This window comes from Anabaena sp. CA = ATCC 33047, from assembly GCF_963870205.1.
In the GTDB taxonomy this organism is placed as follows: Bacteria; Cyanobacteriota; Cyanobacteriia; order Cyanobacteriales; family Nostocaceae; genus Trichormus.
Map to the genome: position 1 here is coordinate 905 of NZ_CAWMSA010000077.1, position 45502 is coordinate 46406.

Annotated in this window: 43 protein-coding genes; 20 read left to right on the forward strand and 23 right to left on the reverse strand. The window is 39.8% G+C overall.

Going from position 1 to position 45502, the window contains the following annotated elements:
* Positions 1 to 40: 40 nt before the first annotated feature.
* Entirely contained in the window at positions 41 to 1471 is a 1431-nt protein-coding gene (locus AACS98_RS21815; protein ID WP_066384010.1) for a glycosyltransferase, read from the reverse strand.
* A gap of 560 nt (positions 1472 to 2031) precedes the next feature.
* Between AACS98_RS21815 and ebsA the strand changes: the two genes are divergently transcribed.
* The 5 genes from ebsA to AACS98_RS21840 all read left to right on the forward strand — a co-directional run bounded on the left by ebsA (position 2032) and on the right by AACS98_RS21840 (position 5681).
* Complete coding sequence (gene ebsA / locus AACS98_RS21820) at positions 2032 to 2406, forward strand: type IV pilus biogenesis protein EbsA (protein WP_066384016.1); 375 nt, start codon at positions 2032 to 2034, stop codon at positions 2404 to 2406.
* Between the two features lie 330 nt (positions 2407 to 2736).
* Complete coding sequence (locus tag AACS98_RS21825; protein ID WP_066384020.1) at positions 2737 to 3828, forward strand: phosphotransacetylase family protein; 1092 nt, start codon at positions 2737 to 2739, stop codon at positions 3826 to 3828.
* Between the two features lie 186 nt (positions 3829 to 4014).
* Positions 4015 to 4518 carry a DNA recombination-mediator protein A gene (locus AACS98_RS21830; RefSeq protein ID WP_066384023.1) on the forward strand — a complete coding sequence of 168 codons (504 nt, stop codon included), beginning with the start codon at positions 4015 to 4017 and terminating at the stop codon, positions 4516 to 4518.
* A gap of 68 nt (positions 4519 to 4586) precedes the next feature.
* On the forward strand, positions 4587 to 4991 hold the full coding sequence (locus AACS98_RS21835; protein WP_066384027.1) for an MAPEG family protein: 405 nt from the start codon (positions 4587 to 4589) through the stop codon (positions 4989 to 4991).
* Between the two features lie 198 nt (positions 4992 to 5189).
* Positions 5190 to 5681, forward strand: coding sequence for a YajQ family cyclic di-GMP-binding protein (locus AACS98_RS21840; protein WP_066384030.1), 492 nt, complete (start codon positions 5190 to 5192; stop codon positions 5679 to 5681).
* Positions 5682 to 5737: 56 nt separating this feature from the next.
* Here AACS98_RS21840 and AACS98_RS21845 read toward each other — a convergent pair whose 3' ends face one another.
* Positions 5738 to 6295 carry a glutathione S-transferase family protein gene (locus AACS98_RS21845; protein WP_066384034.1) on the reverse strand — a complete coding sequence of 186 codons (558 nt, stop codon included), beginning with the start codon at positions 6293 to 6295 and terminating at the stop codon, positions 5738 to 5740.
* A 12-nt stretch (positions 6296 to 6307) separates the two neighbouring features.
* Entirely contained in the window at positions 6308 to 6772 is a 465-nt protein-coding gene (locus tag AACS98_RS21850; RefSeq protein ID WP_066384040.1) for a hypothetical protein, read from the reverse strand.
* A gap of 362 nt (positions 6773 to 7134) precedes the next feature.
* Here AACS98_RS21850 and AACS98_RS21855 point away from each other — a divergent pair, with 362 nt between their 5' ends.
* Positions 7135 to 7836 carry a tetratricopeptide repeat protein gene (locus tag AACS98_RS21855; RefSeq protein WP_066384041.1) on the forward strand — a complete coding sequence of 234 codons (702 nt, stop codon included), beginning with the start codon at positions 7135 to 7137 and terminating at the stop codon, positions 7834 to 7836.
* Between the two features lie 271 nt (positions 7837 to 8107).
* Here the strand turns inward: AACS98_RS21855 and AACS98_RS21860 are convergent, their stop codons facing one another.
* Positions 8108 to 8521, reverse strand: a complete 414-nt coding sequence (locus tag AACS98_RS21860; protein ID WP_066384114.1) for a slr1601 family putative cell division protein — start codon at positions 8519 to 8521, stop codon at positions 8108 to 8110.
* A 636-nt stretch (positions 8522 to 9157) separates the two neighbouring features.
* A complete protein-coding gene (gene psaM, locus AACS98_RS21865) occupies positions 9158 to 9253 on the reverse strand; it encodes a photosystem I reaction center subunit XII (protein ID WP_006196319.1) in 96 nt (31 codons plus the stop codon).
* A gap of 159 nt (positions 9254 to 9412) precedes the next feature.
* On the opposite strand from psaM, the gene AACS98_RS21870 reads away from it, so the two are divergent.
* Positions 9413 to 10660: an FGGY-family carbohydrate kinase gene (locus tag AACS98_RS21870; RefSeq protein ID WP_066384116.1), complete on the forward strand. Its 1248-nt coding sequence runs from the start codon at positions 9413 to 9415 to the stop codon at positions 10658 to 10660.
* Positions 10661 to 10879: 219 nt separating this feature from the next.
* On the opposite strand, the gene AACS98_RS21875 is transcribed toward AACS98_RS21870, so the two are convergent.
* Together AACS98_RS21875 and AACS98_RS21880 are read right to left on the reverse strand one after the other, a co-directional pair.
* Positions 10880 to 11854, reverse strand: a complete 975-nt coding sequence (locus AACS98_RS21875) for an N-acetylglucosamine kinase (RefSeq protein WP_066384042.1) — start codon at positions 11852 to 11854, stop codon at positions 10880 to 10882.
* Between the two features lie 208 nt (positions 11855 to 12062).
* Positions 12063 to 13346 (reverse strand): MFS transporter, encoded by a 1284-nt coding sequence (locus AACS98_RS21880; RefSeq protein WP_084386953.1) that lies wholly within the window; start codon positions 13344 to 13346, stop codon positions 12063 to 12065.
* 399 nt (positions 13347 to 13745) lie between these two features.
* Here AACS98_RS21880 and AACS98_RS21885 point away from each other — a divergent pair, with 399 nt between their 5' ends.
* Entirely contained in the window at positions 13746 to 14018 is a 273-nt protein-coding gene (locus AACS98_RS21885) for a GlsB/YeaQ/YmgE family stress response membrane protein (RefSeq protein ID WP_066384043.1), read from the forward strand.
* 178 nt (positions 14019 to 14196) lie between these two features.
* Here the strand turns inward: AACS98_RS21885 and AACS98_RS21890 are convergent, their stop codons facing one another.
* The 3 genes from AACS98_RS21890 to AACS98_RS21900 form a co-directional block, all read right to left on the reverse strand.
* Entirely contained in the window at positions 14197 to 14964 is a 768-nt protein-coding gene (locus tag AACS98_RS21890) for a ChaB family protein (RefSeq protein ID WP_066384053.1), read from the reverse strand.
* 120 nt (positions 14965 to 15084) lie between these two features.
* Complete coding sequence (locus AACS98_RS21895; protein WP_066384056.1) at positions 15085 to 15624, reverse strand: Dps family protein; 540 nt, start codon at positions 15622 to 15624, stop codon at positions 15085 to 15087.
* A 540-nt stretch (positions 15625 to 16164) separates the two neighbouring features.
* Entirely contained in the window at positions 16165 to 16524 is a 360-nt protein-coding gene (locus AACS98_RS21900; protein WP_066384063.1) for a hypothetical protein, read from the reverse strand.
* A gap of 612 nt (positions 16525 to 17136) precedes the next feature.
* On the opposite strand from AACS98_RS21900, the gene AACS98_RS21905 reads away from it, so the two are divergent.
* Positions 17137 to 17382, forward strand: a complete 246-nt coding sequence (locus AACS98_RS21905) for a hypothetical protein (RefSeq protein WP_066384119.1) — start codon at positions 17137 to 17139, stop codon at positions 17380 to 17382.
* Positions 17363 to 17641, forward strand: coding sequence for a hypothetical protein (locus AACS98_RS21910; RefSeq protein ID WP_066384065.1), 279 nt, complete (start codon positions 17363 to 17365; stop codon positions 17639 to 17641). Before AACS98_RS21905 ends, AACS98_RS21910 begins: the two co-directional genes overlap by 20 nt.
* Positions 17642 to 17906: 265 nt before the next feature.
* Here AACS98_RS21910 and AACS98_RS21915 read toward each other — a convergent pair whose 3' ends face one another.
* The 9 genes from AACS98_RS21915 to AACS98_RS21955 form a co-directional block, all read right to left on the reverse strand.
* The gene (locus AACS98_RS21915) at positions 17907 to 18476 is read right to left on the reverse strand and encodes a hypothetical protein (protein WP_369816005.1); all 570 of its coding nucleotides are present in this window, start codon (positions 18474 to 18476) and stop codon (positions 17907 to 17909) included.
* 18 nt (positions 18477 to 18494) lie between these two features.
* Positions 18495 to 20072 carry a TrbI/VirB10 family protein gene (locus AACS98_RS21920; protein ID WP_066384070.1) on the reverse strand — a complete coding sequence of 526 codons (1578 nt, stop codon included), beginning with the start codon at positions 20070 to 20072 and terminating at the stop codon, positions 18495 to 18497.
* 10 nt (positions 20073 to 20082) lie between these two features.
* Entirely contained in the window at positions 20083 to 20775 is a 693-nt protein-coding gene (locus AACS98_RS21925) for a hypothetical protein (RefSeq protein WP_066384071.1), read from the reverse strand.
* 403 nt (positions 20776 to 21178) lie between these two features.
* Positions 21179 to 21991 carry a hypothetical protein gene (locus tag AACS98_RS21930; RefSeq protein WP_066384121.1) on the reverse strand — a complete coding sequence of 271 codons (813 nt, stop codon included), beginning with the start codon at positions 21989 to 21991 and terminating at the stop codon, positions 21179 to 21181.
* A 44-nt stretch (positions 21992 to 22035) separates the two neighbouring features.
* Positions 22036 to 23082 (reverse strand): hypothetical protein, encoded by a 1047-nt coding sequence (locus AACS98_RS21935; RefSeq protein WP_066384073.1) that lies wholly within the window; start codon positions 23080 to 23082, stop codon positions 22036 to 22038.
* 260 nt (positions 23083 to 23342) lie between these two features.
* Positions 23343 to 24095, reverse strand: coding sequence for a hypothetical protein (locus AACS98_RS21940; protein ID WP_066384075.1), 753 nt, complete (start codon positions 24093 to 24095; stop codon positions 23343 to 23345).
* A 48-nt stretch (positions 24096 to 24143) separates the two neighbouring features.
* Positions 24144 to 26891: a hypothetical protein gene (locus AACS98_RS21945; RefSeq protein ID WP_066384078.1), complete on the reverse strand. Its 2748-nt coding sequence runs from the start codon at positions 26889 to 26891 to the stop codon at positions 24144 to 24146.
* Positions 26839 to 27216: a hypothetical protein gene (locus AACS98_RS21950; RefSeq protein WP_066384079.1), complete on the reverse strand. Its 378-nt coding sequence runs from the start codon at positions 27214 to 27216 to the stop codon at positions 26839 to 26841. Before AACS98_RS21950 ends, AACS98_RS21945 begins: the two co-directional genes overlap by 53 nt.
* A 25-nt stretch (positions 27217 to 27241) precedes the next feature.
* Entirely contained in the window at positions 27242 to 27877 is a 636-nt protein-coding gene (locus AACS98_RS21955) for a hypothetical protein (RefSeq protein ID WP_066384080.1), read from the reverse strand.
* Positions 27878 to 28710: 833 nt separating this feature from the next.
* Between AACS98_RS21955 and AACS98_RS21960 the strand changes: the two genes are divergently transcribed.
* The 5 genes from AACS98_RS21960 (at position 28711) to AACS98_RS21980 (ending at position 32876) form a co-directional block, all read left to right on the forward strand.
* The gene (locus AACS98_RS21960) at positions 28711 to 29694 is read left to right on the forward strand and encodes an SDR family NAD(P)-dependent oxidoreductase (RefSeq protein WP_066384084.1); all 984 of its coding nucleotides are present in this window, start codon (positions 28711 to 28713) and stop codon (positions 29692 to 29694) included.
* 143 nt (positions 29695 to 29837) lie between these two features.
* Positions 29838 to 30662 (forward strand): SDR family NAD(P)-dependent oxidoreductase, encoded by an 825-nt coding sequence (locus AACS98_RS21965; protein ID WP_066384086.1) that lies wholly within the window; start codon positions 29838 to 29840, stop codon positions 30660 to 30662.
* Positions 30646 to 31986 (forward strand): flavin-containing monooxygenase, encoded by a 1341-nt coding sequence (locus tag AACS98_RS21970; protein WP_232317196.1) that lies wholly within the window; start codon positions 30646 to 30648, stop codon positions 31984 to 31986. Before AACS98_RS21965 ends, AACS98_RS21970 begins: the two co-directional genes overlap by 17 nt.
* A gap of 130 nt (positions 31987 to 32116) precedes the next feature.
* The gene (locus tag AACS98_RS21975; protein WP_157087547.1) at positions 32117 to 32290 is read left to right on the forward strand and encodes a hypothetical protein; all 174 of its coding nucleotides are present in this window, start codon (positions 32117 to 32119) and stop codon (positions 32288 to 32290) included.
* 1 nt (position 32291) lies between these two features.
* Positions 32292 to 32876, forward strand: coding sequence for a cytochrome b (locus AACS98_RS21980; RefSeq protein ID WP_066384089.1), 585 nt, complete (start codon positions 32292 to 32294; stop codon positions 32874 to 32876).
* Positions 32877 to 32887: 11 nt separating this feature from the next.
* Here the strand turns inward: AACS98_RS21980 and AACS98_RS21985 are convergent, their stop codons facing one another.
* Positions 32888 to 35182, reverse strand: coding sequence for a PhoD-like phosphatase (locus AACS98_RS21985; RefSeq protein WP_066384091.1), 2295 nt, complete (start codon positions 35180 to 35182; stop codon positions 32888 to 32890).
* A gap of 679 nt (positions 35183 to 35861) precedes the next feature.
* Between AACS98_RS21985 and AACS98_RS21990 the strand changes: the two genes are divergently transcribed.
* A complete protein-coding gene (locus AACS98_RS21990; protein ID WP_066384093.1) occupies positions 35862 to 36125 on the forward strand; it encodes a hypothetical protein in 264 nt (87 codons plus the stop codon).
* 63 nt (positions 36126 to 36188) lie between these two features.
* Here AACS98_RS21990 and AACS98_RS21995 read toward each other — a convergent pair whose 3' ends face one another.
* Both AACS98_RS21995 and psbA read right to left on the reverse strand, forming a co-directional pair.
* Positions 36189 to 37580, reverse strand: coding sequence for a malic enzyme-like NAD(P)-binding protein (locus AACS98_RS21995; RefSeq protein WP_066384101.1), 1392 nt, complete (start codon positions 37578 to 37580; stop codon positions 36189 to 36191).
* A 179-nt stretch (positions 37581 to 37759) separates the two neighbouring features.
* Entirely contained in the window at positions 37760 to 38818 is a 1059-nt protein-coding gene (gene psbA, locus AACS98_RS22000) for a photosystem II q(b) protein (protein ID WP_066384104.1), read from the reverse strand.
* 71 nt (positions 38819 to 38889) lie between these two features.
* Between psbA and AACS98_RS22005 the strand changes: the two genes are divergently transcribed.
* The 4 genes from AACS98_RS22005 to AACS98_RS22020 all read left to right on the forward strand — a co-directional run bounded on the left by AACS98_RS22005 (position 38890) and on the right by AACS98_RS22020 (position 44202).
* Positions 38890 to 39018 (forward strand): hypothetical protein, encoded by a 129-nt coding sequence (locus AACS98_RS22005; RefSeq protein ID WP_255362923.1) that lies wholly within the window; start codon positions 38890 to 38892, stop codon positions 39016 to 39018.
* 635 nt (positions 39019 to 39653) lie between these two features.
* Entirely contained in the window at positions 39654 to 42659 is a 3006-nt protein-coding gene (locus tag AACS98_RS22010) for an ATP-binding protein (protein WP_066384107.1), read from the forward strand.
* Between the two features lie 7 nt (positions 42660 to 42666).
* Positions 42667 to 43689 carry a response regulator gene (locus AACS98_RS22015; RefSeq protein ID WP_084386954.1) on the forward strand — a complete coding sequence of 341 codons (1023 nt, stop codon included), beginning with the start codon at positions 42667 to 42669 and terminating at the stop codon, positions 43687 to 43689.
* A 99-nt stretch (positions 43690 to 43788) separates the two neighbouring features.
* A complete protein-coding gene (locus tag AACS98_RS22020) occupies positions 43789 to 44202 on the forward strand; it encodes a KTSC domain-containing protein (RefSeq protein WP_066384109.1) in 414 nt (137 codons plus the stop codon).
* A gap of 75 nt (positions 44203 to 44277) precedes the next feature.
* On the opposite strand, the gene nagZ is transcribed toward AACS98_RS22020, so the two are convergent.
* On the reverse strand, positions 44278 to 45378 hold the full coding sequence (nagZ, locus tag AACS98_RS22025; protein ID WP_066384112.1) for a beta-N-acetylhexosaminidase: 1101 nt from the start codon (positions 45376 to 45378) through the stop codon (positions 44278 to 44280).
* Between the last annotated feature and the right edge of the window lie 124 nt (positions 45379 to 45502).

A 45502-nucleotide genomic window follows, 5' to 3' on the forward strand; every position in this document is an offset into this window, starting at 1 on the left:
TTGGGATTTTGCATTGGGAGTTTTGAATTTTCTCAAGTGGTTAATGTCCACTACCTGTATGCACGGTTTTCACCCACTTGAGGCGTTTTGGTCTAACTGACATCCGTGCTGTGGTACTGCTCATTACTACTAACCAGTGCAACATATACAAAGTACCGCGCACTGTTTGCAGCAGTAATACAAAAGGTGTGGAAACGTTAAATTTTTGCTCTTGGCGTATCCGCTTCAAACCAGCATACATACCTACAACTGACATAGCTACCGACAAGGTAGTAACCGGGGCTAAAATTGGTAGGCGATGGCGAGCCAGGGATATTAATAAATCTGGGATGGCTGCTGTAGGCAGAATATACATGGTGAGCAAGAACATGAGTAAATCCCAGGTTTTGCGCGTACCCATGCGGTTTTTGAGGATGAGATCCCAATAATCTAGATAGCGTTGATAACCGCCCTCTGCCCAACGGTTGCGTTGATGCCAAAGTGCGATCGCATTGGTAACACCTTCTTCCTGCACGAATGGGTAGAATACACATTCAATATCCCAATTATCTAAATGCAGGCGGAAAGTCATATCTAAGTCATCCGTGATGGTTTCTTCATTCCATCCCCCAAAACTTTCTAAAGCTGCACGGCGAACAAATTGCCCATTACCTCGCAGTTCACCAATGCCACCCAAAGCAGCACGCTGCTGCTGAAACCAAGTGTCGAGAGCCATTTCCGCCATTTGACCCTTTGTCCAAAAGTTTTTTTTGGCGTTGCCGTTCGCGCCAGGTTCTGCTTGCAGAATCGCTTTTCGCACCTGCACCGCCCCCACCTTTTCCCGTTGGAACAAAGGCACTACCTGAAGTAATAAGTCTGATGCTACTTGAGCATCAGCATCAAACACGGCGATAATTTCGCCTTTTGTCAATGGCAAAACTTGATTTAATGCCCCTGATTTACCGCCAGTGGCTTGAGCAGAACGCCTGATTACCTTGAGATTGCCGTACTCCTGGGCTAGTTCCGCTAACACATCGGGGGTTTTGTCGCTACTGTGATCGTCAATAATCCAAACTTCGTATTGCCCGTTAGGATATTCCAGATTACAAAGATTTTTGACTAATTTACCAATTACAGCCTCCTCATTTTTCGCAGCTACCAATATAGAGATCAAGGGCAATTCGCCCTGTATTTCTTTTTGGTAGCGGCGGGGTTTAGCAAACACTATCACCAAAGCATGAATCCCTAGGAGGGTAGTCAGTCCAAGGATAAAGAGAGAACCCCAGGAAGCTAAATGTAAGGCGAGGGTGCTACTCCAGACTATGGTTAAAACTAGAGCAGCTTTACCTCTACGCCCTTGAAACCGGGATGGTAAAGACAAATCCCGTGTTTCTACCACCGACTCCTCAGTTACTGATAGGTCAGACAACAAGGAGTTGAGTGGATCAAGTTCTTTGTAGGAATCGTTGTCGGGCCAGGAATTCGCTGGCATAAGTTACTTGATACAAAAACCAGTATTTGTCTACACCTCAAAAGAAGCTGGGAATCAGGTAACACTAAACTGTGTGAGTCAACTTTATCCCTCTTTAGCTGTACTAGATAGTAATCCGGTAGTAACTACGACTCATAACTTACTAGACAACTAGATGCGTTCCAAAATAGGGAACTGAGATTGGGGCAAAGTAGCAACAGTTTATTGTTGGCAGAAAGTGCAATTACAGCATTTACCCCTTGAGGAGGGAGTATTTGCCGTATTATTGCGCCCAGCTTCAAAAAAGCTAATGCAGCCCTATTGTAACTGAGATTTTAATATTTCTTAGCAGTAACTTTTGATGCTGCTCTTGTTATGGGCGAATTCAGAGGTGTTGAAGGCAGCAGAGGAGAAATCCCATCAATAAATTTAGGACAGGGAACACCGGATGCTAGAGAATCCAAAATTTTGCTTTTGAAGCACTGGGAGAATCAATTGCTACCTTCTGCTTTTAACTGTGTGCATCATAAACTTTTTGGGAATACTTCATGGAGAGACACCTATATCCTCAGTTGTCAACTATGTCTTTTGAAAACATTCAGCCTGTGACTCCACAACAAGCCAGCGTTTATATGCCTTACATTCAAGGTACAAAGCGCAATTTACTGCCCTATGCTATCAGTCTCTATCAAAAAGGCATTTTGGAAGGACATCGTAAAATAGAAGCTGGTGAAAATGTACCCTTTGTCGTTTCTTGGAATGTTGCTACTCTACCTTCCGATTTAACCCGTTGCCGGATGCAGTTTGATGGTAATGCTGATTTAAGTTATGAAGTGATGATGGCAAGTTTTGAATTTATTAATTTTTTGATTGAATTAATGGAAAATTATAAACGTTATAAAATTACTGATTTTTCACAATCTTTCTACCGTAAATTACTCCGTATCGACGAATAATTTAGTTAATTTAATTCTTATGGGTGTCAGGGAAAGTTCTAATTCATCGCCCTTACACCCTTGTTGATCTGATTCAAGTCTCGTCTTGAGGTAATAGAAAATCTCAGACAAAATCATTTTTAAGTAAAACTAACAATCATATCTTAATACACCTAAAAATGATAAACTTTTAGTATAAATATATATTATTTTATCATAATAAAGTTACAGAAAAACAAGGATATTTAGGGAAATTTAATTTGGCGATCGCATCAGACTTCTGTCGGAAGGAACTAAAATTAATAAACACCTGGCTGGGTTTTACATCCTTTTGCAATTAGGAGTGCATGTGTGCCAAAATCTGCTAAATATTTGCTGATTGGCTCAACTGAGGCTTACAGTGGTAAGTCAGCAACAGTTTTGGGTTTGTCTCATCAGCTACAGCAAAAAGGATTAGAAATTGCTTACGGTAAACCCCTAGGCAATTGTTTGAGTACATCTGATGGCTCTGTAGTTGATGAAGATGTCCAGTTTATTACTCATAGTCTGAATCTCTCGGCAAACCGGATTGTGCCGACAATGCTGGCTTTGAATGAAACCAATGTGCAAAGACGCTTAAGTGGTGAAGACTCAACTGATTATCGTCAGTCTTTAATTGAGCAGTATTTACAAATTCCTAGAGGGGATTTAGTGCTGTTAGAAGGGCCTGGCGATCTGGTGGAAGGTCATCTGTTTAATTTATCTTTGCTACAGGTGGCACAAGTGTTAGATGCTGGTGTAGTGTTGGTCAATCGCTATCAATCGCTAATCTCTGTAGAGTCGATATTATCAGCCAAGCAGCGCATAGGCGATCGCTTGATGGGAATTGTGATCAACGACGTTCCCAGCAAGGAGTTAGAAACCGTGGAGAATTTCCTCCGCCCATACTTAGAAAAGCAAGGTATCGCAGTCCTAGGAATGCTACCCGAAAATGATTTACTTCGTAGTGTCAGTGTCGGGGAATTAGTCAAACAGCTAAACGCCGAAGTTCTTTGTCGTAGCGATCGCTTAGATTTAATGGTGGAAAGTCTAGCCATTGGTGCGATGAACGTTAATGCGGCTGTGAAATATTTCCGCAAACGGCGGAATATGGCAGTGGTGACAGGAGGCGATCGCGTGGAAATTCAACAAGCCGCCTTAGAAACTTCTACCCAATGTCTGATTCTCACCGGACAATTGCCGCCACAGCAGTTTATTCTCAGTCGTGCGGAAGAGTTAGAAATCCCCATTTTGTCCGTTGACCTGGATACCCTCACCACTGTAGAAATAGTTGACCGTACCTTTGGGCAAGTGCGGGTACATGAGCCAATCAAAGTTGAGTGTATTCGTCAGTTAATGGCTGAACACTTTGATAGCGATCGCCTCTTATCAAAGTTGGGTTTAACACCCGTCATTAGTCATTAGTCATTAGTCATTAGTTATTAGTCATTAGTCATTCTCCCCTGCGCCCTGCCCCCCTGCCCCCTGCCCATTTTCCATTTTCCGGAAATCTTAATTCAAAAAACTTAGTAGTATGTAACTCAAGTTCGCTTCGGATTTACACGCTCTTTGGTAGAATAGCTTGGTCGTTTAATCTGATTATCTCCGTCTTTGAGTCAGTCAATAGACCTCATCAACCTCGATACGTTAGCGCAAGAATTGGCGACAATCCAGCAAACCGGTTCTAAAAGAATTGCCTTGCTGGGTTCGCGCCATGTGCCAATCACGCATCAAAATCTCATTGAAATGATGACTTATGCCCTAGTTTTAGCGGGTAATCGAGTCATTACATCCGGTGCTACGGGTACTAACTCAGCTGCCATTAAAGGAGCAATGCGGGCTGATCCTAATTTGTTGACAGTAATTCTGCCCCAAAGCTTGGAACGCCAGCCCCTAGAATCACGGCAGCAACTAGAACAGGTTATGCACTTGGTAGAAAATCCTAGTAATGATAACTTGTCTCTGGCTGAAGCTAGTTACTTGTGCAATAAGGAAATTGTTTCCCGTTGTCAGCAGCTGATTTGCTTCGCATTTCATGACAGTCGCACTCTGCTACAAACTTGTAGCGAAGCTGAAGAACAAAGAAAGGTGGTGACACTTTTCTACTTTGATTAGTCCACAGTCAATAGTCAATAGTCCCATAACTCACCGACTATAGACTAATGGCTATAGATTATAGATTCATGATTATTTTTTTGTATGCGATCGCCGCAGCTGCGATATTAATTTACCTGCCATTTTTAGTTGTAGGGTATGCGCGTGCGCGAGTTGGCTATGATGTTTCTGCCCCTCGCGCTATGTTTGATAAATTGCCAGCTTATGCCCAAAGAGCTACTTGGGCGCATCAAAATTCTTTTGAAGCGTTCATGGTATTTGCGGCGGCTGCACTCATGGCTTATGTTACTGGTGTGAATTCTTCTACAGCAGCATGGGCTGCGATCGCCTTTGTTGTAGCTCGGTTGCTATATTCAATGTTTTATATTTTGAATATACCGCTATTGCGATCGCTAATGTTTGGCATTGGCTCTCTTAGCTGTGGTACTCTCATTGTCTTGAGTATCATTCAAGCAAGGGGGCATGGGGTATAAGGCTAATAGCATTGCTGAGGAGACAAGAAAGCAGAGGGAGCGGAGGAGGCGAAAGAGGCTTGCGGAGTAGGGAGCAGGGAGCAAAGAGGAGAGGACTTTCCCTTTTCCCCCTGCAAAGAGTCCCAATTCTTCTTTCCCAATCCCCAATCCCTTCCAGTCCCCAGTCAACAATCGAACATTTCAAGTGCAAGATAAAATATGGCTGCTACTTATTCCTTTGACATTGTGAGTGATTTTGATCGGCAAGAATTGGTAAACGCCGTTGATCAAGTCGTGCGAGAACTCAAGAGTCGTTATGATCTCAAGGATACTCAGACTACAGTTGAGTTGGGTGAACAAAACATTACTATCGGCACTGATAGCGAATTCACCCTAGAGTCTGTACACAATATTTTGCGTGAAAAGGCTGCCAAGCGGAATCTTTCCCAGAAAATCTTTGATTTTGGCAAAGTAGAATCAGCTAGTGGTAATCGTGTCCGCCAAGAAATCCAACTCAAAAAAGGTATTAGCCAAGATATCGCCAAGCAAATTTCCAAACTGATTCGTGACGAATTCAAAAAAGTGCAAGCCTCAATTCAAGGTGATGCTGTGCGAGTGTCTGCTAAAGCTAAAGACGATTTGCAAACTGTAATCCAACGTTTAAAACAAGAAGATTATCCTGTAGCGTTGCAATTCACCAATTATCGATAACATCACAAGACACGGAGAATAATTCCTCCGTGTTTTTTTGAATCCTGAAAAATCAACTAAGAGCGTCCAGTCATCGCTTTTTGATATGCTGGTCTTGCAGTCATGCGTTGAATATACTTTTCAACGGCTGGGTAAGCACTTAAATCTAGCTTTAGCATCAAAGGAATATAAGCCAACATAGATCCGACAGCCACATCAGCAACGCTGAATTCATCTCCTAGTAAAAAAGGTTGCTTTTCAAAAATTTCATTCAGAGGAGTTAGCAATCGAGGAGTTTCTCGTTCTCGATTGGCTTCGATAAAAATACCAGTCCCCAGAGTTGAATTTGCGAATAGTACCCATTGATAAATGATGGCACGTTCCTCTGGTGAGCGGGTGGCTTGGTCATACTTATCAGCCAAATACAACAAAATCGCCCCTGATTCCCATAGCTGGAAATCCCCGTCTACAATGGTTGGAACTTTACCAATAGGGTTAATTTTTAAGTATTCTGGCTGGCGATGCTCCCCGGCTTGCATATCTAACAACACAAACTCATAGGGAACTGTCAACTCTTCTAAATACCACTGAACTATCGTTGCTCGACTACGAGAGCCGCCATACAGTTTCAACATGATGTTCTGAAATTAAAGGACTTTGTGAGTGTGAGAATGCTGTTTCACATTATCTTCTTTTGTGACCAGTCTTGAGGCATTTAGTAGCCGCTTGCGCTCTAGGGAGTATTGAAAACCAGTGTAGGTTGTTCCTTGAGGAATTAGTGCTTGTGCGCTTTCCCGACGCTTGTAGGTGCGCGCCGCCGCAAACACCCGTTGTACAAATTCATCAGCAAATTGAGCCGATTCAGGAAACCCGACTGGTAAATTTGGCTGCTGATGGTTTACGACTGCGCTGACTGTGGTGGCAACAGCTAACTTATATGAGGTAGGAATACCTTTTAACAGAGCTTCTAAAGCAGCCGAGGGAATCGGTTCAATAATTTCAACTTGATGAACTTCTCCAGCGTCTTTGATGAAGCAGGTGGCTAAACCGATAACAACATAATCATCAGCCGCTACATCAGGAGTGTTTTGGGAAGTAATTGTGGTTGTCATACAAAATATTGGGGAATGGGGTATGGGGCATGGGGGTTATAGCATTGTGCATGGGATTTTTCTCCCCCTGCTCTCTTCACTTTGGCATTTTACCAACTGGTCACTGTGACTACTGGAATCTTCTTAGAGATTAATATTTAATGTTTCAGGAATTTAACCTAAGAATGACGTATCTATTACTAGATTGGAGCATTAATTGTCTGTATTAGGTCAGTTTTCCGCTTTTTGTAGTTGCTCAAATCTAGCTGGATGCTTGTCTGCCAGTAATTCTTAACACAAATTAAGTGACACAAAAGCAAAACTACTATGACAGCAAAAACTTTGATTCTCTTGTCAAGAGCAAGTAACTCAGGTGATAACGCATGAACAGATACTCATTTCTAGCTTCTAGCGGTCAGCAAAATAACTGTCACCAATTTGTATCAAATAGTACAGTTTCGCCAAAAGAACAGGGATTTAACGGTGACAGTTCTTTACGCGCTTGTGCTTTGCAGTTAGCTCAACAAGGAAAGTACACGGAAGCGATCGCGCTGTTAACTGAGTTGATTCACCGCTATCCAGATAATGCAGTAGATTACAACAACCGGGGCTTAATTTATTTTCAAAGTGGTGCCATGCAAAAAGCTTTGCACGACTACAACACAGCCCTGAAATTAAATCCTAATTTAGCTAGTGCTTACAATAATCGTGCCAATTATTACGCAGCCTGTGGAGAATTAACAGCCGCCCTAGCTGACTATGACCTCGCCATTGATTTTAATCCAGGCCATGTGCGAGCCTGGATTAACCGAGGCATTACTTTACGCGACTTGGAACAATACGAACAGGCGATTGAGAATTTTGATAATGCCTTGCTTTTTGGTCAGCTAAAAGGGCATATTTGGGCTGAACGGGGTAGAACCTATCATCTTTGGGGTGATTGGAATGGTGCGATCGCTGACTATCGTCGTGCTTTAACTAAACTTCCTGCCCTGAATAATCAAAAAGATGTTCCTGGCTATCGCTTGCGTTTACAAATAGAAAATTGGTTAAATGAATTATTGCCATCTCATCTTAACTGGTAGATTTTGGCATCAGCTTGATTAGCAACTGCCGGCGAAAATAAAGCTATGATTCATATTTAGTTTTGACGTTTGACTTTCGCGTAGTATTACTAGCTGCTGAGGACTATGCAAAATTCAAAATCAAAAATTAAATATAATTTTTAATTTCCGTTCTGTGAATGATTAGCCCTAACAAATTAGCTGTTAGTGACTGGCATCCAAGTCCATTTTTTATACGCCACTATACTTGTCAGCAATTTTTATAATTCCCATCCCCAAATTAATATTTTTATTAGGGTGCGGTGTCTGAAAGATCAATTTCCTGGCCATACTGATCTGTTAACACCACCGGACGCTGATTAGCTTCAAATTTGAATACTTGTTCTTGCATCACGCTTTTAGTTTGACGGGGATCAAAATTACGGCTAAATTCTGCCTGTAAACTACTGACGCGTCTTTCCATTTTCTTGACTTCTGTCAGGAGTTCTACTAACTTTGCTTGCTGTGAGAAATGATGAGGTAAAAGTTGTAATAAAGCAGATATGGCTGCTGCGGAAATGGCAAAATTGACCGTTATTTTGGCTGTTACTTCTACAGCCATTACTTTATAAGAGCGTTGGCGAAGATGACGTTTTGGCCGGGGAGCAGCCGGTTTTTTCTGTATTGGTGGTTGTTGGGGGAGTCTAGAAGGTTGAAAAGCGTTCATGATGATCAAAAAAGAGAAATTTTCTGATTGAATAGCCAAGCCATTAACAGCCTGCTAGCAATGATTGCGGCTAATATTAGCCGACATATTACTTCATTTTTTCCAAATTGCTACACGTATATTACTTGTAAAAAAACACTCAACATACGTAGGTAACTGGTTGGCACAGCATAAAGCTATTCAGCCATCAGTTTATGGTAAATGCACCTTGTCTGCCAGGATTATTATCGTTTTAGGTGTTAATGTCAATTCCGAATTATAGTCTCACTTGTGAAGCACAAGTTACTGTATGATGTTATTTTTGCCGTTTTTTGGTATTTATCCAGTTGTGGCAGTTATTTCTGTCTAAAATATCAAATCAATAGAGATGTTGTAAATATTAAGACGCTAATTTATGCTGATTCTTTATAACTATATGGACAAATATAAGCTAATGGCTGACTTTAGCAATGCTAATTCATCAGTATCATTGGTGTTTTTATTGAAATAGATTTATAAAATATTACAAATTACACTTACAACCTCACTGGACAGACAAACCACTGCTAGAAACAACAATCAGGATGAGCCTGATTGTTGCCGCAGGTGGTAGAGCCTTGATTAAATGAGGCTCCAACACCTGCTGAAAAAATGGCGTTATTTATAAAGTTCGGTTGCTAAACGCCAAGCCAGAATGCCTGGAATGAGGGCGACAGCCAGAGCGATGTAAACTTGGGTATCAGAGATAGGCATGATGATAAACCTCCAAAGTTCTCAATAAATTTTGAACACTTCGATTACTACTTTTCCTTGTTTTGCCAAAAATGTGGAATATCTTGTTACAAGATGCAACAAAAGCCGGAATCAAATCGGTACTATGAGTTATTTTTCATTAAAAAAAGTTATAAAACTATGACTTGTTATCTAGGAATCGACTTTGGTACGTCTGGCGCGAGGGGAATAGTGATTGACGCACAAGAGCAGATCCAGACACAAGTGCGATATCCTTGGGAAGCTGGGGCAATTTCTGAGCCAGCAGCATGGCAAAGGGCTTTATTGACGCTGCTGGGGGCAATTCCTGAAGCTGTGCGGCGAGAAATCAAGGCGATCGCTATCAACGGCACTTCCTCTACAGTGTTATTATGCGATGCGGCTGGCAACCCTGTATATCAGCCTTTACTCTACAACGACGGGCGGGGTTCTGTGGTGTTGGAGGAGTTGCGGAAGATAGCACCGCCAAATCATACCGTTTTAAGTGCAACCTCTAGCTTGGCTAAATTGCTGTGGATGATGCAATTACCTGCTGTGAGTGCAGCGAGATATTTTTTACATCAAGCTGACTGGCTGGCGTTTCTGCTGCATGGTAAGTTAGGGATTTCTGACTATCACAATGCTTTAAAGCTGGGTTATGACGTAGAACAGTTAAAATACCCAGAATGGTTAGAAAATCTGCAACTACCGATTCAGCTACCCGAAGTTTTGTCACCGGGAACTGCAATTGGGGAATTACGTGATGAAATTGCGCGCCAGTTTTCTCTACCTGCTGATTGTTTAGTTTGTGCTGGCACTACTGATAGTATTGCGGCTTTTCTCGCCAGTGGTGCAACATCACCAGGCGAAGCTGTGACTTCTCTCGGTTCAACCTTAGTTTTAAAACTTTTGAGTCGTACTCGTGTAGAAGATGCGCGATATGGAATTTATAGCCATCGCCTGGGGGATTTGTGGCTGACTGGTGGTGCGTCTAATACTGGGGGTGCGGTGTTAAGGGAATTTTTTACTGATGCAGAGTTAGAAAACTTCAGTCGTGAGATTGATAGTGAGCAAGCTAGTGAGTTAGATTATTATCCCTTATTGAAGGCAGGCGATCGCTTCCCCATCAATGATCCGAATTTACCCCCAAGACTCACACCACGCCCTGATAATCCCGTCGAATTTCTGCATGGTTTGTTAGAAAGTATCGCCCGTATAGAAGCACAGGGATATGAATTATTGCAAAAATTAGGCGCAGATAGGTTAAATCAAGTATATACAGCCGGTGGAGGCGCAAAAAATCCCACTTGGAATGCAATTCGTCAACGACGTTTAAAAGTACCTGTAGTTTCCTCTGTGAATATTGAAGCAGCTTATGGAACAGCACTTCTGGCGAAATCGAAATTCTGAGATAAAACCATGTATTAGCCACAAATCAGTATGATTTGTTCAACAATATTTTTTAATTCCGTATGTCTCCCAGTGACAATTGATAGCTCACAGCAGATACTGGATTCATAAGATACCAGATTATAGGGTTCCAGGTTCATCTGGGCAGCTATTTGGGGGGTAGGTGCTTCGCCGTTGGCGAATGTCATCTATCCCCTTAATTAATCTGACCCAACAAGATTAAATTACCTGTTTGTCTGTTAAACTCTGCAAAGCCAACAAACCAGCACCATAAGCAGGTTCATGCTGGGGAAACATCACCTGTACCTGGGGAAAAAACTTGATCATAGATGCGGTAAATCTCTGATGTATTTGGCATTTAGCCCGCCACACACTGCCTGTTGTCACAATTTCAAAAACTGCATCAGGAGGGAAAATCGCCTCAGCTACTGTAGATGTAGCTGTTACCAATTCTTTCACAGCATGATCAATGATATTATTAGCGACTTCATCACCTGATGCGGCTGCTAAATCTACAATTGGTGCTAAACCAGCTATTTGTTTAACTCCCCAACCTCGCCGATAAATAACCGCAATTAAATCCTCTATACTTGCTAACCCAAGATGCTGTTTAAAATCATCTATCAGTCTTGTGTGTTTTTCCCTGCCATCGTAAGCTTTTAATGCTGCTTGCATCCCCGCCACAGCAATTTGATAACCGCTACCTTCATCACCTAAAATATAACCCCAACCGCCAACTCGCTTGGTTTCTCCTTGAGAATTTCGACCGAAAAAGATGGAACCAGTACCTAGTGCTGCTACAATTCCCACAGGATGACCAACTCCGCCCATTAAGGCAATAAAAGCATCATTACAAATGATAATATTTGATGGGTGTAAATCCCATTTTATCGGTAGATATTGGCTATTTATTAACTTTTGTAAGATATTTTTCATTATATCAATATCTTCTGCACGACCTACACCTGCTAATCCCAAACATACTGCTGTAATCTTGATATTATTTGTTAACTTCAATGCTTCCTTAGCTGCGGCATCAATTGCAGTCTCAAGAGATTTTAAGGCTGCTGCTTGTCCTATACTTTGATAATTAGATGCACCTGCTTGACCACGGCCTAACACTTGATGTATATCATCCATCAAAACACATACGGTTTTACTACCACCGCCGTCTATTCCTAAAACATAACTCATGGTTTTTCGTGGTATTTATTGTGTTTGTAGTAAGCAATTTAGGCTTAGATAACTCAGGACTACTAACTTGCACCTGTTACTTGATGATGATTTTTGTAGGGTGGGCATTGCTTGCAACTTGCTGAAAGCCTTAGTTTTATGTCATTGGATGTGCAGGGAGCGATGCTTATTGAGAAAGGTGCAAGATATGACAAGACTAAAGTCCTGACTACGAACTAGAAGTAATCAGAGTTGGCTTTTGAGTATCTGCTTTGAAAGGTATGAAAAATAGCGTAATCATACCAGGGATGGTTAGGAGACAAACTAAGATAAAAAATAAGGGATATCCCAAGGAATTTTGCAGATAACCGCTAACTATTCCGGGTAACATCATACCTAAAGCCATGATGCCTGTAGATATGGCAAAATGAGAGGTTTTATATTCTCCTTGGGAGATATACATTAAATATACGCTAAAACTTGTAAACCCAAAACCATATCCAAATTGTTCTAGAGAAACTAGGGGATACACCAATGTTAATGAAGGTTTAGTGTAAGCCATGTAAACATAAAATAGATTGGGTAGGTTCATGGCTAATGCCATAGGAAATAAACATTTTTTTAAGCCATATTTAGCTATTACCAACCCGCCAAGAATGCCGCCAAAAATTAGGGATATTACGCCAAATGTTCCATAAACTAAGCCAACATCTGATGTAGATAGTCCTAGTCCACCTAATTCTGGTTTATCTAATAAGAATAATGAGGCAATTTTTACTAGCATTGCCTCACCCAATCTATAGAGAAAAATAAATGCCAAGATGTTGAAAATTTTTGCTTGTTGAAAATAGGAAATAATAATTTCCCCAAATGGAATAGCAGTTGTTTTGGTGTGCCGTGGTTTGTCAGACTCCGGTAAGGGTAAAGCTAGGCGATGACAGATACATATTATTCCGAGGATAATGGCAGAAAAACCAAGTGCTAAACTCCAACTTAGGGGAATATTATTTAGCTTTTTTTCGAGTAATCCAGCGAAAACTACTAAAAAACCAGAACCAAAAATAACAGCCATTCTATAAAATAATGACCGAATACCGGCAAAGAATGCTTGTTGTTCTGGTGTTAAAGCTAAAAGATAAAATCCATCTGTAGCTATATCATAAGTTGCGGAAATAAATGCTCCTAATGTTAAAGCGGCTAGGGATATAAAAAAGAAATTGGGTAGTTGTAAGCAAACGGCTACTATACCCAAACAACAGCACATAGCCAATTGGGTATATAATATCCATTTTCTTTTTGTTGAGTAAATATCTACAATTGGCCCCCAAAACATTTTGATCACCCAAGGTAGATAGAGAAAGCTAGTCCATAAGGCAATTTGTGTATTACTAATGCCTAGTTTTTTGTAAAAAATTACAGAAACCGTATTGATGATGATGTAAGGTATGCCAGAAGCAAAATATAAGGTAGGGATAAAAATCCAGGGAGAGATAGCTTTAGTTTGTTTTTGCATGAATTTTAATTAAACAGCCTGATTATGGTTTCTGGCTAGCTTGGCAATCTTTTCTGTGATAGAAAGACATTTGAAGATTATAAACGCCAATGGCAGAAACAAACCATGCCAAAAATCTGATGATAATTCTGATGATTGATGATGGTAAGTAATAATGCGGTGGTGATTTCTGGAATAGCGATCGCTTTAACTATCTACTTAGGGAAAACCTTAGCCTATAAATCATCTATCTGACGGTAAATCGTAATTTTAACGATAAATTGCGTAAACTTGTAGAGCTAACTGCCAGGAATTACCACGGGAGATAAATTCTAGTTGATTAATACTTATCTCTTCTGGTAGAAGGAAAACTAGATGGTAATTAATAAATTACTGGTAAGTGTTTTGCTAACTTAAATTATGAACATTATTGCTTGGATAATTCTGGGTATTATTGCCGGAGCTATCGCCAAAGCTATTTACCCTGGTCGTCAGGGTGGTGGTATCATATCAGCCATGATTTTAGGTGTAATTGGTGCTTTGATTGGTGGTACTTTGGTAGCTCTTTTACAAACAGGAAGGCTACAACTAACGGCCGCAACTCTGAGTATTCCTGGCTTAATTGTGGCAATCATTGGTGCAATAATTGCTATTTTCATCTGGGGCTTGGTAACTGGTAGTACCAGTGCTTAATAGGGTATAAAAACTATCATGGCTTATAGTGAATTTATTCCCGGCTAACCTTTACTTTTTACAACAAAATATCAAAACTCCACTACTTATATTAAGAGTGGAGTAATCAAGTATTGATTTTGGTATTCTATTGATGGCAGCAACACGCAACTGCTGATGGGAATTAGAGAAAAGTTATTTAAACGCCTACTTTCTGCTTTGACCAAACACCGTTTTCGTCTTCGTCAAATTTTTGATGTACAGCTTGCCAAGCGGCTTGTTCCGAGGTAAACTCATCACTGGTGTCATTCAAGACGGCGTTATAACGTTCAATGAATGTGTGTTGAGCCTCTGGTGAAAGGTGAGAACGCACTTCAGGAGATAAATCTTCTGGACTATTGCAAGGCCCAGCACAAGGATGCACCAAGGTATTATCGATGGTGTTAATCTCGTCACCACCAGAACTTTCCAGCAATAATTGAAATTCGCCAGCGCGCTTACTGGGTACTTCTACCATCAGTAAAAACTCGCCTGCTTGTAAGCGGGTTTGGTAGACTGCGGCTTTATCTTCTGGCATTCCTAGAGTAGTTAAAACTGAGACTAAACCAGCACCAGCACTACCTGCGATCGCACCACTAGCAGCACCCAGCAGCAGCGCACTAATGGGGCCTGCGGCTACAATCGGGCCAACGAAAGGAATGAACAGTACACCGACACCTGTCAGCAAGCTGAGAAAAGAACCAAATAAGGAACCAAAAATTGCCCCTGTTCTCAAACCTCCCAGAATGACATCTCTTTTGGTGATAAAGCCTGAAATTCGAGTTTCTGACTGGAAGTTCCTACCCATGACCGAAATATGATCTCTGGGTACACCTCTGTCTAATAAACGTCGAATCACATCATCAACTTGTTTTTGTTCTTTAAACAAACTAGAGATAGTACGCTCTGCTTGATAAACTTCTGGCACTTGAATACTCCTCAGTTTGGGGTTTTTATCAAAAATTCATCATGTTCCCAGAGATACGGAGGATATTTAACCGTATCCCCCATCTCTGTTTCTCAGCTTCTAGTCATACTTTGGCGGCAACTACACGCCTACAGGAGTTCTAGTTTCTGATGTTGGTTGTATACCATCTGGCTGTAAGGCTTGTCCTTCAATGAATGAACGCAGCATCCAAGCCATCTCTTCATGTTCTTCCATGAGTTCGGTGAGAAAGTCAGATGTTCCTTGATCATGGAACTCTTCCGCGCTTTGATCTACGTGTTGTCTCAAGTTACGAATAATCTGCTCATGATCTTCCACGAGTCGAGCTACCATATCTGTAGCGTTGGGGACATCGCCTGAGTGTTCTTTGAGAGTAGCAATCTTCAGAAATCCTGCCATTGTTCCTACAGGATAACCACCTAAAGCACGAATTCGTTCAGCTAACTCATCAATATTCTCTGTCAGTTCCTCGTAGTGTTCTTCCCATAGTTCATGCAAACTGCGGAACTGAGGCCCAACAACATCCCAATGGTATTTTTTGGTTTTCACTAACAAAAGATAAGAATCTGCTAAATCTTGATTCAACAGATTAATTACACCTTGACGTTGTTCGTTTGTTAAACCAATGTTTATTGTCCGCATTGCTGTTTATTCCTAGTCAAGTTCATTTACTAATTTCACAAAAAATAGCTTTTCTCTGCATCAACCAGAGGAAAGATTATCAAACCTTAAGTAACTACAACTTAAGGATAGGTTTATCTGTGACAAGTAACAAATATAGTTGGTAAAATCCCAAAACTGAAAAAGTAAAATTAGTTAGGGACTTTCAGAGCAGAAAATATCCAAAATGTCGGGTGCGTCAGTACGAGAATCCCCAGCTATCCCAAGAAAATATTGTCATATCTTGCACCTTTCTCAATAAGCGTCAGGTGGGCATTGCTAATGAGGTAAAACTAAGGCTTTCAGCAAGTTGCAAGCAATGCCCACCCTACAAAAATTATCATCAAGGAACAGGTGCAATATGTGTGTATTCATACTGACACACCCTACTAACAGTCGATTTGAATAATTTATTTTTTGGTGTTACCTTATCTTTATGATGAAGAACTAAGACATCTACTTTCATTCAAGATTATCGTGGTAGTCACAAATTTAATTTATTTGTGACTGTTCTATCTCGGCTTATTGATTACCGGTTACTTTTTCCAAGAAATTTCTGACTTCATCTTCTACGCTAGTTGCAGCTTGAGAATTTTCAGGACGCTTCATTTTCTCAATATCAGCAGCACCTTGAACTTCATTGAGTCCTTCATTAGACTTTTTCTGAACTTCCTTCAATGAGGGTGGTGCAGACCTACTAACTTCGTCAGTTTTGCGTTGCGTCTCTAAAAGTTGTGTAGTGGCTTCAGTCGGTTCACTTTGGTAGCTTTCAATGGCAAAAGCTGGAACGATACTAGATATGAATATTAGCGCACAACTCAAAGCTACAATCACAAACTTGACTGGACTTAGCATAGATAAAACACTGTTAACAATCTTCATTTACAATCCTCCAAACATTCATAACTCAATCTTTTGGCAACTGACAAACTATTGCTTATGTGTTGTTCGATTAAGTTATAAATTAATTGACCTAATAAAGAAAATCTTCTGTGATTATCCTATATACTGAAGATAGGTAAATCATGCAGTTGGTTTAGCCAATATTTTCTTTATCACAGCCTGATACATTGACTATTTTAAACGGTAAATCCTAGAATTATGTATCGACCGAAAGAATGAATTAATATATTTTTTTTGATAATAAAATCATTCGTTAGGTAGAGCAAAAAAATAAAATTTGAAATAGATGATAATTCGCTAAATAAAAAAAATAAATATTAACTATCTAATAATTATGTAATGAATTCTCTTTTAAGTAAGAATACGCAAATAGATAACTTGATAATAAGCAAGTAATACCAAGCAATAAAACAGCAAAACTGAGGTTATGGTCGTGGTATTTTTCAGGGAAATTCGCGATCGCTGCCCAGGCTGTTCCGCAAATGCGCTGATGACTTCATGAGCCAACTTCATAAATTCCGCATAATTACGGTTACTTTAATTTGTGCTTTTGAGCAAAATTGCCACTATCCAGTTCATGAGGGTGCATTGATGATTAACCCTGTAACTAACGTGATTAGATGCAATCTGGAAAAGGCGAAAGAAGTAGCTATGAAGTGGGAAAAAGCTTCAGGTAATGAACTCAGTGCTTATTGTTTGGAAATTTTAAAGGAAATCGGATGTACTGATACCCAACTGCCAAACAATCTACAAACACGTGAACAACAATTAAATTTCATCACAGGTTTTGCATCTTTTGCTTTTGGGGAGGTTCAAAATGTTCAAAGCTGTAATTGAAGATATCTTTTATGATCCCGAATGGTCAGAAGATGCGACTTTACCAGCAACAGATAATGATTTGTTAATTTTGACACAACAGCTTTTAAATCAAGAAGTTCCCACCAATGTTTTTTTTCAAGCTATAGCTATTGCTGCTTATGATGGTGCATCCGCTTTCCGGTACGCTAATAACTATTTAGCTAAGGTTAAACAGAAGAACAAGCGGAAAAATTTGCTGCTATTCCGCAAGAATTGGCGGAAGTTTGAGCAAAATTAATTACTGGATATCTTAGCGAAAAATTCTTAATTTTTGAGCGTCGGTTTTTTATATCAGGGTGAATCAAGTCTTTTTCAACATTCAAAATTCAAAATTCCAGCTATATTCAGGTAAGTTAAGTATATTTTTTGGTTTCGCACACAGCACAAATAAAACCCGCTTTTTTAGCCCTAATCAAAGCGCAATAGTCTGTTTTCAACAGGGGGAGACGTATTGATTTAAATTTCTTTGCGTCCCCCCTGATAGGCGTTAGCTTGATTAACCATTAGCGGGAAACTCTGACACATGATTCTCCCGCAGAGGCAGGATCAGCAAAAACCGCTAAAGTATGATATTCTGGCGCGTTATCTCCATAGAGAACTCGAAAGGTGTAAAGCTTAGGTTGACCTTGGGCATCAGTAATTACAGTTAAAAGTGTATTGTTAGTCTTAGGTAAACCGGGGATGTTGAGTTTGGGAATGCGTCGCAGTTGCATGACATTGGCTGCTGAGTTTTGACAATCGCCTGTAACACCGCTTTCTTGACCAAACTGCATACACATGGGGCCATCAAAGTCTATTGTTACCTGTGATGGGTCATTGAGCCAGACTTTCCTGATGGTTTCACCTGTGGGAATAAAGCTTAAGTTTGTCCCTTGCTGATACCAGACTTTGATAGTAGGTATGACTCCCCCTAAACCCTGAGCCTGACAGGAAAAAATTGAACGGAGAACAGCATTATTAGCTGTAGCACGTTCTGCCAGGAATAAGATTGCAGCCGTAAAAATTAGCAGGAATACATTAGATAAATAATGACGCTGCCGGGGGGTTGTAGGGAGGGAAAAATAAGTTTTAATTGTCATTGGGGATGGCTTTCAAAACTGTACGGATTGATTGACAAATATTTCTACTTCAGTCCCGGCTGGTAAGATCCAAATGTTGGTTTGTTGCATCATTTGGGCGATCGCCTGTTGATTGCGCTGGGCAATTTGGGGAATCACAGAGTTTAAACCCCCTTCCAGCACCCCAGCTGCAATATCGCGCCCAGCACTACTATTGCTGACTACGGTACTACCACCGTTGACGGTGACTTGTGAATCGACACGATTATATAACTCTGCGGCTTTGGCAATTCCACCTAACAGAAATAGTCCCGCATCCATCCCAGCTATTGATGAGTTACGATTGGGGTATTGCTGGGCTAATAAAGGTCTACCTTGAGAAGCACGGATGAGTAGGGCATTTTCAGGTATATCTGTTTCTAAGAGATTACCGTTATTTTGCCAGATAACTTTAACTAATTTTAGTTGTACTAATCCCTGTTCAGAAATTCCACTGACTTGGGTTAGTAACTCGGTTTTTGCAGGTAAAGCGATCGCACCATCTACACTTTTTAAAGGTTCCCGCAACTGCACAACAAATAAGTTGGGATCATTGTCATCACCACTATTACCTCTGTTTCTCTGAGTTTCCCCAAACACAGCCGTAGCTAACACCGCCTTGGCAATTGTTCCTGGTTTCAGTGTTTTCGGACTGTGATTTGATGCTTGACTAATAACCACAGGTGCGCTGTTACCTTGGCTACTCCGGGGATTTGGGCGTGGTGGTGACATTTCGGTATTATCTACCGACTCAGGGGCAGCGACAGTTCTTATCGGTGCAGAGGAAATATTCACCTGCCCGTAGCTACCCAATTTAGCTAACCTTGACCATTCCTGGAAAGGGTCGGGTGCAGCAGGTGTGGGTGTAGAATTTGATTGTGCTGGCGGTGGTGGTGCTAACTGGGGAGGTAAGGCAGGTACTACGGGAACAGGTTGTTGGCGGTAGGGATTGCTGACAACTCGCTCGACTATCACAGTCCGTGTTTCGGGCTTGCTGGTTTTGGCAGTTTGTAACCGGTTGCGATCATTATTAGAATTATTCTGTGTAGTGGGGGTAAATGTGGGACGCACAGAGGGGGTAGTGACATTCCTGAGATTTTGTTGTGCGACTTTTACCGCCTGGGCTTGTTCAGCCAAAGCTAATTTAGTTTTGAGAGTTTCTACTTCTTGCTGTAGGGTGGCTTCTGGCGATAAATTGGCGGTTGGTGATGCCGTTGGTGATGCAATTATATTACGGGGCTTGGGCTTTTGATTGTTGATGCTCATCATCTGTGATAAAAAAGCACCCGCCACCACAACTATAGTGAAAGTCCCAGTAGCCACTAAGGCTAATTTGGCAAACGGGTTAGTGGCGAGGGGTTGCTCAGTTTGCACAGATGACACAGATGGATCGGCGATCGCCTGCTCATCTTGTGATGTATTATCAACAGTAGGAAATGTTTCAGCCAAACCCACTAATCTTGCTATCTGTGATTCCCAATCAGCAGCATCTACTTCTGTTTGGTCATCATCAGTAGTTAAACTAGCAAGTTGTTTAGGTGGAAATTCGGAATTCCCTGAGTATGGATTCATGGCGTATTACTTAATTTAAATTGCTAGAACATTTATCATCTTGCAGTTCGCAGATATTATAAATTTCTAATTTCGCTTCACCTAAACGGTAAGCTGCTAATTGCCAAGGTAGCGGCGAAGTTGGTAACACAGTTTTTTGCTCATCTATAGTTCTCACTAAAATTTGTTTATTAAACGGAATTGCCCGACCTAAATTGTCAGAACCATTAAAAATTAATTGATTAGCAAGCATTTCTACTTTCCACTCACCATCACCAATAGCAATAGGTTGAGAAATTTTTTGTATTACCAATATATGTTCATCATTGCGATTAATATTAGCAATCCGACCCGCAGAATTTAAGTTATTTATCTGTGATAAAAATTTTGATTGTAGATTATTGGCTAATAGTTGTGAGCTACTTTCCCAAATCGTTGCCGGGGGCTGTTTTGGCGACCAAGTTAACAGCAGAGTCATAGTTTCACCCACAAACCGACGTACAGTTTCCGGGTATCTTTCCATACTTGACTTAGGGTCTACCGTAATTGCACGACCATCAACCAATTGTACTAAACTACGTGGTGTGAGTCGCTCATTTAACATCTGTAACATCGACCCGTGAAACAAAAGCAACAGCAAACTCAACAAGTGTAACCCAAATGTGCCTACAGCAAATAAAGGAAGAATACTACTCTTTTTGGGTTCTGATTTAACTAATTGCATAAAAGCTGTGAATAAATTCAAAATTCAAACTACCCTAAAGGTAGGTTTACGCCTCCGTACTCTTTTCCTCAACTTCCTTACAGGTACGGAGAAGCAAGCTACGCATTAGCAAGACTGCGCCTACAATATTAAAAATTATACAACTCCTATTCACTGAGTTAGCCGGACTTCATCAAAAATTAAGCCTCAACGAAGCCCAGGTTTTCCCAGGTTTTTGGGTTATATACAAGTTATGCTAAAAAAGCATGATACCCTATTTTATCCGTGATTGGTTGATTCATTGTTGTTACTGTAACTCAATAGACTAAGAAACGCTATATATCAAACAACTTAACCGTAGCTTTCAATAAAATAGCGGAAATTTCCCAATATAAATGATGATGCCTCTGCGTTAACTGCTTGTTTATCTACTAAAATTACCTGCACATGGATTGGATTGATTAATATCCACATTGCTATAATCATCTATCAAACATAAATTACGAATTTCATAAATTTCTAACTTTTCTGCACGACTACTATAAATTGCTTTTTGTAAATCGGTGCTAATTTCAGGTAATGGATAAGGAAAATAATCTACTGCTCTTACAAGTACATCTTTATTAAAAGGAGTAATTAACTTTTTACCATCAAATTTTCTGGTTTGTACCAAGTCTGCCACCATCCCCACCCGCCACTTACCCGGAGAAATTTGGATAGGGGGATAAACGCGCTTAATAGTTAATTGTGCGGACATCGCTTGGTTAGTATTACTCGCAAAGATTTCTGGTGGAGTCATGTCAGCCAGCACACTTAAAAAACCTTTGCGAAAATCTTCGGAAATGGCGAAACTGGCAACCCATGTGCTAGTAGTTACTTTTTTACTGCCACCTGTGAGTGTTATTACTAATATTCCTGGGTCGGGTTTGGCTTTGGCGACTTCCTCAATAGTTTGTGGTGGGAGAGTGCCAGACCAATTAAATATCGATATCATAGTCTGACTGACAAATTGCCGAATTGCTTGCGAGTCTCTGGCTAATGTGTCAGTATTACCGATGGGTTGACCATCAATTGTTTGTATAAAGTGAGACGGTTTTCTCTGGCTCAATTGGCGAATATTCAACCCTTGAGACAGAAAGATAAATAATACAAGTAAATGTAAACTAAAAGTGGCGATCGCAAAGATTGTTAAAATACTGATTCTTTGTTTTTTTTTCTTCGTTAACAAATTAACCATTACTACTTTACCTACTAATTTGTCACCAACTACCGCCACATTTCTTATATTCTGTTACTCACCGAATTAGCCGTATTGCTAATAGCATTAAACACTGCGAAACCTCCAGCACCAGCCACAATCAAAGATAACAATGGAGCCAAAATCCCTAGAAAAATGATAAACCACATTAAATCAGGATTAGCATTAGGGTCTTGTCCAGGGCCATTTACTATCACGGCGGCTGTTAAAACCGCAATAATATTAAACGAAATCTTAGCAATTCCCGCCGATAAAAACCCGGTTAACCAAGCAAAAATCGGCTTACCAGCTACAGGTAACAAAGAACCACCCACCGCCAACGGCCCTAAAGCTGCGATGAGTAACATAGTAGCTTCGATCAAATTCTGAAAAGCATATTGCAAAGAAATTAAAAAATTTTTAATAGTAGTTTGAACAGTATTACCTAACAAAGCATTAAACTCAGTTTCCGAAACAATTACCGTACTAAATCTAATTTGATTAACTTGATTTTCTAGTCTATCTATCCAAACTTGATTACCATATAAATTTCTATATTCACGCCAAAGATTATCAATTCTTTCACTGGCTTTAGTCAAACATTGGCTTTGTTGTTCACCAGTCAGTGCTTGACACGGACGCAACAAAGACCCAGCCACTTCTTCCGCCACACTCATATTTATTGCTTGTTGATACACCTGATTAGCGTTGGCTGTAGTAATCACTTGCTGATTCACAGTATTAATCACATTTCTCACTCCCAATGTCAAAGTAGAAAGGATACTCCCATTACCAGTATTACTTAATAAAACAACTACAATAAAAGGCCAAATCAAAGCCGATATTGGGCGAGAATATTCACTGTATATCAAATCTTTCAACCACTGGAGCATGAAAAAAAGTAAAGTGCCAACCGCAAAAAAAACACCCAAATTAGTTAATGCTCCATACAAATTATTATTAGTATTATTCTGCAATAAATCCAGCCATTGATTATCCCAACTTTCCGCCAGACGGCGTGCAGTAGTTGCACCACTATTAAAAGTATCAGTAATGCCAATATCAGCTAGAATTTTTGGATAGAGCCACATTGTAATTCACAACCTAGCTAGGTAAATAAACATCAAGCTTTTGATATCATATTTTACACCAGAAATCAGAAAAAGTTCGTAGTAAGGACTTTAGTCCTGATTGTCTCAAAACTAAAGTCCTTATACCGTTTCTTGATATAGCTTGCGTGGCGTAGCCATAGATGCGCTTTATTCTGCACGCTAGAGACTAGCCATGCTGAGTCTCTACATCATTTATTGGGTGCAACTACAAACAAAAAGCGTATTGGCGAATATGACAATTAATTATTGATATCTCTACCAAATAAATCTATTTGCGAAGTAGTGCGTAACAGTCTCGCCGCTTCTGCCGATGTATCCACACGCCGCGCCCTGTTGGCTACTTCCATCTGCTGAGAAATATTGGCTAAATTTAAATTTGTATATTGAATAAACTGATTTGTTTGCAGAGATTGAGCGAAGGTTTCAGCCATAATTTTTGACTGCTCACTTTGAACTTTTAGCTGTAAATTAGATTGTTCTTTTACTGCATTTATCTCTGTGTGTTTAGCTGCATCTGTTATGGTATTAAGAATTTGGTCAAAAATGCTATTAGAATCATTGGCGATTTTTGTAATATTATTGATTGTTGCCTGAGTATTTTCTAATTTATTTCTCATTCTTGTTTGCCCATCTCTACCCAAAACACCCTCTACTGCCGAATGGGTGATGACGCGATTGATTTCATTGCTAACTGCATCAGAATGCACAGCCTGATTATTTTCAAATTTATCAGGGATAGTATTAAAAAATAAAATATTTTGGCGAGCTTGTTTTCCGGCTTCTACGGGGTTAGGTAGATTTAATTCACCACGAGAAATACTCAGCGCATTTTGGGCATTGATATCTAAACTATCGCGTAGATTGTTTCTGAGATAGTTTTGTAAATCTGTTGAGTAATATTGAAAGTCAGTCCAAACTCTCCCTAATTGTGCCATTGCTGGCAAAACTAATAAAGTTGAAACAGCTAAAGTCAATAAAATAGTTTTTTTCATATATTTATCCCCAGATTGACACACTCCTGATTTTGGGAATTGTAAAAACTAACTACTGCGTAGTGTAGCTACTAACTGACGAGCAAACATAGAAATTGCTTCATATTTATTGCTGTAAAGCTGCATCATCTGTTGCCGGGCAGTTTGCTCATGGGGGTTGTTAGCGACTATTGCCAATTGTTCGTAACCTGGATAGTAACGGCAGAAGGTAGGAACACTGTTATCATCTAGAAGCCATTGACTATAAACTCCTTCTTTGCGGGGGAAAAAGCTTTCTGTGGCGTTGCGGGCAATAATTTCGCGGGGATATTTTAAGATGTTGACAAAACTATCTACTGCGACTGGTTGAATACGTCCAATTAACCGGGTGGTGAGGTTTTGTAAAATCTTGGATGCAGCTTTAGATTTGGCGATGGTATCGGGGTCTTGGGCTGATAAAATGACTCTAATCCCGGCTTTAGCACCGTTAGCGCATATTCTGCCCACTAAATCGGAAATTTGGTCAAATTCAAATAAAATTGGGGCTTCATCTATAAAAAAGATAGAAGCGGGACTACTTAAAGCGCGACGCAATGCCGCCGAATAAGCACTTAAGGATAGCACGGCTGCATCTTCGTTATCTGAAAGGTTTCGCAGTGCAAACACCAATAGTTGAGCATCTGTAGGAAAACTCGATGGTGCAGAGATGGCTTGCCCTACACGGCTTGATAGCCAAAACCGTAAACGTAGGTGAATTTGACTAAGTGCATCTTCAACTCTGTCGCTGACAGAATCTAGACGCAGATTTTCTAGAGAGCAAAAATGGAGAAAGTCTTTTAAGGTGGGGGTTTTTTCCCAAGCTGTACTACCGAATCCTCCTGCTATTGCCATTTGATACCGTTGTTTAATCCCTGCGTCGTTAAAGAAGGCACTTAAAGCCAAGTTGAGCAGAGAACGGACGGTTTGCGCTAGTAGTGGATTATCGTTGGATGAGCCTAAGACCATTGTCATCAAAGCTGATTCCAGAAAGGCGATATAATCGAGGAAGCGATCGCGCCGTTGTTCTGGAGGTAGCGATCGCAAATCCGGCTGTTCAAATAAATTATTTGATTGTTTAGAAATATCAAAATAAGCTCCGTTCCCCTCCATAAACTGGGCGTAATCAGTAAAGGTAGATGTACCATCCGGTTTGGGAAAGTCTAAGGCTACTACAGGTAAGCCATGCGCCAAAGCTTGGGTTAAAATTCCTGATACCAATACTGATTTACCTGCACGAGTGGTAGCGAATAATGCTAAATTTTTATGTTGATTAAATAAGTCTAGATGTATCGGTGTCCCACCTTCTTCCGCAATTAATTCAAAGCCATATTTATCACCGGCTTTAGTTTGCATCAAAGGCATTAAACCCGGTACTTCACTGGTTAAATATAACTGACGACGGTTAAAAGGTTTAGTTAATAATCCTTCCCAAACTATCGGTAAAGACTGTAACCAAATTTTCCAAGCATATTCAGTTTCTCTGACTACCTGCGCCGGGCGTTGAAAACAATTTTCAATATATCTTGTCGCCTCATCTAATTTCTCCACTGTCGGACGATGTACAAAAATGGCTAACCCTGTATAGATAGGAATAGCACCCTCATACAATTGTTCTTGAGCCGCAATCGATTTTTTTAATTTTAATTGCGCGTTAACATCAATAGTTTTATTTTTTTCTTGCGCCATGAGTGCTGTAATATTCGACTGCTTCAACACTCGTTGCAAGGTAGTTTTTACCAAAGCGGGATTTGCGGCTGATAATTGACAAACAATTTCTGTATCTACTACTGTCTCTCTAGCTAGTAGTTCCCATAAATACCGCAGTTGAGCAAATTTATGAGGCCAACCACCGGGTTTTTCCAGAAAAGTCAGCGCACCAATATATTTATTATTAACATGAATCCAACGCCGATCTGCACAAGGTACGCCAGATGCCATCAGCATAGTTGTACTGTGGAGATTTTCCATTAGCAGTTGGGTACTAGATAACTCGGAATAGACTTGTTCTTGTAATCCGTTTTCATCTAGATTCACTAATTGAGGAATGGCTATTGCTGGTGTATCGTTAAACCTCCTCCAGACGTTTTCCCACAGTTCTTCAGTAGTCAGAGGTTTAATATCCAAACCCATTTTGTTAGATAAAAGCTGCTCCCAACGGCAAAATCCTTGTTGGTAAGCTTTAATCATCATGCTTTCAATGCGCTGATTTTCAATCTCTGCAATCTCACCCTGAAAATTTAACCACCAGCCTTCAGCTTTCGCTAAGAGTTTTTCTACCCAATCATTGGCATGGGTGGCACTGGTATCAATAGTATATGTCACATAAATTCTTAAAAATTTCGGCTTGCGAATGCCGGCATTTGTCAATTCTTGTAATCTGGCTCTTTCTGCCATTAATAAATACTTGATATCCCGTGATGGGGCGCGTTTAATCAAATCTGCGAGTTCAGTTTGTCTCTGTTGATCAGAACTAAAAGAACCCAGATGTAATGTCATTCTTTCCCCATCGGGAATATCTTTCAATCCCGATTCAATATTATTAAATATTGGCTCTATTTGTTCCTGGCTTAAAGTAGTATGAATGCCGCTACACTCAAAACCAAAAACAAAGCAGAATTTATCTTTTTGAGTTCCTTGGGTTAAAATATAAGCACCAATATTACGCCCATCTAAGGCGATACGTAGCATTGTTGCTAGGTGTAAAGCATCTTCAAATGGTGTTAATCTACTTTCTTTTCCTGCGATAGCGACGCTTTGTTTTCCGATTTTTTGCTTCATGGTTCACTTCCAGTAAGCTGTGATAACGAGGAAAGCCTCTTGTCCACCTGGGAACTCCAATAAATTTACTTAAAAAACGCCAACTCCTACCACCAGTTAATATCCACCAAGTTCCCATTCCCCAACCAGCAATTAATGCAGTCCATAGCCATTTTTGAAAGTCATCTGGAAATAAACCCCCAAAAATTCCATGAATAATAAAGTATGCTCCTAAAATAATGACTGTCCAAGGAAATATTTGGTCGGCCGGAATTGGCCCTAATGATGGTTGAGAGCCTAAGATTTGATTAACTGGACGAAAATCTTGCTGTTGTTTATCAGACATAAATAATCGGGGAATTTAGCTGCATCTAATTACTACTACCAATTACAAAGCCTGTAAGAACATCTGCAATGGTAACAGCAACAACTACTAATAAAGGAGTTCTGGCGACACTTTGCCAATCCTCATCTTTACGTACTGCATTAATTACACCAATTAAAGACACAGCAATATAAAGTAGGTAAATTGCGCGTAATACATTGAAGATTAAACTAACAGCCATTTGGCTATTAGTGCCATTGGTAGAACCCTGATTAAATGTGGTATTGAAAAATTTCTCAGCCCTACCAAAAAATTGCGCCTGTGCTGGAGCAGCAAAATAATCCAAGCAAAATAAACTTAAAGTTATTGCTACTGCTAACATCTTCAAGATGACTCGCATTTTTTTTGGTAAGCGCACCTGTTGCTCAATTTTTTGAACTACTATAGCAATTAAACTACCAATTAGCAAACAAAACAACAAAATTGGACTTTTTAAACTGATGACGCTTAAAAATACGGCACAAGCTAACAAAAAAGGGACTGATTCAACTAATCTAATGCGCCAGATTTCTAATAAATTTCGCCAAAATTTTGATAATTTTAGGGATTTTTCAGTACATTTAACTAGGTAAACATTTAAACCATGACGCAGCTTTTTCGTATAAATACTCTGTCTAGGCATTGACTAATTTCCCTGATAATTCTTACCAATGTAAGTGTATGCCATTTATTTTGGAAATGGTGAGAATTTAATACGAGATTATCCTCGTTATTTGAATAAATATAGGTTGGAATTTCAACTATCTATCAATACCATAGGATGGTCAAAGTCTAGTTAATCAATTGAGAACTCGATTTAAAATCTACCTGGGTAAAGCTAAAACTTCAGGCAGAAGCATTCAGACAAAACTCATTGGCTATTGTTAGCCACTGATGGCTTTTGTCTTCCATCAAAATTGTTTTAATTAATTTTTGCTTCCTGGCTTAATTAAAAAAACTCTAGAAAAATTTTTAAGTAAAATCTTGTAATTAAACTGTAACTTTAATCACAAAATACAGATTGTTTGATTTTACGATTATGTCAATAAAGTTTCCGCAGACTAGATACCAGCCAGCAGAATGAGTTGATGGATTTAGTGGGTGATAGTGACAGACAAATTATGCCACAGTATGTTGAATTTTATTTGTAACAATATACAACAACTGAGTGCGATCGCACGGCATTGATCAAGAAGATATATCCTTTCTTCAGAGAAATATTCAACTCCCTTCTCTACGAGAGGCTGCGCCAACGGGAGAGGGAACTCTTAACGAGCAACTCTTAACAGTTCGTCCGTTCGTTCCCTCTCCCCACCCTTGGGTAAGACAGCCCCCCACCTTATTTAGTCCCTGTTCCCTGTTCCCTGTTCCCTGTAACTGTTGCCAGTTGCATAAGTTCTGACTGATTCATACCCCTAAACCATGCTTATGGCACAATGAGACAGATAACAACAGTATATTTACCAAAAAACTAGGATGAAATACCTTGAGGGGAAAGTGGCATTAGTCACAGGTGCAACACGGGGTATAGGTAAGGGAATAGCCATTGGACTAGGTGAAGCGGGGGCGACAGTATACATTACAGGGCGTAGGTTAGACAGCAACTCCGCTAGCGGTGAAGATATTGGCGGTAGTTTGAGTGAGACAAAATCAGCTGTAGAACAAGCTGGGGGTGTATGTATTCCCGTCCAGGTAGATCATAGCGACGATGAGCAGGTAAAATTACTGTTTGAGCGTATCCAAGATGAGCAACATGGACAACTCGATTTATTAGTCAACAATGTTTATGCAGGAGTTCAAGCATTAAAGGATGCTCAGGGAAAACCTTTCTGGGAAAGAGAACCAAGTCTATGGGATGCTTGTAATAATGTGGGTTTGCGTAGCCATTATGTAGCCAGTATCTTTGCTGCGAGGATGATGAGCCAGCAACAACGGGGATTGATTTGTAATATATCCTCTTGGGGTGGCTTGTCCTATATATTTGGTGCAGCTTATGGTGCTGGTAAAGCAGGGTGCGATCGCCTAACTGCTGACATGGCTGTAGAGCTAAAACCCTATAATATTACTGCGGTTTCCCTCTGGCCGGGAATAGTTGGCACAGAACACATATCCCGTCTCGCCACAGAAATGGAACAGCAAAACATTAATAATCCCAACACTTCCGTCATCAGTGAACGATATAACTGGGAAACACCCCTATTAACAGGACGAGTCATCGCCAAATTAGCTTCAGAACCCGATGTTATTCGCCGCACAGGACGAGTACAGATTGTAGCTGAGTTAGCTAAACAATACCAACTGGTAGACCAAGATGGTAATTTACCTGTATCACTACGTTCTCTCAAGTTTCTCATCCCTTCTGCCCTACCTGCAATGAGAAAATATTCCTGGCTCATTCCTGACGTTAAAGTACCTTGGTCATTGTTACTACTGAGTACCCTAAAATCACCGCAGATTTAAGCGGATAAGTGGCGCAATTAGACATAGATATAATTTTCAGTTCGTAATCAGGACTTTAGTCCTGATTTTTGTCGCCTAGCGTCTCCAACAGAGGACTAAAGTCCTCACTACCAACAAAACTAACTCTTTTATTTTGAATTGACATGACGCAATTATCCCAAGCAGTTGTTTTGATTACTGGTGCATCTGGTGGATTTGGACAGCAACTAACCCGACAATTACTAGAGGCTGGTAGCCGACTGATTTTAACAGATATAGATGAAACCCTATTGCGTCAAAGAGTGGCAGCAATTCAACAGGAAGTCAAAACAGGTGAGGTACTAGCTTATTTAACCGTTGATCTGGCTAACCGTGAAGGATGTGAAAGCCTGTATCATCAAGTCAAAGCCCTAGATATCCCCATCGATATTTTAATTAACAATGCCGGAATTGCCTTATTCGGTCGCATGGATGAAATTCCCACCGAGAAATGGGAACGACTCATACAAATCAATCTCCTCTCCCCAATGCGCTTAAGTTCCTTATTTGTTGCTGATATGATTACTCGCCGCCAAGGACACATCGTCAATATTTCTTCCTTGGCTGGTTGGATAGCAACAGCTGGCTTAGGACATTATTCAACCAGCAAGTTTGGATTGCGTGGCTTTAGTGAAGGACTGTTCCAAGAAGTCAAAGACTACAATGTAAAAGTTACAGTTGTTTATCCCTTTTTTAGCCGTACCCCCATTCTGGAAGTAGAAAGATATGGCACTTTAGCGCAAGAATTTCAGGGACTTCCAGAAAATTTAGTTACAGATCCTGCCGATGTCATGCGTGCCACGATACAAGGAATTATCAACAATCAACTCCATGTATTTCCAGATAGAACAGCTAAAACCGCCCATCTACTCAAACGCTATTTTCCCCAGTTACTAGACTGGATTAATGCTGGATTCGGTAGGAGGTTAAAAAATGGTGACAGTAAGTAGCACCAGTACAACTCAAAATATGATCGATACCACTGATAAACATCTGATTATCGGTGCAGGATTTGTGGGATTGGGTATGGCTCAAGCACTCAAGGCTGCTAATATTCCTTATGATCAGGTGGATGCAAGTGACGATATTGGCGGTAATTGGTATCACGGTGTTTATGAAACCGCACATATCATTTCATCACGCAAAATTACCCAATTTAGCCATTTTCCCATGCCAGAAAGTTATCCCGACTTTCCCAGTGCCAAAAATATGCGGGATTACTTAAACTCTTTCGCTGATCATTTTGATTTGCGCCAGCATATTGAACTTAATCATACAGTTAGTTATGTCCGCCCAGTAGAAAACAATCTTTGGGAAGTCACCTTCGCTGGTGGCGAACAACGCATCTACAAAGGTGTTTTAATTTGTAATGGTCATCACTGGTGCAAACGTTTTCCTCAGTTTCAGGGAGAATTTAACGGCGAAATAATCCATTCCAAAGATTACAAACACCCTAATCAACTGTATGGTAAACGAGTTTTGGTGATTGGTGGTGGTAACTCCGCTTGTGATGTTGCAGCTGAAGCGGCGCGTGTAGGTGCTAAGTCTGTTTTAAGTATGCGTGAATCAGTATGGTTCATTCCCAAGACATTTGCTGGCGTACCATTTGCTGATTTAATTAAATGGTGGATGCCGGAATGGTTACAGAGGCTACTAACTTATATAATTATCCGTTTGACCTTCGGCACACACAAAGATTATGGTCTACCAAAACCTCAACATCGAATCTTTGAGAAACACCCAACATTAAATAATGAAGTTCCTTACTATATCAAACATGGGCGTATCATTTTTAAGCCTGCTGTGAGTCGGTTAGACGGTTGGGAAGTAGAGTTTATTGATGGTAGTCGAGAAGCTTTTGACCTGATAGTTTGTGGAACTGGCTATTATGTGTCCTATCCCTTCCTACCTCCAGAACTTCAGCGCGTTGAAGGCCCAATAGTCAAATGTTATGGTGGTTGTTGTTTTGAGGACTACAAAGGACTGTATTTTATTGGTTGGGGACAAGCACGGGGTGGTGTTGGTTCGCTGATTTCTGCTTATGGTAAGTTTTTTACAAGTTATCTGAAATTACAGGATGAAATTAATGTGCCTATCGGTTTAGTGATGAAAAACCTAGGACAACAGCTACCCCAAACCCATCTTTCTGATCCACAGCAAATTTTTAGGCAGTTAAAATTGGCTAATTTTTTGTTGAAATACTTTGTCAAAAAAGCCCATCAGGTTGATAGTCAATATTCTCATTTTAGCAATAAACCATTGCCTTGTGAGTAGAGCGCAGGGGAGCAGGGGGAGCAGGGAAGGAGAGGAAGACAAAGAAGAAATTCTTTAAGAGTCAACAGTCAACAATGACTAATGGCAGACCTGTAAAATCTGGGTTATAAATGTATACAATACTTAATATATGATGGAGAGTAGATTAGCGATCGCCGTACTCCTACGGGGAAGCAAGCTACGTGTAGCATCTCGTAGAGAAGGCTTAAGCTTCGCTTATCGCTCTCATTTTCAGTTTAGACCACCAAATCGCATTACTACTGCATTGGCAACATCAAACCACAGTATCATAAGGTGTGTTTAGTATGAACTCAGTACCAGTAGTTAGGAAAGCTAGGCTTAACTCTGCTTTTAAGCGGCTGATGTCTATACACTGGCTCATGGCTGCTTGTTATCTAGTCTTATTTGTGACTGGTTCAGGTATGGCACGTCTAACTCGTGGAACTCCTTTCAGAAGTGAATTGTATGATTTTCACAAATCGATGGGGGCTTTAGTGGTAGCTTTGCTGACTTGGCGTATTTTAGTGTTGTTACAAGTGTGGTGGCGAAAATACACTAAACATTTACCCAAATTCACACCTGAATGGCAGCGTAAATTTTTCCTACATACTTTGCTGTATCTGTTTATGTTTGCAGTTCCCGTGAGTGGGTTCTTTTTTTCTAATTCATATCGCAGTAATAACGTTCGCTTGTTTGGTTTGACTTTACCTGATTTATTTCCACAAAATTCTGATTTGGTAGATTTAGGTAGAAGTATTCATTTTTGGATAGCGTATATCTTTTTAGTTTTTATCATTTTGCATACTCTACAACAGTGGAAAGTTGTGCGAGCTAACTGGCGACGGTTTCAATGTTTTGTGATGAATTGGAAGCAGAGTAAAAGTATTTAACCTAGATGGTTTCACCTAACCGAAAAACTCTGTAACAGATGTTGATTTGGTTGTAAATTGCTGGCAAAACGACTGTAAACAATTTTGTTTGCAGAGGCAGCATCAAACCAATAAATATCTTGAATTACTTGATAATTATTGTTCTCAAATAATTCAAAATGTACTGAAGCGATATTATTGACACCAACTACTTCTCGTCCATCTTGAAACCAACGAGTTTGCCAAAACTTGAAAGGCTCTAACCAACGCCATCGAGAATTTTTAGCTGTTTTTTTAGCAGCTATTAAATCAGATATCTCGGTGTAATAATTAAAACTTTGAGTGCTTTGTCGTGGTATCCATTCTAGGACACAATGCCAATTAGGTTTAGTTAAAGCTTGGCTACGGGTTAATTGCTTCGCGCCAATTTCTAGCATATTCGGCGGTTGATTCCAACCTATCCAATGGCGAATTTTTTCGGGTAATAGCCATTGTTTCAAGCGTGTATGAATAATTCTAGTGATTAGTTCTTCGTTTTTTAAGGCACTAGCGGTTAACTGCACTAAGACTGATGGTGTTTGCGAATTGTAAATTGGTGCATAAGAGAAGCGTGATACACAACTGTAGTGAATATCCCCAGTCAGAATTACTAATTTTTGACGTTGTTCACACAGAATGGTGAGGAGTCTGGCTAAGGCGGGAAAATTAATGTTCCAAGCATCGCCGACATCTGTAGAAAAAACTTGTTCACGTTTTAATTGCCAATGGTGAATCCAATCAATGACTTGCAAGCCAAAGACATTTGTGGGCGCAATTACAAATGTGGTAAGGTTTTGATTGTCTGCTGTTTGTTGTAAAGGTTGCAATAGTTGTTGCTGCATAGCTCTGGGACACAACAACATCGGTGGTGCTATCGGTTTTTGATTGGCTGGGTAGCCGCGCCAAGTGCGTGTATCTAAGACGATGACTTCATGACAATGACTCTTGATGGTGTAGTTCCAAGTCAAGGCTTCTGCATCTCGTTCTAAAATAAAGACTGCATCTTCCTGCACAAAATTCGGTAGGTTGGTGTGGGGATTGCTGCTAGGTATGCCGAGATAACGAGCGATCGCTGCTTCCGTTTTTGGATGTTGTCCTTTAAAATGTGACCAAGCTACAGCCGCATACAGCAACTTCTCACCATTCTCACCTGCTTTAAATCTCCCAGGCGTATTACCCCAGCCTTGAAACACGGCATAAGCTAATAAAGCATTCTGCACAACTCGCCGCCCTAGGGGATTTCCTAACACCCGCAAACACCAAGCTTGATTCAGGTTCCAATCATCAGTAACATCATGGTCATCAAAAATAGTATATGTGGGAATATTAGCCAAGGCACGACGCACTTGTGGCAGTGTTTGAATGAATTGGCGTAAATATTTAACCGACTTTTGCCAAGACTTGATAGCATGACGCTTACTGGTGACTCTATCTGCTGGGGGAAAGGCATCTGGCCAACAAACTTGTGACCAAGATAGGATATAAGCAGCGTAATATTCCCCCAAGCTGAAAAGATGACTGGAAACTTTCCCTGGTTTATTGTGTAATCCCGCCGTCAAACCAGCTACTTCTGTTGCTACTGCCGCCCTTTCTCCTGGGGGTAGTTCCTTCGGTGTACGATAAATTTCATCTAAAGGTAGTTGTTCTTCCCAACCTAATAAAGCATCACCTAAACGACTGGCACACCACAAAAACGGGCTAGCTACATCATCCCCATAAATTTGATCTCCTGTTAAAAATAACTGATGGGGACGCTTCTGGGGTTGGTTAACGGTTGTCACAATTAAGCTATCAATAATTGGTAAAGCATCAAATCCATGTCCATGAGGTTTACGACAGGAAGCATGGACAATATGCAAATCTTCCAGGCGGTTAGGTGGGAGAACAAAGGTTGGTTTTTGATGTTGAAAATAACTAATATTAACTGTAGGGAAACGGTTAGAAGATAAGGCTTGTTCTAGGGTGAGGACAGTTTGATCTGCAAGGGTAAATTGTAAATCATAGCCATAGATGCAATCATTCGTTAAACTCTCCCCAATGGGAGACACCGCCGTAACAGCAACTACGTGCAGATATTTACCTAAAGCAGCTGTGGTACGTCGTCCCACAAATAAACATTTGTCCAACCTTTCACCATTCTCTGTGGTTCTATAAACCTTAAGTTTTACCTGGCAAGACTGTTTTAATGCCACTAATACTGTCACTGATTCCGGTGCAGTATGTTTTAGTATTGGCCCTGCCAAAATTATCGGTAGATCGTCAACAAAGCTTCCAGTTTGGTGATTCATTACGCAATAGACAAATTAATATTCGGCAACAAGTTTAACGAACTGGAGAGAGTCATCATTTCAGGGAACACCAAAAAATAAATTATCCAAATTGACTGTTAGTAGCGTGCGTCAGGATGAATATTTTCTTGGGATACTTAGGTTTTCTCGTACTGACGCATCCTACATTTTGAATATTTTTGGCTCTGGAATTCCCTAACAGTATTACAGAACCTCTCTCTCGTGTATTTACTCAAGCTTATGTAACGAATTTATAAGTCGTTCATGATATGAGTATGGTGAAATCAAACTATTCCCATTGACTGTGTTGGTGAGCGACTTGCAGTTACTCGCCTGGCTGCACAAGTGGATTAACGCAGCAATAAATGTAGTGTATCCTAGCTTAATAAAATAGTACAGTCTTTTGCGGTTGTATAGTTAAATTTTTACAGTATTTTCACGACTATTGTCGAATCATAACTTGATTTGCTGGATAAAGTTTGGATATTTGATTACTATCTCTTGCTTAACTATAAATTCTTAGTGCATAAATCTTTTTATGACATTGACCAAAAGGTTGATTTTTTTCAATTATAAAATGGTTGTTCTTTCTGGTTAGCTGTTCATTAAAAGTTAAGCTTGAGTTTTTGATAATGCGTGATTGTTAGAATAGTCTGAGGAGAATGCAAGAGACAAACTCATGGTTACTAGCAAATTTGATAATACATTAGCTGCTATTGAGTTAAATGCAGCTAGAAAATTAAACTGGGATTATAACGAATTTAAAGACTGTTTCGGTTTTAAAGTTAATCAGGAAGCTATTGAGATATTCCCTAAAAAAAATATCTTGGAAGACTCTGATTTAGAAATTTTAAAACAAGCTTTGTTAGATTATGGGTTTCAATACAAAAAAACTGTAAATGATTCTGTCTTAGTTTTTGAGAAAAATGTGGAATTAAGATAAAGTAAAATTTAGAACTCTTGAGATGAGGGATGGAACCATTAGCCCATCCCATGTTGAAATTAATTAGCTGCGTGCAATTCCTTCTTCGCGGGCTGCTTGTTGTACAGCCGCAGATACAGCAGACACAACACGCTGATCAAACACGGAAGGAATAATATGTTCCCGATTTAACTCTGAGGGGCTAACTAAAGAAGCGATCGCAGTTGCCGCTTGTAAATACATAGTAGTCGTAATTGTCTGCGCCCCACAATCTAAAGCACCCCGGAACACGCCAGGGAAAGCCAAAACGTTATTAATTTGGTTAGGGTAATCACTACGCCCGGTAGCAATAACAGCCACATCTTTAGTCACTAATTCCGGCTGAATCTCAGGAATAGGGTTAGCCATAGCAAAGATAATCGGATCTTTAGCCATAGATTTCACCATTTCTGGTGTTAACACACCCGGCGCACTCACCCCAATAAACACATCTGCGCCTTGTACAGCACCCGCTAGTGTACCTTGAGCTTTAACAGCAAATTCTTGTTTTTCTTCATTCAAATCAGTGCGAGAAGTAGATATAATGCCCTTAGAGTCGCACATCCAGATTTTTTCGGCTCCTGCTTTCCGCAACAGACGGGCGATCGCTACCCCAGCCGCACCCGCACCATTAATAATAATGCGGATATCTGTAATTGATTTTTGGACTAATTTCAGAGCATTAAATAACGCCGCTAAAGTGACAATAGCTGTACCATGTTGGTCATCATGAAAAACAGGTATATCTAACTCTTTTCGTAATCGCTGTTCAATTTCAAAACAACGAGGCGCGGCGATATCCTCCAAATTCACCCCTCCAAACACAGGCGCGATATTTTTCACCGTTTGGATAATCTCATCTGTATCTTGAGTATTCAAACAAATAGGAAACGCATCAATTCCCGCAAATTCCTTAAACAACATTGCCTTACCTTCCATCACAGGTAAAGCTGCATGGGGGCCGAGATTACCCAAACCTAAAACCGCACTACCATCAGTGACAATAGCAACAGTATTTTGTTTAATAGTTAAATTATAAACCTCTGCCGGGTCTTGAGCGATCGCAGTACAAACGCGCCCCACCCCTGGAGTATAAGCCATTGCCAAATCAGACACACTCTTAAGCGGAATCCGGCTAGCAATGCTAATCTTACCACCCCGATGTAAATTAAACGTGCGGTCATAAACACTCAACACCTGAACATCAGGTATAGCCTTAACTGCTTGCACAATCGTTTCCGCGTGTTCAGTGCTAGCAGCATCAACATTCAAGTCACGAATAGAAACTTGACGAGTTTGCTCAATTAAATCGATTGTACCGATATTACCGCCAGTAGTCGCAATAGATTGAGCGATCGCCGCCAACATCCCCACACGATTGGGAATTTGCAACCGCAGAGTCACACTAAAACTGGAATTAGGAGTTAGGTTTGTCATTTCGATTAGAGATTTTAAATCTTAGATTGTATATTGAATTCCGCAGTAAACATCAAAACTAAAACTAAAATCCCAAATTTTTCCACCCCACTCAAAAAACGCCCCCAAAACAGAGAGCGTTTTTCCTCAACACCAACTCCTCACCTAATCCTCCGCGTTTCCTCCGCGCCCCTTTGCGTTTAACCCAGAGGTACAGCCTCACCACAAGCTAAATCTAACGGGAAATTGTGAGCATTACGCTCGTGCATCACTTCAATCCCCAAATTAGCCCGATTCAACACATCAGCCCAAGTATTAATCACACGACCATGAGAATCCAGAATCGAATGGTTAAAATTAAACCCATTCAAATTAAACGCCATTGTACTGATACCCAAAGCCGTGAACCAAATCCCCACAACAGGCCAAGCCGCCAAGAAGAAATGCAAAGAACGGGAATTGTTAAAACTGGCATATTGCCAAATTAACCGCCCAAAATAACCATGAGCCGCCACAATGCTATAAGTTTCTTGTTCTTGACCAAACTTATAACCATAATTAACCGACTCAACCTCTGTCGTCTCCCTCACCAGAGAAGAAGACACCAAAGAACCGTGCATAGCAGAGAACAAAGCCCCACCGAACACCCCCACCACACCCAGCATGTGGAATGGGTGCATGAGAATATTATGCTCGGCTTGGAAGACAAACATGAAATTAAAAGTGCCGCTAATGCCCAAAGGCATCCCATCAGAAAAGCTACCTTGACCAATGGGGTAAATTAAGAAAACAGAAGTAGCAGCCGCTACAGGTGCAGAGTAAGCCACACAAATCCAGGGACGCATCCCTAAACGGTAACTTAATTCCCATTGACGACCCAACCAGCAAAAAATACCAATCAAGAAATGCAAAATAATCAGTTGATAAGGGCCGCCATTATATAGCCATTCATCCATTGATGCCGCTTCCCAAATCGGGTAAAAGTGCAAACCAATGGCGTTGGATGTAGGTACAACAGCACCAGTGATGATGTTATTGCCGTATAACAAAGAACCAGAAACAGGCTCTCGAATGCCGTCAATATCGACGGGTGGCGCAGCAATAAAGGCGATGATAAAACAGGTGGTAGCAGTTAACAGGGTAGGAATCATCAACACCCCAAACCAGCCAATATATAGCCGATTATCGGTGCTAGTAATCCATTGACAGAACCGATCCCAAAAGCTACCGTTTTCCCTTCTTTCTAAAATTGAAGTCATGGCTATGGTATTGATAAAGTGCAAACAACAATCTTTCTCAAGAAATAAAATTGAGAAATACGCTGTTTTTAATGACTTTTGCCAAATACCTTCTCCCTAATCGCCGGGATTCTGCTTACCTGCCTCACACTCAAAATATTGCTGATGAATTTCCCCAGGGAGATGGTAAAATCACGGGGAAACTTTTCCCGGCTCTATAAGTCCGGTTTTACATTAAAAATTTATATTTTTCCATAAACTTTAATTAAGGTTTACTAATATTTCGTCATAATAACTTATAAATAGTTAAAAGTAATACCTTATCCCCAGTGAGCATAGCTGATATTTGCATTAGAGACTTCCAGAGCAAAAAATATCTAAAATTTAGGGTAAGTCAGTACGAGCAACCCTAGCCATACTCAGAAAATATTTATTTCTTGGTGTTCCCTAAACTAGCATCTAAATGTCTTAATAAATAGATAATTGCTTGATATATTGGGATATGTAGTTAATTTGCTGGACTAAGATTTCAGTAATTTTACTGTTATGCGCTATCGCTAATCATTGTCGTTCCTCTTGAAACATAGTATAAATTCGGTATTTTACACAGAAAAGTAAATATAATTTGCTTTCAAATCACCTTGTTTATAAAAAGTTAAGCTTTGGTTAAATAAATTATATTGTGATATTATATAATGATTAGTTATTATATATTTTTTTTACTTAATTAATTAAAATAATCTCAACTGAAAAAGAGTTAAGTTTTGCTAAAAAACAAGATTTTAGCTAAGTAGCTTGATTAGCAATTAGCATAATCTAACAAAACATAAATAACAATTAACATAAATTAATAAAAATGAAAAATATTAAATTATTAGAGCAAATTTATCTGAATAACTGTGAACAAGACCCAATTAATATACCGGGCAGTATACAGCCTCATGGTATGCTGATAGTCTTGCAGGAACCAGAGTTAAATATTTTACAAGTTAGTGAGAATACGCGTGATTATTTAGGAATCGATGCTAAGTTTTTACTGGGGAAAAATTTAAGTTTTTTAATCCCCACAGCAACGATAAGAATTATCAAGCAATATCTAACACAAAAAAATTTATCTTTGATTCCGTTAATAGAAATTACTCTCAAATGTAGTAGCAAGTGTCAGCCGAAAAATCAATCTAACTCATTTTTAGGAATGCTGCATCGTTCAGAGAATGTATTAATCCTGGAATTAGAACCACAGCCATTCTTAAAAAGCAGTAAATATCTGGAAAATTATCAAATTTTAGAGAAGGCGATCGCTAACATCAATAATTCATCAAACTTATCCGAACTCTATCAAAATCTTGCTACAAGCGTGCGAAAAGTTACGCAATTTGATCGGATAATGATTTATAAGTTTGAAACAGACAATAGTGGGGTAATTGTAGCTGAAGATAAACAAAATCATCTCGAAACTTATTTAGGACTGCACTATCCTGCTACGGATATTCCTAGAATAGCAAGACAACTTTACTATGAAAAATGGCTGAGACTTATCCCCGATGTTAATTATCAGCCAGTGAAATTAATTCCTACAAACAACCCCATCACAGATACACCGCTTGATTTAAGTGGCGCATTCTTGAGGAGTGTATCACCCTTGCATATAGAATATTTGCAACACATGGGTGTAGCTGCTTCTATGTCTATCTCACTCATTAATCAAAACAGGTTGTGGGGTTTAATAGCTTGTCATCATTACACACCTAAAAAACTAGATTATGAAATTCGTAAAATCTGCGAATTTATCGGCAAATTTGCATCTATTGAATTAGTCAAACAGCAAGAAAAGCATTTAGGTATTTATCGTCAACAAGTAAAATTAATTCAGGAAGAACTGAGGGCATCTTTAGCCAATCAACTTGACTACATTGGTAATGTATTCAAGCGCAATGAAACTAATTTATTGGATATAGTTCAGGCTCAAGGTGCAGTTATCTTATTAGAAGAACAACTCACAGTATTAGGTAATACACCTAGTGAAGCGGCAATATATGAACTCGTCAACTGGCTGATGAATCGCAATTCTCAAGAGATTTTTTACACAGATTCATTGCCAAAAATTTACCCAAAAGCCAAGAATTTTCAAAATATAGCCTGTGGTATTTTAGCCATTTCTATTGTTCTCAATCAGAGGTCATATCACATTATCTGGTTTAGACCTGAACAAATTCAAATAGTTAATTGGGCAGGTAATCCTAATCAAACCTTATCTGTTGATCCCAAGAATAATTTACGTTTAACACCACGCACCTCCTTTGAATTGTGGAAAGAAACTGTTAAAGAGAAATCATTGCCTTGGCAACATTTTGATTTAGAAGTTGCCCAAGAAATGCGGAATAATTTAATGCTTGCCGCCTTAGAATTTTCTCATGCAGCCTTAAAGTTCGCGGCTGAACAAGCGGAGATTGCTAACCGTGCTAAGAGTCAGTTTTTAGCTAAAATGAGTCATGAATTACGTACACCACTGAATGCGATTTTAGGCTTTACTCAGTTAATGACTCGTAATCGTTCTTTATCGCCAGAAGACCAAGAAAATTTAGATATCATTAGCCGTAGTGGTGAGCATTTACTAGCTTTAATTAATGATGTTTTAGAAATGTCTAAAATTGAAGCTGGTCAACTAACTTTAAATGAAAGTTATTTTGACTTACATCGTCTGATTTACTCAATTAGAGAAATGTTCGCCCTGAAAGCCGCAGATAAAGGCTTAGAAATAACAATCAATCTGGGTCAAGAAGTAAATCAGTATGTGTTTGGTGATGAAGGTAAACTCAGACAAATACTCATTAATCTTATTGGTAATGCGATTAAATTTACTGTTGTTGGTCATATTACACTCAGAGTCTCTTATCTCAATTCTTCCTCTACCACAACACCTGTAGATCAGGTGATAATTGTCTTTGAAGTTGAAGATACCGGCCCAGGAATTCCCCCGGAAGATATGGATCTGATCTTTGAAGCATTTATACAGGCTAAAGGTGGACGGCAATTTATGCAGGGTACTGGTCTTGGACTACCTATTAGCCGTCAATTTGCCAAACTGATGGGTGGTGATGTGACTGTGCGGAGTTTTCCTGGTCAGGGTACAACTTTTAGTTGTCAAGTACAACTGACATTGGTGGATAAAATTGATGTTTTACCAGTTACACAAGTTACTCGCCGAGTCATTGGTTTAGAACCTGGACAATCGCCTCACCGAATTTTGATTGTTGAAGATATTCAAGAAAATCGGCAACTGATGGTTAAACTTTTAGAGTCCGTTGGTTTTGAAGTGTGTGCTGCTGAAAATGGTTTAGAAGCAATTAATCTTTGTGTAGAATGGAAACCCCATCTTATTTGGATGGATATTCAAATGCCTGTGATGGATGGGTATGAAGCGACTAAAGAAATCAGAGCTATGTCTGAAGGTAAAGATATCAAAATTATTGCTCTGACTGCAAATGCTTTTCAGGAAGACAAACAAGCTGTATTAAACGCTGGCTGTGATGATTTTGTAGCCAAGCCTTTTGAAGAAACGGTCTTGTTTAACAAAATGGCTCAATATTTAAATTTACACTATGTTTATGCAGACAATTCTCTGCTAATTCCTCCTGAAACTCCTAAGAAATTGCAAAAACTCACTGCTGCTGATTTACAGGTAATGTCTGCTAATTGGATTGCCCAAGTCCATGAAGCTGCGCTATTAATTGACGATGCTAAACTCTATAATTTATTTAATCAAATACCTGCATCTGAGCAGCAACTCGCTGAGGCACTAAAAGATTTAGTTGATAACTTTCATCTAGAAACAATTGTTAACTTAACTTCCCCAGGGTGAATTAAATATGTCTCTACCTGAATACTTTTATGAGTCTGGGCCAATTTTGCTGGTTGACGATACGCCAGATAATCTGCGGTTATTATCTAAAATCCTAGAATCAAGAGGATTTAAAGTTAGAAAAACTATTAGTGGTAAAATGGCGATTCAGGCTGCTCAACTTGAGCCTCCTGATTTGATTTTGCTTGACATCAATATGCCAGAAATGAATGGTTATGAGGTGTGTAGACAATTAAAGTCTCACCCGAAAACTGCTGATATTCCTATTATATTTATTAGTGCTTTAGACCAAACAGCAGATAAGATTAAAGCTTTTGATATGGGAGGAGTTGATTATATTACAAAGCCGTTTCAAGAATCAGAAGTTTTGGCTAGAGTGAACAATCAATTAATTATTCACCACCAAGAAAAACAACTAAAAGCACAAAATCAAAAACTACAAAAAGAAATTATCAAACGCCAAAAAATAGAAGCAGAGTTACAGAAAATTCAACGAGGTTATGAAGAAGATATTTTAGAATTGACTAATCAACTACAGCGATCGCTCGCTTTAGTAGATGCAATGCAGGTAATTACTACTACAATCTATGAACAATCACCCGTAGATATTTGGCTGCTAGTCGTCCAAGAGTTGGCAGTGAGTTTACAGTTTGAGGCTTGTTACTTCACTACTTATGATTCAGATTTTAAAAATTGTACCATTAAGCATCAATATGCGATCGCTCATCATAATTCCTTAGCCTGTAATGTCTCTCAACGGTTAGCAAAATTAGCCGAATTTTATCAAAAATCACTACCAGAACCCAGTTTTCAGTTTTGCTGGTGGGAACCTGAATCAAATCTTGATTTCACTTGTAAACACACAATTTTGCTTTACCCAGTTTTCGACACTCAAGGCATTATCGGCCATCTTTGGCTGTGTAAAAACCATCTTGAAGTATTTTCTGACTTAGAAACGCGCTTAGTCACACAAATATTATCTCTCTGTGCCATGTCCATCCTTCCAACCCAAGCATATCAGGGTTTTTAAAGATTTGATGAACCTGATTGACAATCATCTGCTAATTTAGTACATCTGTATTAAAACATTTCTGATTGTCTAGATTTCCCCAGCCAACAGGAGAGCATCATGAAGTTATCTAAAATCGACTTGAGCAATTTAGTAGCGATCGCTCATACTGATGGATATTTACAATTATTGCTCGACCGAGGCGAAGAACTGGAGTTGTTAGAAATTCCTGCACCCGTCCAAGCTTTTGAAGGACTGCAACAGCTAAATGAAATTGTGGCCGAAACTCCTGAATTACCTTATGTAGAAGCACCAATTGCCATGTTACCAGTTAGCTCATCAATGGCAAATGCTGTAGGCTACTGTAGTGATGAACAAGTATTGCAAGTTGAGTTTCACAACGGAGCAATTTACGAATATTCAGGAGTAGAAGCAGAAACCTGGGAAGATTTACAATCAGCAGAGTCTGTTGGTCAATTTTTTAACCAAGAAATTAAAGGTCGCTATGAATGCGATCGCCTAGATTATATTTGATTTTCAACAAAAAAATTTAATATCTAGAGACGTTAGGCGTAACGTCTCTAAACTCAGAAATCAAGCCCATCTACATTAACAAACGGCATCCTCAAAAGTACAAGCGATCGCTAATTCTGCGTGCTGTACTAATGTCTGTTTATCTAACATTTGTACCGCATATTGGGGAGTAACTGCTAATAGCTGTTCAATTCTCTCCTTCGCTGCTTCTACCACAGACTCTGCAAGGCTACCGTTATTTAAAGACTCGACAAAATCCTCAGCAATTTTATAAGTATGTTCAATTGAAGAAGTATGGATATTGCGCGAGACAATAAATAAATCACAGCCAGCGTAAAACGCCCGCGCTACCGTACCACTTTGAGTAAACATATCGGCAACAGCCCTCATATCCAAGTCGTCAGATACTACAACACCCTCAAAGCCCAGTTCTTCCCGCAGGATATTTTTCAGGATAGCCCGTGATAGCGTCGCCGGTAAATCAGGGTCGATTTGCGGAAATAGAATATGTGCTGTCATGATGATGGGAATCTGTTCCGCAATCAAAGCTTTAAAGGGTATTAATTCTCTGCTTCGCAATTCTTCCAGAGAGAGATTGAGTATTGGTAACTCAATATGAGAGTCCTTGTTAGTGTCGCCATGTCCCGGAAAATGCTTGGCACATCCCAAAATTCCGGCTTCTTTTAATCCTTGGTAATATTCGATACTGTGTTTACTGGCAGTTTCCGGTGTGATACCAAAAGCACGAGGGCCAATAATTGGATTTTGGGGATAAGAAAAAATATCTGCAACGGGCGACCAAGACAAGTTAATCCCCAAGGATTTTAATTCTATACCCGTGGCTTTGGCTACTTCCCGTGAGTGCGATCGCAACAGCAAAGCATAAGGAAATCTGGTAATTGGTAAAGGTGTACGTACAACGCGCCCTCCTTCATGGTCTAAAGTAAAAAACATAGAAGCGCGTTCAGTATATTCTCGTATTTGCTGGCTTAACTGCTGAAAACTTTGCAACCAAACTCTGTAGGGAACACCATTCACAAAATTCTGCCCGAAAAATATTACCCCTATTGGTTTGAGTTCATTGAGTGCGCGTTTATCCTCATCACTTAACTGAGTCCCGGAAATGCCAAGAATCAGATGATGTCCAAAGCGTTCTAGATTCTGTAACACTGGCATAATACTTGACCTGGGATTGATAGCTAACGGCTTAGATTCAACCTACAAAACATAGCGTGAAGTACCTACACTTCTGCAAGCAGTAAGTGTAGGCTTCCTGTCTCATTTGCCACTGCTCTGTTAG

Bases quoted from the DNA above. Each gene is read 5' to 3' on its own strand.
- AACS98_RS21905 (WP_066384119.1), top strand. From the start codon at position 17,137: ATGATTAACCCTGTAACTAACGTGATTAGATGCAATCTGGAAAAGGCG.
- AACS98_RS21845 (WP_066384034.1), bottom strand. From the start codon at position 6,295: ATGTTGAAACTGTATGGCGGCTCTCGTAGTCGAGCAACGATAGTTCAG.
- AACS98_RS21955 (WP_066384080.1), bottom strand. From the start codon at position 27,877: ATGCCTAGACAGAGTATTTATACGAAAAAGCTGCGTCATGGTTTAAAT.
- AACS98_RS21880 (WP_084386953.1), bottom strand. From the start codon at position 13,346: ATGCAAAAACAAACTAAAGCTATCTCTCCCTGGATTTTTATCCCTACC.
- AACS98_RS21850 (WP_066384040.1), bottom strand. From the start codon at position 6,772: ATGACAACCACAATTACTTCCCAAAACACTCCTGATGTAGCGGCTGAT.
- AACS98_RS21960 (WP_066384084.1), top strand. From the start codon at position 28,711: ATGAAATACCTTGAGGGGAAAGTGGCATTAGTCACAGGTGCAACACGG.
- AACS98_RS21990 (WP_066384093.1), top strand. From the start codon at position 35,862: ATGGTTACTAGCAAATTTGATAATACATTAGCTGCTATTGAGTTAAAT.
- AACS98_RS22010 (WP_066384107.1), top strand. From the start codon at position 39,654: ATGAAAAATATTAAATTATTAGAGCAAATTTATCTGAATAACTGTGAA.
- AACS98_RS21900 (WP_066384063.1), bottom strand. From the start codon at position 16,524: ATGAAGATTGTTAACAGTGTTTTATCTATGCTAAGTCCAGTCAAGTTT.
- AACS98_RS21935 (WP_066384073.1), bottom strand. From the start codon at position 23,082: ATGTGGCTCTATCCAAAAATTCTAGCTGATATTGGCATTACTGATACT.
- AACS98_RS21860 (WP_066384114.1), bottom strand. From the start codon at position 8,521: ATGAACGCTTTTCAACCTTCTAGACTCCCCCAACAACCACCAATACAG.
- nagZ (WP_066384112.1), bottom strand. From the start codon at position 45,378: ATGCCAGTGTTACAGAATCTAGAACGCTTTGGACATCATCTGATTCTT.
- AACS98_RS21840 (WP_066384030.1), top strand. From the start codon at position 5,190: ATGGCTGCTACTTATTCCTTTGACATTGTGAGTGATTTTGATCGGCAA.
- AACS98_RS22015 (WP_084386954.1), top strand. From the start codon at position 42,667: ATGTCTCTACCTGAATACTTTTATGAGTCTGGGCCAATTTTGCTGGTT.
- psaM (WP_006196319.1), bottom strand. From the start codon at position 9,253: ATGCCTATCTCTGATACCCAAGTTTACATCGCTCTGGCTGTCGCCCTC.
- AACS98_RS21910 (WP_066384065.1), top strand. From the start codon at position 17,363: ATGTTCAAAGCTGTAATTGAAGATATCTTTTATGATCCCGAATGGTCA.
- AACS98_RS21870 (WP_066384116.1), top strand. From the start codon at position 9,413: ATGACTTGTTATCTAGGAATCGACTTTGGTACGTCTGGCGCGAGGGGA.
- AACS98_RS21835 (WP_066384027.1), top strand. From the start codon at position 4,587: ATGATTATTTTTTTGTATGCGATCGCCGCAGCTGCGATATTAATTTAC.
- AACS98_RS21885 (WP_066384043.1), top strand. From the start codon at position 13,746: ATGAACATTATTGCTTGGATAATTCTGGGTATTATTGCCGGAGCTATC.
- AACS98_RS21920 (WP_066384070.1), bottom strand. From the start codon at position 20,072: ATGAATCCATACTCAGGGAATTCCGAATTTCCACCTAAACAACTTGCT.
- ebsA (WP_066384016.1), top strand. From the start codon at position 2,032: ATGTCTTTTGAAAACATTCAGCCTGTGACTCCACAACAAGCCAGCGTT.
- AACS98_RS22020 (WP_066384109.1), top strand. From the start codon at position 43,789: ATGAAGTTATCTAAAATCGACTTGAGCAATTTAGTAGCGATCGCTCAT.
- AACS98_RS21980 (WP_066384089.1), top strand. From the start codon at position 32,292: ATGAACTCAGTACCAGTAGTTAGGAAAGCTAGGCTTAACTCTGCTTTT.
- psbA (WP_066384104.1), bottom strand. From the start codon at position 38,818: ATGACTTCAATTTTAGAAAGAAGGGAAAACGGTAGCTTTTGGGATCGG.
- AACS98_RS21945 (WP_066384078.1), bottom strand. From the start codon at position 26,891: ATGAAGCAAAAAATCGGAAAACAAAGCGTCGCTATCGCAGGAAAAGAA.
- AACS98_RS21975 (WP_157087547.1), top strand. From the start codon at position 32,117: ATGATGGAGAGTAGATTAGCGATCGCCGTACTCCTACGGGGAAGCAAG.
- AACS98_RS21985 (WP_066384091.1), bottom strand. From the start codon at position 35,182: ATGAATCACCAAACTGGAAGCTTTGTTGACGATCTACCGATAATTTTG.
- AACS98_RS21940 (WP_066384075.1), bottom strand. From the start codon at position 24,095: ATGAAAAAAACTATTTTATTGACTTTAGCTGTTTCAACTTTATTAGTT.
- AACS98_RS21970 (WP_232317196.1), top strand. From the start codon at position 30,646: ATGGTGACAGTAAGTAGCACCAGTACAACTCAAAATATGATCGATACC.
- AACS98_RS21925 (WP_066384071.1), bottom strand. From the start codon at position 20,775: ATGCAATTAGTTAAATCAGAACCCAAAAAGAGTAGTATTCTTCCTTTA.
- AACS98_RS21815 (WP_066384010.1), bottom strand. From the start codon at position 1,471: ATGCCAGCGAATTCCTGGCCCGACAACGATTCCTACAAAGAACTTGAT.
- AACS98_RS21965 (WP_066384086.1), top strand. From the start codon at position 29,838: ATGACGCAATTATCCCAAGCAGTTGTTTTGATTACTGGTGCATCTGGT.
- AACS98_RS21855 (WP_066384041.1), top strand. From the start codon at position 7,135: ATGAACAGATACTCATTTCTAGCTTCTAGCGGTCAGCAAAATAACTGT.
- AACS98_RS21930 (WP_066384121.1), bottom strand. From the start codon at position 21,991: ATGGTTAATTTGTTAACGAAGAAAAAAAAACAAAGAATCAGTATTTTA.
- AACS98_RS21950 (WP_066384079.1), bottom strand. From the start codon at position 27,216: ATGTCTGATAAACAACAGCAAGATTTTCGTCCAGTTAATCAAATCTTA.
- AACS98_RS22005 (WP_255362923.1), top strand. From the start codon at position 38,890: ATGACTTTTGCCAAATACCTTCTCCCTAATCGCCGGGATTCTGCTTAC.
- AACS98_RS21875 (WP_066384042.1), bottom strand. From the start codon at position 11,854: ATGAGTTATGTTTTAGGAATAGACGGCGGTGGTAGTAAAACCGTATGT.
- AACS98_RS21895 (WP_066384056.1), bottom strand. From the start codon at position 15,624: ATGCGGACAATAAACATTGGTTTAACAAACGAACAACGTCAAGGTGTA.
- AACS98_RS21995 (WP_066384101.1), bottom strand. From the start codon at position 37,580: ATGACAAACCTAACTCCTAATTCCAGTTTTAGTGTGACTCTGCGGTTG.